The organism is Bacillus sp. 95MFCvi2.1, from assembly GCF_000374965.1.
Lineage (GTDB): Bacteria > Bacillota > Bacilli > Bacillales > Bacillaceae_G > Bacillus_A > Bacillus_A pseudomycoides.
This window is the reverse complement of the sequence record NZ_KB895702.1, coordinates 57,672-115,342: the sequence shown is the minus strand read 5'-3', so window position 1 is coordinate 115,342 and position 57,671 is coordinate 57,672. Positions and strand designations below refer to the sequence as shown.

General features: G+C 35.0%; 64 protein-coding genes (2 of these 64 cut by a window edge). 40 read left to right on the top strand and 24 right to left on the bottom strand.

Going from position 1 to position 57,671, the window contains the following annotated elements:
• From C568_RS0118195 to C568_RS0118165, 7 genes are all read right to left on the bottom strand, one after another.
• A protein-coding gene (locus tag C568_RS0118195) for an LCP family protein (RefSeq protein WP_029427477.1) crosses the window boundary here: on the bottom strand, positions 1-450 show its 5' portion. It extends 432 nt beyond the left edge of the window; 450 of the gene's 882 nt are visible here — the first part of the coding sequence; the start codon lies at positions 448-450; its stop codon lies off the left edge, out of view.
• A gap of 97 nt (positions 451-547) precedes the next feature.
• On the bottom strand, positions 548-796 hold the full coding sequence (locus C568_RS0118190; RefSeq protein ID WP_018766899.1) for a YhdB family protein: 249 nt from the start codon (positions 794-796) through the stop codon (positions 548-550).
• A gap of 121 nt (positions 797-917) precedes the next feature.
• A complete protein-coding gene (locus C568_RS0118185) occupies positions 918-1,415 on the bottom strand; it encodes a PCYCGC motif-containing (lipo)protein (protein WP_018782368.1) in 498 nt (165 codons plus the stop codon).
• Between the two features lie 58 nt (positions 1,416-1,473).
• Positions 1,474-2,574 carry a GerAB/ArcD/ProY family transporter gene (locus tag C568_RS0118180; RefSeq protein WP_018782367.1) on the bottom strand — a complete coding sequence of 367 codons (1,101 nt, stop codon included), beginning with the start codon at positions 2,572-2,574 and terminating at the stop codon, positions 1,474-1,476.
• Positions 2,575-2,586: 12 nt separating this feature from the next.
• A complete protein-coding gene (locus tag C568_RS0118175; RefSeq protein ID WP_018782366.1) occupies positions 2,587-3,669 on the bottom strand; it encodes a Ger(x)C family spore germination protein in 1,083 nt (360 codons plus the stop codon).
• The gene (locus C568_RS0118170; protein ID WP_018782365.1) at positions 3,666-5,183 is read right to left on the bottom strand and encodes a spore germination protein; all 1,518 of its coding nucleotides are present in this window, start codon (positions 5,181-5,183) and stop codon (positions 3,666-3,668) included. Before C568_RS0118170 ends, C568_RS0118175 begins: the two co-directional genes overlap by 4 nt.
• A gap of 115 nt (positions 5,184-5,298) precedes the next feature.
• Positions 5,299-5,895, bottom strand: a complete 597-nt coding sequence (locus C568_RS0118165) for a hypothetical protein (RefSeq protein ID WP_018766895.1) — start codon at positions 5,893-5,895, stop codon at positions 5,299-5,301.
• A 231-nt stretch (positions 5,896-6,126) separates the two neighbouring features.
• Here C568_RS0118165 and C568_RS0118160 point away from each other — a divergent pair, with 231 nt between their 5' ends.
• Complete coding sequence (locus C568_RS0118160; protein WP_018766894.1) at positions 6,127-6,687, top strand: nitroreductase family protein; 561 nt, start codon at positions 6,127-6,129, stop codon at positions 6,685-6,687.
• Positions 6,688-6,729: 42 nt separating this feature from the next.
• Here C568_RS0118160 and C568_RS0118155 read toward each other — a convergent pair whose 3' ends face one another.
• A complete protein-coding gene (locus C568_RS0118155; RefSeq protein WP_006093612.1) occupies positions 6,730-7,188 on the bottom strand; it encodes a PH domain-containing protein in 459 nt (152 codons plus the stop codon).
• A gap of 200 nt (positions 7,189-7,388) precedes the next feature.
• Here C568_RS0118155 and spoVR point away from each other — a divergent pair, with 200 nt between their 5' ends.
• The 10 genes from spoVR (at position 7,389) to C568_RS0118105 (ending at position 16,439) form a co-directional block, all read left to right on the top strand.
• Positions 7,389-8,807 carry a stage V sporulation protein SpoVR gene (spoVR, locus tag C568_RS0118150; protein ID WP_006093613.1) on the top strand — a complete coding sequence of 473 codons (1,419 nt, stop codon included), beginning with the start codon at positions 7,389-7,391 and terminating at the stop codon, positions 8,805-8,807.
• 160 nt (positions 8,808-8,967) lie between these two features.
• On the top strand, positions 8,968-10,230 hold the full coding sequence (locus C568_RS0118145) for a neutral/alkaline non-lysosomal ceramidase N-terminal domain-containing protein (protein WP_018782364.1): 1,263 nt from the start codon (positions 8,968-8,970) through the stop codon (positions 10,228-10,230).
• Between the two features lie 382 nt (positions 10,231-10,612).
• Positions 10,613-12,277, top strand: a complete 1,665-nt coding sequence (gene cdr / locus C568_RS0118140; RefSeq protein ID WP_018782363.1) for a CoA-disulfide reductase — start codon at positions 10,613-10,615, stop codon at positions 12,275-12,277.
• Between the two features lie 197 nt (positions 12,278-12,474).
• Positions 12,475-12,738 carry a metal-sensitive transcriptional regulator gene (locus tag C568_RS0118135; protein WP_003195373.1) on the top strand — a complete coding sequence of 88 codons (264 nt, stop codon included), beginning with the start codon at positions 12,475-12,477 and terminating at the stop codon, positions 12,736-12,738.
• 176 nt (positions 12,739-12,914) lie between these two features.
• On the top strand, positions 12,915-14,045 hold the full coding sequence (locus tag C568_RS0118130; RefSeq protein WP_018782362.1) for an MBL fold metallo-hydrolase: 1,131 nt from the start codon (positions 12,915-12,917) through the stop codon (positions 14,043-14,045).
• A gap of 30 nt (positions 14,046-14,075) precedes the next feature.
• Positions 14,076-14,303 (top strand): sulfurtransferase TusA family protein, encoded by a 228-nt coding sequence (locus tag C568_RS0118125; protein WP_018782361.1) that lies wholly within the window; start codon positions 14,076-14,078, stop codon positions 14,301-14,303.
• Positions 14,304-14,363: 60 nt separating this feature from the next.
• Positions 14,364-14,732: a rhodanese-like domain-containing protein gene (locus tag C568_RS0118120; protein ID WP_018782360.1), complete on the top strand. Its 369-nt coding sequence runs from the start codon at positions 14,364-14,366 to the stop codon at positions 14,730-14,732.
• A gap of 14 nt (positions 14,733-14,746) precedes the next feature.
• Entirely contained in the window at positions 14,747-15,043 is a 297-nt protein-coding gene (locus tag C568_RS0118115) for a rhodanese-like domain-containing protein (protein WP_006093617.1), read from the top strand.
• 91 nt (positions 15,044-15,134) lie between these two features.
• A complete protein-coding gene (locus C568_RS0118110) occupies positions 15,135-15,614 on the top strand; it encodes a DsrE/DsrF/DrsH-like family protein (protein ID WP_018782359.1) in 480 nt (159 codons plus the stop codon).
• A 45-nt stretch (positions 15,615-15,659) separates the two neighbouring features.
• Positions 15,660-16,439: a sulfite exporter TauE/SafE family protein gene (locus C568_RS0118105; RefSeq protein ID WP_018782358.1), complete on the top strand. Its 780-nt coding sequence runs from the start codon at positions 15,660-15,662 to the stop codon at positions 16,437-16,439.
• A gap of 112 nt (positions 16,440-16,551) precedes the next feature.
• On the opposite strand, the gene C568_RS0118100 is transcribed toward C568_RS0118105, so the two are convergent.
• From C568_RS0118100 to C568_RS0118090, 3 genes are all read right to left on the bottom strand, one after another.
• A complete protein-coding gene (locus C568_RS0118100; RefSeq protein WP_018782357.1) occupies positions 16,552-16,992 on the bottom strand; it encodes a hypothetical protein in 441 nt (146 codons plus the stop codon).
• A 160-nt stretch (positions 16,993-17,152) separates the two neighbouring features.
• Complete coding sequence (locus C568_RS0118095; RefSeq protein WP_018782356.1) at positions 17,153-18,565, bottom strand: LCP family protein; 1,413 nt, start codon at positions 18,563-18,565, stop codon at positions 17,153-17,155.
• Between the two features lie 629 nt (positions 18,566-19,194).
• Positions 19,195-20,850: a Na/Pi cotransporter family protein gene (locus C568_RS0118090; protein ID WP_018782355.1), complete on the bottom strand. Its 1,656-nt coding sequence runs from the start codon at positions 20,848-20,850 to the stop codon at positions 19,195-19,197.
• Positions 20,851-21,191: 341 nt separating this feature from the next.
• Here C568_RS0118090 and C568_RS0118085 point away from each other — a divergent pair, with 341 nt between their 5' ends.
• Positions 21,192-21,443, top strand: a complete 252-nt coding sequence (locus tag C568_RS0118085) for a hypothetical protein (protein ID WP_018782354.1) — start codon at positions 21,192-21,194, stop codon at positions 21,441-21,443.
• 21 nt (positions 21,444-21,464) lie between these two features.
• Here C568_RS0118085 and C568_RS0118080 read toward each other — a convergent pair whose 3' ends face one another.
• Entirely contained in the window at positions 21,465-22,667 is a 1,203-nt protein-coding gene (locus C568_RS0118080) for an MFS transporter (protein ID WP_018782353.1), read from the bottom strand.
• Positions 22,668-22,987: 320 nt separating this feature from the next.
• Between C568_RS0118080 and C568_RS0118075 the strand changes: the two genes are divergently transcribed.
• The 3 genes from C568_RS0118075 to C568_RS35590 all read left to right on the top strand — a co-directional run bounded on the left by C568_RS0118075 (position 22,988) and on the right by C568_RS35590 (position 24,739).
• Positions 22,988-24,076 (top strand): DUF871 domain-containing protein, encoded by a 1,089-nt coding sequence (locus C568_RS0118075; protein WP_018782352.1) that lies wholly within the window; start codon positions 22,988-22,990, stop codon positions 24,074-24,076.
• Between the two features lie 125 nt (positions 24,077-24,201).
• On the top strand, positions 24,202-24,447 hold the full coding sequence (locus tag C568_RS35595; RefSeq protein WP_231398885.1) for a hypothetical protein: 246 nt from the start codon (positions 24,202-24,204) through the stop codon (positions 24,445-24,447).
• A 25-nt stretch (positions 24,448-24,472) separates the two neighbouring features.
• On the top strand, positions 24,473-24,739 hold the full coding sequence (locus tag C568_RS35590; RefSeq protein ID WP_231398883.1) for a YcxB family protein: 267 nt from the start codon (positions 24,473-24,475) through the stop codon (positions 24,737-24,739).
• A gap of 32 nt (positions 24,740-24,771) precedes the next feature.
• Here the strand turns inward: C568_RS35590 and C568_RS0118065 are convergent, their stop codons facing one another.
• From C568_RS0118065 to C568_RS0118055, 3 genes are read right to left on the bottom strand one after another with little or no spacing between them, the layout of a single operon-like run.
• A complete protein-coding gene (locus C568_RS0118065) occupies positions 24,772-25,953 on the bottom strand; it encodes an ABC transporter permease (protein WP_018782351.1) in 1,182 nt (393 codons plus the stop codon).
• Positions 25,954-25,955: 2 nt separating this feature from the next.
• Complete coding sequence (locus tag C568_RS0118060) at positions 25,956-26,630, bottom strand: ABC transporter ATP-binding protein (RefSeq protein ID WP_018766880.1); 675 nt, start codon at positions 26,628-26,630, stop codon at positions 25,956-25,958.
• Positions 26,627-27,727 (bottom strand): efflux RND transporter periplasmic adaptor subunit, encoded by a 1,101-nt coding sequence (locus C568_RS0118055; protein WP_018782350.1) that lies wholly within the window; start codon positions 27,725-27,727, stop codon positions 26,627-26,629. Before C568_RS0118055 ends, C568_RS0118060 begins: the two co-directional genes overlap by 4 nt.
• Before the next feature lie 224 nt (positions 27,728-27,951).
• Between C568_RS0118055 and C568_RS0118050 the strand changes: the two genes are divergently transcribed.
• From C568_RS0118050 to C568_RS0118040, 3 genes are all read left to right on the top strand, one after another.
• Positions 27,952-28,686: a YwaF family protein gene (locus C568_RS0118050; protein ID WP_018782349.1), complete on the top strand. Its 735-nt coding sequence runs from the start codon at positions 27,952-27,954 to the stop codon at positions 28,684-28,686.
• Positions 28,687-28,791: 105 nt separating this feature from the next.
• Positions 28,792-29,652 (top strand): ABC transporter permease subunit, encoded by an 861-nt coding sequence (locus C568_RS0118045; RefSeq protein ID WP_018782348.1) that lies wholly within the window; start codon positions 28,792-28,794, stop codon positions 29,650-29,652.
• Between the two features lie 3 nt (positions 29,653-29,655).
• Positions 29,656-30,660 (top strand): ABC transporter permease, encoded by a 1,005-nt coding sequence (locus C568_RS0118040; protein ID WP_006093630.1) that lies wholly within the window; start codon positions 29,656-29,658, stop codon positions 30,658-30,660.
• 111 nt (positions 30,661-30,771) lie between these two features.
• Here C568_RS0118040 and brnQ2 read toward each other — a convergent pair whose 3' ends face one another.
• The 4 genes from brnQ2 to C568_RS0118020 all read right to left on the bottom strand — a co-directional run bounded on the left by brnQ2 (position 30,772) and on the right by C568_RS0118020 (position 33,399).
• Positions 30,772-32,091, bottom strand: a complete 1,320-nt coding sequence (gene brnQ2 / locus C568_RS0118035) for a branched-chain amino acid transport system II carrier protein BrnQ2 (RefSeq protein ID WP_018782347.1) — start codon at positions 32,089-32,091, stop codon at positions 30,772-30,774.
• 238 nt (positions 32,092-32,329) lie between these two features.
• Positions 32,330-32,899: a spore coat protein CotJC gene (cotJC, locus tag C568_RS0118030; protein WP_003195416.1), complete on the bottom strand. Its 570-nt coding sequence runs from the start codon at positions 32,897-32,899 to the stop codon at positions 32,330-32,332.
• 12 nt (positions 32,900-32,911) lie between these two features.
• Entirely contained in the window at positions 32,912-33,175 is a 264-nt protein-coding gene (locus tag C568_RS0118025) for a spore coat protein CotJB (protein ID WP_003195420.1), read from the bottom strand.
• A gap of 8 nt (positions 33,176-33,183) precedes the next feature.
• Positions 33,184-33,399, bottom strand: coding sequence for a spore coat associated protein CotJA (locus C568_RS0118020; protein WP_016113226.1), 216 nt, complete (start codon positions 33,397-33,399; stop codon positions 33,184-33,186).
• Positions 33,400-33,510: 111 nt separating this feature from the next.
• Here C568_RS0118020 and C568_RS0118015 point away from each other — a divergent pair, with 111 nt between their 5' ends.
• From C568_RS0118015 to C568_RS34825, 8 genes are all read left to right on the top strand, one after another.
• Positions 33,511-33,882: a VOC family protein gene (locus C568_RS0118015; RefSeq protein WP_003195422.1), complete on the top strand. Its 372-nt coding sequence runs from the start codon at positions 33,511-33,513 to the stop codon at positions 33,880-33,882.
• A 20-nt stretch (positions 33,883-33,902) separates the two neighbouring features.
• Complete coding sequence (locus C568_RS0118010; RefSeq protein WP_018782346.1) at positions 33,903-34,682, top strand: DUF2935 domain-containing protein; 780 nt, start codon at positions 33,903-33,905, stop codon at positions 34,680-34,682.
• 247 nt (positions 34,683-34,929) lie between these two features.
• The gene (locus C568_RS0118005; RefSeq protein WP_018782345.1) at positions 34,930-35,487 is read left to right on the top strand and encodes a spore coat protein; all 558 of its coding nucleotides are present in this window, start codon (positions 34,930-34,932) and stop codon (positions 35,485-35,487) included.
• Between the two features lie 245 nt (positions 35,488-35,732).
• Entirely contained in the window at positions 35,733-36,014 is a 282-nt protein-coding gene (locus C568_RS0118000; protein WP_018782344.1) for a YkvA family protein, read from the top strand.
• Between the two features lie 10 nt (positions 36,015-36,024).
• Positions 36,025-36,630: a DedA family protein gene (locus C568_RS0117995; RefSeq protein WP_018782343.1), complete on the top strand. Its 606-nt coding sequence runs from the start codon at positions 36,025-36,027 to the stop codon at positions 36,628-36,630.
• A 644-nt stretch (positions 36,631-37,274) separates the two neighbouring features.
• Positions 37,275-39,737, top strand: a complete 2,463-nt coding sequence (locus C568_RS0117990; protein ID WP_033794538.1) for a LamG-like jellyroll fold domain-containing protein — start codon at positions 37,275-37,277, stop codon at positions 39,735-39,737.
• 79 nt (positions 39,738-39,816) lie between these two features.
• Positions 39,817-40,020, top strand: coding sequence for a hypothetical protein (locus tag C568_RS0117985; RefSeq protein WP_003195434.1), 204 nt, complete (start codon positions 39,817-39,819; stop codon positions 40,018-40,020).
• Between the two features lie 107 nt (positions 40,021-40,127).
• The gene (locus C568_RS34825) at positions 40,128-40,292 is read left to right on the top strand and encodes a hypothetical protein (RefSeq protein WP_042511318.1); all 165 of its coding nucleotides are present in this window, start codon (positions 40,128-40,130) and stop codon (positions 40,290-40,292) included.
• A 29-nt stretch (positions 40,293-40,321) separates the two neighbouring features.
• Here the strand turns inward: C568_RS34825 and C568_RS0117980 are convergent, their stop codons facing one another.
• Positions 40,322-41,725, bottom strand: coding sequence for an amino acid permease (locus tag C568_RS0117980; protein WP_003195436.1), 1,404 nt, complete (start codon positions 41,723-41,725; stop codon positions 40,322-40,324).
• Positions 41,726-41,967: 242 nt separating this feature from the next.
• On the opposite strand from C568_RS0117980, the gene C568_RS0117975 reads away from it, so the two are divergent.
• From C568_RS0117975 to C568_RS0117930, 10 genes are all read left to right on the top strand, one after another.
• A complete protein-coding gene (locus C568_RS0117975) occupies positions 41,968-43,095 on the top strand; it encodes a cation:proton antiporter (RefSeq protein ID WP_003205947.1) in 1,128 nt (375 codons plus the stop codon).
• Positions 43,096-43,233: 138 nt separating this feature from the next.
• Positions 43,234-43,563, top strand: coding sequence for a hypothetical protein (locus tag C568_RS0117970; RefSeq protein ID WP_006093639.1), 330 nt, complete (start codon positions 43,234-43,236; stop codon positions 43,561-43,563).
• Between the two features lie 29 nt (positions 43,564-43,592).
• Positions 43,593-44,456 carry a MurR/RpiR family transcriptional regulator gene (locus C568_RS0117965; protein WP_018782340.1) on the top strand — a complete coding sequence of 288 codons (864 nt, stop codon included), beginning with the start codon at positions 43,593-43,595 and terminating at the stop codon, positions 44,454-44,456.
• A gap of 161 nt (positions 44,457-44,617) precedes the next feature.
• Complete coding sequence (gene murQ, locus C568_RS0117960; RefSeq protein ID WP_018782339.1) at positions 44,618-45,502, top strand: N-acetylmuramic acid 6-phosphate etherase; 885 nt, start codon at positions 44,618-44,620, stop codon at positions 45,500-45,502.
• 23 nt (positions 45,503-45,525) lie between these two features.
• The gene (locus C568_RS0117955; protein WP_003195446.1) at positions 45,526-46,890 is read left to right on the top strand and encodes a PTS transporter subunit EIIC; all 1,365 of its coding nucleotides are present in this window, start codon (positions 45,526-45,528) and stop codon (positions 46,888-46,890) included.
• 52 nt (positions 46,891-46,942) lie between these two features.
• Positions 46,943-48,004, top strand: a complete 1,062-nt coding sequence (locus C568_RS0117950; RefSeq protein ID WP_018782338.1) for a DUF871 domain-containing protein — start codon at positions 46,943-46,945, stop codon at positions 48,002-48,004.
• Between the two features lie 201 nt (positions 48,005-48,205).
• Positions 48,206-48,610 carry a DoxX family protein gene (locus tag C568_RS0117945; RefSeq protein WP_003195449.1) on the top strand — a complete coding sequence of 135 codons (405 nt, stop codon included), beginning with the start codon at positions 48,206-48,208 and terminating at the stop codon, positions 48,608-48,610.
• A gap of 295 nt (positions 48,611-48,905) precedes the next feature.
• The gene (locus C568_RS0117940) at positions 48,906-49,706 is read left to right on the top strand and encodes an MBL fold metallo-hydrolase (RefSeq protein WP_018782337.1); all 801 of its coding nucleotides are present in this window, start codon (positions 48,906-48,908) and stop codon (positions 49,704-49,706) included.
• The gene (locus C568_RS0117935; protein ID WP_018782336.1) at positions 49,706-50,110 is read left to right on the top strand and encodes a nuclear transport factor 2 family protein; all 405 of its coding nucleotides are present in this window, start codon (positions 49,706-49,708) and stop codon (positions 50,108-50,110) included. Before C568_RS0117940 ends, C568_RS0117935 begins: the two co-directional genes overlap by 1 nt.
• A gap of 84 nt (positions 50,111-50,194) precedes the next feature.
• On the top strand, positions 50,195-50,680 hold the full coding sequence (locus C568_RS0117930) for a PRK06770 family protein (RefSeq protein WP_018782335.1): 486 nt from the start codon (positions 50,195-50,197) through the stop codon (positions 50,678-50,680).
• Positions 50,681-50,731: 51 nt separating this feature from the next.
• Here the strand turns inward: C568_RS0117930 and C568_RS0117925 are convergent, their stop codons facing one another.
• Positions 50,732-51,643, bottom strand: coding sequence for a DMT family transporter (locus C568_RS0117925; RefSeq protein ID WP_018782334.1), 912 nt, complete (start codon positions 51,641-51,643; stop codon positions 50,732-50,734).
• A 390-nt stretch (positions 51,644-52,033) separates the two neighbouring features.
• On the opposite strand from C568_RS0117925, the gene C568_RS0117920 reads away from it, so the two are divergent.
• Both C568_RS0117920 and C568_RS0117915 read left to right on the top strand, forming a co-directional pair.
• Positions 52,034-52,528 carry an Lrp/AsnC family transcriptional regulator gene (locus C568_RS0117920; RefSeq protein ID WP_018782333.1) on the top strand — a complete coding sequence of 165 codons (495 nt, stop codon included), beginning with the start codon at positions 52,034-52,036 and terminating at the stop codon, positions 52,526-52,528.
• Positions 52,529-52,834: 306 nt separating this feature from the next.
• Complete coding sequence (locus C568_RS0117915) at positions 52,835-53,290, top strand: N-acetyltransferase (protein ID WP_018782332.1); 456 nt, start codon at positions 52,835-52,837, stop codon at positions 53,288-53,290.
• Between the two features lie 62 nt (positions 53,291-53,352).
• Here C568_RS0117915 and C568_RS0117910 read toward each other — a convergent pair whose 3' ends face one another.
• Positions 53,353-54,066 carry an SDR family oxidoreductase gene (locus C568_RS0117910; RefSeq protein WP_006093650.1) on the bottom strand — a complete coding sequence of 238 codons (714 nt, stop codon included), beginning with the start codon at positions 54,064-54,066 and terminating at the stop codon, positions 53,353-53,355.
• Positions 54,067-54,258: 192 nt separating this feature from the next.
• Positions 54,259-54,603 carry a winged helix-turn-helix transcriptional regulator gene (locus C568_RS0117905; protein WP_018782331.1) on the bottom strand — a complete coding sequence of 115 codons (345 nt, stop codon included), beginning with the start codon at positions 54,601-54,603 and terminating at the stop codon, positions 54,259-54,261.
• A 166-nt stretch (positions 54,604-54,769) separates the two neighbouring features.
• Here C568_RS0117905 and C568_RS0117900 point away from each other — a divergent pair, with 166 nt between their 5' ends.
• Together C568_RS0117900 and C568_RS0117895 are read left to right on the top strand one after the other, a co-directional pair.
• On the top strand, positions 54,770-55,351 hold the full coding sequence (locus C568_RS0117900; protein ID WP_029427468.1) for an ester cyclase: 582 nt from the start codon (positions 54,770-54,772) through the stop codon (positions 55,349-55,351).
• A gap of 74 nt (positions 55,352-55,425) precedes the next feature.
• Positions 55,426-55,980, top strand: a complete 555-nt coding sequence (locus C568_RS0117895) for an NAD(P)H-dependent oxidoreductase (protein ID WP_018782329.1) — start codon at positions 55,426-55,428, stop codon at positions 55,978-55,980.
• A 289-nt stretch (positions 55,981-56,269) separates the two neighbouring features.
• Here C568_RS0117895 and C568_RS0117890 read toward each other — a convergent pair whose 3' ends face one another.
• A protein-coding gene (locus tag C568_RS0117890) for an SgrR family transcriptional regulator (RefSeq protein ID WP_018782328.1) crosses the window boundary here: on the bottom strand, positions 56,270-57,671 show its 3' portion. 350 nt of this gene lie beyond the right edge of the window; 1,402 of the gene's 1,752 nt are visible here — the last part of the coding sequence; its start codon lies beyond the right edge, outside the window; its stop codon occupies positions 56,270-56,272.

The following is a 57,671-nucleotide window of genomic DNA, read 5'->3' as shown; positions in this document are numbered from 1 at the left end:
ATCATCGATTATTGTTTGTGTAACATTCACTTCAATTCCTTCAGGTGCAATGGTATCCACAATTTTAACAAATGCTTCAAAATCAATCGTAACGTAATGAGAAACATCGATTCCAAAATTATGTTGAATCGTCTTTCGTAATAATTCAGGGCCGCCATAGTAGTAGGCAGCATTGATTTTATTATATTTTTTATCATAAGAAGGAATTTCTACATAACTATCCCGCATAATTGAAGCGAGCTTTGCTGTATTTTCTTTTTTATTGTACTGGGCAATCATAATTGTATCAGCACGGGCTTGTTGTTCACCTCGTGAATCGCTACCGATAATTAAGATATTCCATATGTTTTTCTCTTGTTTTATCCCTTGAAATAAATGAGGATTATTCGCTTTTTCACAACCAATTAGCAGTATCATCATGCTGAGAAATATGTACAAGGATTTATACAAATAATCACGTCCGTCCACTATTGATATGTGTATTATGAACGGGTATGTGGAAAAATATTCAAAAAGCGCTATTCTCAAAGGAAGAATAGCGCTTCATTTACATTTGTACTTGGTCTATTTCTTCTATATGCGACTTTTGTGAAGCATGGTCGATATATTGGAATAGAAGTTGAAGTTGTTTATCTACTTCTGGTAGTTCTTTTCCATATTTGTAAGCATGTAAAAAATGCTCGATTCGTTTAGAAAATAATTGATCATCAGTTTGCACCATTAAAACAAGCAACTTGTCCCAATTACAACAATACGTGTAATAGAGAGCTTTATCGTAGTCGTTATATGTCTGCATTGTGTACCCTCCTTACTGAGGAGTTACATATAGTGTACGTCAATCGAGAAGAAAAACACTTGAAAGAATTTGCTAAGGGAAATGTTACGTAAAAAATAAAAAACGAGGAAATTCCTCGTTTTTACGCTTTTGGCATTGGGGTAGGCGTTGGTTTTGCGTAGCCTTCTTTATATTTATTATCAATGTATTTTCGAATTTCAAGAGTCGATTTTCCTTTTTGATGCATAGATGCAGATTCTACCGCAATTTCTAAACAGTTTACACAGGTCGTTGCGTGAGAATCCCAAACAACTTCTCCATTTTTCTTAATTTCACGAATAAAACAGTTTTTATTATTTTTATGTCCCACACTTTCTCCGCATCCACAGTAACAAGGTATCCAATTTAATAATTCGGCATTTTTTCCTGCAACTGTATAGATTTCTTTCATTTGTGGGTCTAGTTTGTCCAGAAACGTTGGTAGCGTGTTGATTCCTTTTGTTGTTTCTTGGATATCACCTTGCTGAGAATGAGAAGCGTGTTCTTCTTTCGGTTCAGACGATTGTTTCTTTTCCGCTGCACCACATCCAGAAAGCACGAGACTGCTTATTACAAGTAGAGAGAATAGATATTTTTTCATCTGCATTTCCCCTTTGCCTTTGTATTAGTAAAATTGTACCAAAATCGCTAGTGCTTTCCTATGGTGAAGTTTTATTTTGTTTATTTTTCAATCGCCAGCGAATGGAATGCCATAGAAAAAGGAGAGGGATATAAACATATACGATATACAGACCAGCCCGAGATAAGAGCGTGTTCAATGTATTAATATGTTCTCTGTTTATAATAAATAAAGACGCGATATACACAACGAAAATGAAAAAAGGCAATGTGAACTTAAACGGAATATGGAACGATCGTTTCATGGATTGGCAAGAAGACCAAATCGTTACACAAAGATTAGGTAAAATGATGAGAAACCAAACAAAAATAATGATGTACTCAAATCGTTGAATGAAAGGAATTTTAATAATTTTAAGCATTGTTAAGGTTGCCCAAATTGTACGCTGCAAAAGTCCTTCACTAAAGTACATGAAAGAAATGAGTGCTAAGATAACGTAAATAATGGTTGTTAAAGCAATTCCACCGTGTGCCCATCTTTTTAGAGATTTTCCTTTTTCAATGAGTGGGTATACAAATAGTAATGCTTCAAATCCGAGAAATTCTAATATAGAATCTTTTGCTGATTGAAAAATTTGTAAAGGTGAATGCGTCAAAATAGGTAAAATATTACGGAAATGAGCATATTTTATTGGGAAAATTAAAAAAAAGATTACAAAAAAAGGAATGACGATCCCCCAAAAGCAGATACCGGTTACAGAGCGAAATCCACCTTTTATAACATAAAAAACAATGAATAAAAAGAGTACATTCAACTTCCACGATTTAAGTGTAGGAAATACCCAAACTTGAATGACTTCAATATATGTTTGAAGAATGGTAAGGCAAAATAAAAGAAAATAAGCAGTAAAGCATAGAGAAAAGAAAGATCCGATCCACTTTCCAAAGCATGTTGTATGTATATTGATTAAGTCGTTATCTTTCTCTAGCATCGCTAACATACAAAATAAAACAATGTGAGTTGCAAATCCCATAAGGATAAGAGAAATCCAAGCGTCATATCCAGCGCTTTTAATCAGGATACGTTGAAATCCTAAAATTCCTACTCCGATTTGAAGAGAGTGAACTAAAAAGAAAGCGAAGTAAGGAGATACTGTTAGTTCTTTGCTGCGGGTATTCATATCGTCACCTCATCATTCTCCGATACCAGATTGCACAACATTAACCTTTACATCAATATTTACATCTACAGATGGATACATTTTATGTATTTGTTGTATGTTCCATTTTCTCGTGCGGCTTCTAATTTGATCCTGTATTCCTAACGGATCTATTTGTTTTTGTTGAAATTGCTGAATCAAAGCTTTAGACTGTTTTTCCATCGTTTGCTCGATTTGTTTTTTGATATAAGCTATATTTTGAGGCTTCGTTAAATTAAGCCAATTCGGAGAATTTTTTATCAAACCATTTAGTTTTAAATGAATGTTTACTTTCGGAATCTCACCATTTCCATCAAGGTAATAGGTGCTTTTTCCAGATAAGTTTTGTGTGACTACAAGCCCTTTATGGCCATCTTTTTGAATGGACGTTTCATAACGACCATTTTTAGTAGGATGAGTCAGTAATTTTACTAAAAATGAATCTTTTTGATCGGCAAACATAACTATTTTGTCTTTTTTGAGAAATGCAAGTCCTTTTACTGTAGCCGCTTTATTATTACTCATTTGAATGTAAGGAATGAATGGATCGGATCCATATGAATAGTAATCATATAAAAAAATATTTAAAGTAGCACGAGGAATATTTTCATTCATCATATTTTGATCCAACAAGTCAGAGAGATATAATGAACCATTTGACGCAACATGTTTTAACAGCTTTTCTGCTGAGCCGTCGACAAATGCAAATTGCACATCCCTTCCAATATTGGGATCTCTTTGTAAATTATTCACAATATCACCAATTCCATATGTACCAAAAGACTTGCCAAATAACACGGTACGCATTTGTCCTACAACAACATTGTGAGGGGACTTTCCATTCATACGAGATGCGATTGTTTCAATCGAATTTGCCGATGTTGACTGAATTTTTGGTTTCGTCTGTACACCACGGGTATAGTCGGGATACAAAATTGTTCCTTGAACTTCTTTATTTTTGTTTATATCGAATCCCGCAACATGAATAATTCTTTGTGTATCAATAATTTGAGTTTGAGTGCAAGCAGATTGGAAAAATAATCCCCCAATGATCCATACAGTTAAAAATTTTTTCATGTCTTTTCACCATCACGTTTTGTCTTTGCTTTACTCGGGTTATAGCGCCAATTCGATTTTGGGCGTAGAAAAGAAGGACGCTGCGCTGTGTGGCTAAATGGGAAGCGAATAAAACCTTCAGATGCAGCTAAACCACGAAATGGATATAAAGGTACTAAGTAAGGTGATCCAAGTGATTTTAACTGAATTAAGTGCGTAAGTATCATCACAAATCCAACAATAAGACCAAGTCCGCCAAAGGCACCGGCTAAAACAATGAGTGGAAACCGGAGCAAGCGAATTGTCGAAGACATCTTCACTGTCGGTGTGGTGAAAGAAGCTAATGCAGATAATGCGACTGCAATTAATAAAATTGTACTCGTTAAAGCAGCTTGAACAGAAGCTTGTCCAATAACAATTCCACCGACAATACCAATGGTTTGACCGACCTTTGTAGGTAAGCGTGCTCCAGCTTCACGAAGTAATTCAATTGTAATTTCTAAAAAGAGTGCTTCTAAAACTGGGGGAAAAGGTACATTGGCTCTAGAAAAAATAATAGGTCCTAACAAATCTGATGGGATCATTTGATAATGAAATGTTAAGACAGCTGTATAAATGGCAGAAGAAAATAGAGAAAATAAAGCACCAAAAAAGCGAATAATCCGGAAGAAGGAGCCGATGATCCATGGTAAATAATAATCTTCTGGAGAAACAAAAAAGTCTAATAATGTTGTTGGTCCGGCTAATGCATACGGTGATCCGTCTGTTAAAATTAATACTTGACCAGTGATAAGAGCGAATACAGCCCGATCAACTCGCTCAGTTGGCAGTAAAACGGGAAAGGGTGAGTTACTATTATCACTCAAAAATTGTTCAATCATTGTCGCATCAAAAGGAACATCAAAATCAATATTTTGAAGACGCTGCGTCGCTGTATTAATGTGTTGTTCATTTGTTAGTCCTTTTATATAGGCAATGGTAACATGTGTCTTGGACATAGAACCGACAATAATCTCTTTAAAAATGAGTTGCTCTGTTATGATGCCGCGACGTAATAAGTGAATATTTATATCAATGCTCTCCACAAAACCAACTTTCGGTCCAATTACACTATATTCATTTTCAGTATCATTATATAAACGCTTACCAAGAACGGTACTTTCTGCTTGAATTAAAGCATACTGTGCAGCATGTGATGTATTTTGTAACTCTATGAGTACATATCCACCCAATAACTTTTCACGAATATCATCAATGGAAGGAGAGATAATAATGTCTTCAATAAAGACGATGTTTGTCAAGTCTGCAATGTTTTGGATTTGTTCTAATTGCTTTTTAATAGGTGTCAAAATAAATCGTTTAATTATGAGCTCTTCCACGACAGATTTATAATAAAAAAGACAGAGTTTTCCATTTTCTGTTATGTTGTAGGATACAAAATCCGTAGATTCTTTCATCGTATGAATAAATTCTGGAATGGTACAGCTCATTTTTTTGTTTTTTGCTTTAGAATTTTTTCGTGGTAAGCTAAACAATAATTTTCACTCCTTCCCTTATATGGAATACTCTTGTTAGTTTTTTTGGGAAGAACAAATTTTATACAGGAAACATAAAAAAGGAAGGGCAACAAATGCTTCTTCCTTTTTATGTTTAATTTGTCTTTTTTTCTTTCACAGACTGTATTAATTTCATCATTTCAGCTCTTATATCTTCTTTCTTCACGTTTAATTTCTCTGCGATTTGTTTAATATGCATGCCATCTTTTTTCATTTTTAATACGTCATTGAATGGTGTATTGCTTTTTTGTGCAATGATAGTTAAAACTGTAAGGTGATGCAAACGAATATTATTATCTTTCATTATTTTCTGCATTTGTTCTGGTGTGGAGTTTTGCATTTCGGCTACTTTTTGCAGTAGTGCTTGCTTCATTTCTTTACTCATATGGTGTTTATGCAGTTTCTTTGGATCCACGCCAAAATGCTTTGCTGTTTCTTTCCAAGATTTATTTTGTTTATAGTACGATAAAACATCTTTAATATCTTTTTTGCTAATCTTTGCAATGTGTGCTGCTTTCCAAATTTCATGCTTGTTGTATCCTTGTTTTTCTAACGACTGGATTTGTTCTTCTGAGATTAACTTATGATGATGCACCGCAACTTCTTTTTGCGAGGCAGCTGCAGCTGGGAAGACAGATACTCCACATAGCAGTGCTACCATAGCCATACTTAATACAATTCTTTTGTACATACAAATTCCTCCTAATTGAATGAAATGGAAAACTTTACACATAGCATGTCCGTAAGTTGTGAAAAACTTGTGAACATTTCAAGTTTTTTTCGCAATGTAACAAAAAAATTTTTTATTAGTTTCACAACATAAAACATTGATTAATGGTAGAAAACTGCGTTATAATCGAAATTGAAAATCAATATCAATAACAAACTTATACATATAGATGAGGATAAGGGAGAGAAACATATGACTACATATACTTCCATTGCAAATATCATTAAAGAAAGACGTTCGATTCGTACATTTACAGATAGAGAAGTAGAAAAAGAATTATTAATTGAATTATTAAATGATGCAACGTGGGCACCAAACCATCAGCATCGTGAGCCATGGAAATGTAAATTATATATTGGTGAAGGACGTAAAACATTAGTAGATGCTGTATTAAATTCTTTTACAGAAGAAGAAAGAACAAAACGAGGTAAAATTTTATCCGATCGTTTTCTAAGTACACCAGCTCAAATCATTGTGTATATGGATGAAGATCCACGTCAAATCCAGCGCGATGAAGACTACGCAGCAGTATGTGCATTTATGCAAAACTTTCAGTTACTCGCTTGGGAACGTGGACTAGGCTGTGTTTGGAAATCAGGCGGATTGAATTATAATCCTTTATTTATAGAAGGAATTGGATTAACAAAAGGACAACGCATTGTTGGAATCCTTCATATTGGTTATTTCGATAAGAAGCCAGAAGGAAAAGAGCGCACGCCGATTATGGAGAAGCTTGAAGTTATTGAAGGTTAATAGGAAAGGCATTCTTGTTTGGTACAAGAATGCCTTTTTATTTTAGTTCTCTTTTGTAATTGAATTGTTTTGTAACTGAGGACATTTTTCTTGTAATAGTGCTATAAATGCATCTTCATTTTGAGGTGAAAGTTTTACACTGCTAAAAAACTTCTTTTTAGGATAGTGAATTTCGATACCTTCGAGAGATGCGGATAGGCGAAATCCCATAAGCATATCATTCGTCTTATTGACTCTTATAATATCTTCGTAAGGAATATTACATCGAAAAGGACCGCAACGTGCATAGAGGGTCTTCTCTCTAATTTCATATCGAATATCAAACATGATCCAAAACCAAAAGACATTAAAAACTGCAATAAAGGAAAGAAAAATAATAAAATCAACGGAAGTTAACGTAGGATCTAGCCATAGTGGGAGTGCTAAAAGTAGATTTGGTAATAGGCCTAAGCCAAAAACTATGTATAGAAATCCTCGATCACGGTGAACAGTCCACTTCATATAATCGACTCCTTAGAGCGTAATGCTAAAATTTCATATATCTCAATTATTCTTTCTGCAAATATAAAATCCTGCATAAAATGTAGAGAAGAAAGGTTCTTCTTATTTGTATAGTATTTTTGTTTTGATGTGTTTAGTCTTCATGAAAGCTTGTTTTCCTTCATACACTTTCTTAAGGGAAAGTGTAAGGAGGGAAAATAATGAGAACTAGTGATGATAAAGCACTACAATATGCAATCGCTGAAATTACTGAAATTGCAACTGGATTTGGGCTGGATTTTTATCCGATGCGCTATGAAGTATGCCCGGCGGAAATTATTTATACATTTGGTGCTTATGGCATGCCGACGCGGTTTTCACATTGGAGTTTTGGGAAACAATTCTTCAAAATGAAGCTACATTACGATTTGGGACTTAGTAAAATATATGAGCTTGTCATCAACTCTGACCCATGTTATGCATTTTTACTCGATACAAATGCATTGATTCAAAATAAATTGATTGTAGCACACGTATTAGCACACTGCGATTTCTTTAAAAATAATATCCGCTTCTCAAATACAAAGCGCGATATGGTTGAAAGTATGGCAGCGACAGCAGAACGAATTAAAGCATATGAACATAAATATGGAAAAGAAGAGGTAGAAACGTTTTTAGATGCTGTTTTGGCCATTCAAGAACATATTGATCCATCGCTTATGCGGCCGAAGCTAGCTTGGAGCATAGATGACTTAGAAGAGGAAGAAGTAGAAAAGAAACGAGTTTCACAGTATGATGATTTGTGGAATTTAGATGATAGAAATAAAAAACGAGAACGACCAAATATGCGGAAGAAAAAGAAAATCCCGCCGCAGCCAGAGAAAGATTTGCTGCTCTTTATTGAAGAATATAGTAGGGAACTAGATGAGTGGCAACGCGATATCTTAACAATGATGCGAGAAGAAATGTTGTATTTCTGGCCGCAACTAGAAACGAAAATCATGAACGAAGGCTGGGCTTCGTACTGGCATCAACGTATCCTTCGCGAAATGGACTTAACATCTGATGAGGCAATTGAATTTGCGAAGCTTAACGCTGGGGTAGTTCAACCATCAAAAACAAGCATTAACCCATACTACCTTGGCATTAAAATGTTCGAAGATATTGAAGAACGTTATAATAATCCAACTGAAGAAATGAAACGTCGTGGTGTAAAACCTGGATCAGGCCGTGAAAAAATCTTTGAAGTGCGAGAAATTGAATGGGATGTATCCTTCTTAAGGAATTACTTAAATAAAGAATTGGTTATGAGAGAAGATATGTACTTATTCCAGCGCCAAGGAAAAGAGTATAAGGTAATTGATAAAGAGTGGGAACATGTTCGTGATCAGCTTGTTAATATGAGAACAAATGGCGGATTTCCATATTTAGTGGTGGAAGATGGGGATTATTTGAAAAATGGGGAATTATATATTAAGCATTGTTATGAAGGAATTGAGCTTGATTTAAAATACTTAGAGAAAGTACTGCCGTACATTCATCAGTTATGGGGAAGAACGGTGCATATGGAATCTAATGTTGAGAATAAAGGTGTTGTCTTCTCATATGATGGGAAGATGGTGCATCGGAAATACGTGTAAAGCCGCTGGGATCAGCGGCTTTTTTTGAATTGGTAATTTAATGAAATAATCAAATTTATATGTAATAATATTGTTGTCTGTTTAGATGGGGCTTTTTTATTTAAAGGGGAGTTTAGCGGAGTGAGATATAAAAATTACATAGATGACTGGAGAGGTTCAAATGAGTAAAGTAGGGGTATGTAAGGTGGATATTACACCTCCTTTAGGTATTGATTTTATTGGATATCATAGGGAAACGGGAATTAGTAATATTGAAGAACGCATTTATGCAACAATATATGTGTTTGAAAATAATCAAACAAAGGCAGTATTTATTAGCATTGATAATATAGGAATGCTAATAGAAGATACAATAATCATTCGAGAACAAGTAGCAAATGAGCTGAATGTTTCATTTGAAAACATAACGGTTGTTTATACTCATACCCATTCTGGTCCCGAAACAGTCGGCAATGATAGTTTAGTAAAGTCTTATAAAACGATTTTAATCACTAATGTAATTAAAGGATCCGTTATTGCGAATGATAATATGCAATTATCAGAGGTGGGGTGGAATGTAACTACGGGTGAAATAGGAGTAAATCGAAGAGAAAGAACATCTGACGGAAAAGTAAAGATGGGTATAAACATAAATGGTGTTGTAGATAAACGAATTGGCGTTTTAGCAATTAGAAACGATAAAACAAAGAACTTAACGGGAATCATTGTCTTTTGCACTGCACATCCTAACGTATTAAAGTCAGATAGTGATAGGTTATCAGCAGATTACCCAGGCGTGACAAGGGAGATTCTTGAACGGACGCTTAACTGCCCTGTAGCAATTGTCCAAGGGGCAGCTGGAAACATTAATGCAAAATATCGTGGTTCAGAGGATGCATTAAAGCAAATGGCTTACATATTGAGTGGAAACGTCCTAACCATGTTGCCAACAATTACTTATAACCCCATTTCGAAGTTGAAAATTATTTCAACTACACTACAAATGAAATTAAAGGAAATTCCTGAACCTGAAGAGATAAAAAGAATGGCACTACTAGCTGAAAAGCAGTGGGGGGTTAATACTGATGACTGGCTTAAAGTCGTTGTAGCTAAGCATAAAGAAAATATTAAACAGTTAACAATTGATTTGGAAATTCAATTGTTTCGGATCAATGATGGATCATTTTCTGGAATACCGATGGAACCTTTCTCAGAAACAGCTCTAGCTATTAAAGAAAATCTAAACAATGAACTAGCTTTTTTTGGTGGATATACGAATGGCTATCTTGGTTATTTACCAACAAAAGAGGAATATACATATGGAGGATATGAAGTGGAATTGAATCCTGTAGTGTATGGACCAACTACAAACTTATTAATGCCACCAGAAGAAAATACTGCTGAGTTGATTGTGAACAGAATTATGGAGCTATACAATAAATAAAATAACTTGGGGCTGTAGTGGAATAAAACAGAGTCTAGTAGCAATAGTAGGAGCTTAGAAATAATCTGAGCTCTTGTTCTATATTTTACTTAAAATAAATGATGTTATTTCAAACGAATTTGCAAAGCTAAAAGCAAGCGTAGTATGATTTTATGATAGAAATATGTGTAAAGCCGCTGGGAAACCAGTGGCTTTTTTCATACCAAGCTTGTTTCAATTTTGTGAACAAGTATAAAGTTTGAGCTGTATATATTGTCATTATATTTTTTTGTGTTTATTATATACCTATACGGGTATATGTAATTTGATGTCCTGTATATTTATATGTAGTAAGTAAAAAGAAGAAAAGTTAAATGAAAATAATCGTGGAGGTTATGAAAAGATGAGCAAAAAAATTGTTGTAGTCGGTGGAGTTGCAGGAGGAGCATCAGTAGCAGCACGTCTTCGTCGTTTAAGTGAAGAGGATGAAATTATTATGTTCGAGCGAGGCGAATATATTTCGTTTGCAAACTGTGGGTTACCATATTACATTGGTGGTGTGATTCAAGAGAGACAGAGGTTGTTAGTGCAAACTGTTGAAAAGATGTCAAAGCGATTTCATTTAGATATTCGTGTTTTAAGTGAAGTGATAAAAATTAATAAGGAAGAAAAAACAATTGTTGTGAAAAATGTAATGACAAATGAAACATACGAAGAGTCTTATGATATTTTAATTCTTTCACCAGGATCTAAACCAATTGTACCGCCTATTCCAGGAATTGAAACAGCAAAAACGTTGTTTACATTACGAAATGTACCAGATACAGATCGCATTAAAGGGTATATTGATGAGAAGAAACCATGTCATGCTACTGTTATTGGGGGAGGATTTATTGGTGTTGAAATGGCAGAAAACTTGAGAGAAAAAGGAATTGATGTGACGCTTGTTGAGATGGCAAATCAAGTAATGCCGCCAATTGATTATGAAATGGCAGCATATGTACACGAACATATGAAAAAGCATGGTGTTCAGCTCATTTTAGAAGATGGAGTAGATACTTTTGAAGAAGGCGGAGCAGTCGTACGCTTAAAAAGTGGTTCGAAAATCAATACGGATATGGTAATTCTGTCTATCGGTGTCCAGCCAGAGAGTAGCTTGGCAAAAGAAGCAGGACTAGAACTTGGAGTACGCGGGACAATTAAAGTAAATGAAAAACTACAAACGTCTGATTCATCTATTTATGCCATTGGTGATGCGATTGAAGTAAAAGATTTTGTAACAGAAACAGAGACAATGATTCCATTAGCATGGCCAGCAAATCGGCAAGGTCGTCTATTAGCGGATATCATTCATGGGCATACAGAGTCTGTATACAAAGGGACGATGGGAACATCAATTGCAAAAGTATTTGAATTAACGGTTGCTTCAACAGGAGTAAATGAAAAGGTATTGCAGCGTTTAAATATACCCTATGAGGTAGTGCATGTACAGGCGAATTCTCATGCGGGTTATTATCCAAATGCATATCCAATTTTATTAAAATTGCTTTTTAATAAAGAATCAGGAGAAATCTATGGTGCACAAGCTGTTGGGCGTGACGGTGTAGATAAACGAATTGATGTAATTGCGACGGCAATGAAAGCTAAGCTAAAGGTAATGGATTTACCAGATTTAGAATTAGCATACGCACCGCCGTATTCTTCTGCAAAAGACCCAGTAAACATGGTGGGGTATGTTGCAAGTAATATGATTGAAGGGCTTGTAGATACAGTGCAGTGGCATGAAATTAATCATATTGCCCAAAAAGGTGGATATTTAATTGATGTTCGTGAACCAAATGAATTGAAACAAGGGATGATTAAGGGATCAGTTAGTATTCCATTAGATGAATTACGTGAAAGATTGGATGAAATTCCAGTAAATGAAGAAATATATATTACATGCCAGCTAGGTATGAGAGGCTATGTTGCTGCACGTATGTTAATGGAAAAAGGATATAAGGTGAAGAATGTAGATGGTGGTTTTAAATTGTATGCAACTGCTTTACCAAACTGCATTGTATATTAATATATTAGGGGCTGTGGCTAATAATATAAGGTAATATAGTAGGAATTAATTTTAAATATAAAAATATGGCTTTACAAAATACCCTGAAGGGTATATGATGAGGTTGTAAATTCAAATAAGAATTTTACTACAATCTGGTGCAGTAGACATTTTTTTTAGATAAAGCATGTCTATTAAAGTATTGAGGTGATAGCACGTTGGAATATAATCAAGATATTAAAAATAGGTTGAAGCGAATTGAAGGACAAATTCGCGGTGTACTTCGAATGATTGAAGAAGAAAAAGATTGTAAAGAGGTTATTACACAATTAACAGCATCACGCTCTGCTATGGATCGTACAATTGGATTAATTGTAGGAACGAACTTGGAAAACTGTTTGCGAGAACAATTTGAAAAAGGCGATACATCAAATGAAGATTTAATTAAAGAGGCTGTACAACTGCTTGTGAAAAGCAGATAATCTGTCAAACGAATGTGTTGACAGATTTTAAAAAGCATTTTAACATACCCGTACAGGTATATGTATATTGAGTGATGTAGTGGTAAGCTACTACAGAAAAAGAATAAGAAAAAATTTGAGTAGGGCAGTTAACTTTTAATTTTTTTAACAAAATTTATACCGTAGGGGGTAAGGTAGTGGGTGCTATAGGATTACAAGCGAAAGATATTGCTGAGAAAGTTTTATTTGGAGAATTATTTATTTTAGATGTTCGTAATGAAGTGGATTATATGGATTGGAAAATTGAAGGGAAACAAGTTTCTTCTATTAATAAACCATACTTTGATTTGTTAGAAGGCGTAGAAAGCATCTTGGAAGAGTTGCCAAAGGAAAAAGATATTCTTGTTGTATGTGCGAAAGAAGGATCTTCCAAGTTTGTTGCTGAGCAACTTATAGAGGCTGGTTTGAAAAATGTTTATTATTTAGCTGGTGGTATGAAAGCTTGGAGTGAATATGTGAAGCCGATTAAAGTAGGGGATTTAAAAGATGGTGGCAGCGTGTATCAATTTAACCGTCTTGGAAAAGGATGTTTGTCCTATATGGTTATTTCAAATGGGGAAGCTGTAGTGATTGATTCTATACGAACAATTGAAGCATATGAGGAGTTTGCAAAAGAACAAGGTGCTATGATTACAAACGTTATGGATACACATTTACATGCCGATCATATTTCTGGTGGTCGTAAGTTAGCACAGAAGGTGAAAGGTACGTATTGGTTACCGCCAAAAGATGCTGGAGAAGTTGTTTTTTCTTATGAGCCACTTGTTGAAGGAACTGTCATTCAGGTGGGAGAAACAAAAATTGCTATTGAGACGATCTATTCACCAGGTCATACAATTGGAAGTACATCATTCATTGTAGATGATGTTTATCTTCTATCAGGTGACATTTTATTTGTAGATTCTATTGGTCGTCCGGATCTTGCGGGCAAAGCGGAAGACTGGGTAAGTGATTTGCGTAACACTTTATATAAACGTTATAAAACATTATCTCAAGATTTGATTGTTTTACCAGCGCATTATTCGAAAGTAAGCGAACTGGATGAGCAAGGGCGGGTTCGTGCAAAATTGAAAGATCTATTTAAACGAAATGCAGGATTAAATATTGAAGATGAGTTGGAGTTTCGAAAAACAGTTACAGAAAATTTACCGCCCCAGCCGAATGCATATCAAGATATTCGTCAGACGAATATGGGGAAAATCAATCCAAGTGTAGAAGAAGAGCGCGAAATGGAAATTGGTCCAAACCGCTGTGCGGTGCACGATTAATAATAAAAAAATATGTTGGAGGTATAGAATATGAATGCAAAACAAGTATTAGATGTGAAAGGCTTAGCATGCCCAATGCCAATCGTAAGAACAAAAAAAGCTATGGAAGCTTTACAATCTGGAGAAGTGCTAGAAGTTCATTTAACAGATAAAGGTGCAATAAAGGATATTCCAGCTTGGTCAAAAACAGGTGGACACGAAGTACTACAGCATACGGAAGAAAATAGTGTACTGAAGTTCTGGATTAAAAAGGCGTAAAACAAAAAGACCTGCTCTACGGATACGAATTGTATAGAGAAAGATTGGAGGAGATGGTGTATGAGTGCAAATGTAGTATTCAATATTGTTTTAACTATACTTGTTGCTTGGTTTATCATTTCTCGCTTTTTACCGGTTAAAGGAGTTAAAAATATAAGCGGGAAAGAACTAAAGACGGAGATGAATAAAAAAAATAAACAATTTATTGATGTTCGTACACCTGGTGAATTTAGAGGGAATCATATTCAAGGGTTTCAGAATATCCCATTAAATGAGTTAGCACAAAAAGCGAGCCATTTAGATAAAAACAAAGAAGTAATTGTAATTTGTCAAAGTGGAATGAGAAGTAAACAAGCAACAAAAATGTTAAAAAAATTAGGCTTTCAACATATTACGAATGTCTCAGGTGGTATGAATGCTTGGAATTAAGGAGGAAATGAAAAATGAAAGAAATGACAGCAAAAGAATTAGAAAATAAATTGATGAATCATGAAGTATTACACGTTATTGATGTTCGTGAAGTGGAAGAGGTGATGGAAGGGAAAATTCCGGGAGCTATTCATATTCCACTTGGCCTGTTGGAATTTCGCATGCATGAATTAGATAAAAACAAAGAATATATTATGGTGTGTCGCTCTGGTGGGAGAAGTTCACGAGCTGTTCAGTTTTTAGAAAGCTATGGTTTTGGGGTTATAAATATGACTGGTGGTATGTTAGATTGGGAAGGTAAAATAGAATAATACGGAGTACGACGCAGGGTTCTTTTATAAATAAAGGATTTTGTATATTTCGCAAAATACCCGTATAGGTATATAGAGGTAGGGAGTTAACATGGAGAAAAAGAAAAAAACAACGATTGTTTTGTTTAGTGGAGATTACGATAAGGTGATGGCAGCTTATATTATTGCCAATGGTGCAGCGGCGTATGATCAAGAGGTGACTATTTTCCATACGTTTTGGGGGTTAAATGCACTTCGAAAAGATGAATATGTAAAAGTAAAGAAAAACTTCTTAGAGAAAATGTTTGGAAAGATGATGCCTCGCGGTGCAAATAAGATGGGCTTATCTAAAATGAATTTTTCCGGTATGGGCCCTCAAATGATTAAGCATGTTATGAAAAAGCACAATGCTATGCCGCTTCCAGATTTAATTGATATGGCAAAAGAGCAAGGTGTTAAGCTTGTAGCTTGTCAAATGACAGTTGATTTATTAGGACTAAAAGAAGAAGAGATTATGGAAGATGTTGAATTCGCTGGTGTGGCAGCTTATCTAGCAGATGCTTCTGATGGGAATGTGAATCTATTTATTTAAAGGTAATTAAAGAATGCCTTCTTTTTAGAAGGGGGAAAAATAAAGATGAGCTTCAGTTTTATGATTGTAATCTTTCTTATTGGTTTTGCTGGTTCATTTATATCAGGAATGGTTGGTATTGGCGGTGCTATTATTAATTATCCGATGATTTTATATATTCCTGTGCTATTAGGGTTTACTGGTTATACGGTACATGAAGTAAGTGGTATTACAGCTATTCAAGTGTTTTTCGCAACATTTGCAGGTGTATGGGTTTATCGGAAAAGCGGTTATATAAATAAAACATTGGTATTATATATGGGAACGAGTATTTTAGTGGGAAGTTTTGTCGGGAGTCTAGGTTCAAGAGTATTAGATGCAGGGCAAGTTAATATTGTATATGTTATTTTAGCTACGATAGCAGCTATTATGATGTTTATTCCGAAAAAAAATCGCAGCGAGCTTCCTTTAGAAGCATTGACGTATAATAAAGGATTAGCTAGTGTTTTAGCATTTATCGTAGGTACTTCTTCTGGTATTGTTGGAGCAGGTGGTGCATTTCTACTTGTGCCAATTATGCTTGTCATTCTTAAAATCCCTACACATATGACAATTGCAACTTCATTAGCAATTACTTTTATTTCATCTATCGGGATTACAATTGGAAAAGTAACTACAGGACAAGTGGTAGTACTGCCGTCTATAATGATCGCGATTGCAAGTTTAATTGCTTCACCGCTTGGAGCAAGTGTAGGGAAGAGGTTAAATCAAAAAATATTGCAGTGGATATTAGCGATATTGATTGTTTCAACATCTATTAAAATTTGGATGGATATCGCATTGTAATATGATTTTTGGGAAGTGTATTACCAGATATTACTGGATAGATATTTTAAGAAGAAGGCTAGTATAGAAAGAATGTAAGAACGCCACTGGAGAACCAGTGGCGTTCAAGTTATTAAGCCCAAATAAGTTTCATTAATCTTTCATATTCATCATTTGCAGCTTTATATAATAGTCTAGTATGCTCAAATACAAGGGCAGGGTTAAAGTATGGTTCTGTAAATACAAGGGAAGTTGAAATATCAATGGAGTCGCTGTTACTAATTGTGAATTTTGCGAATCTATATGCTGTATTTAGTTCGTTGATTAAATGCAATATTTTGCTTTTCTTAGCTGAATCAGGAACTTGAGCGAGATTAAAGCAATATATATCGACAGTAGGATGTTCGTTATGAAAGGCAGCGATAAGACGAACTTTTGCACCACTCTCTGTCTCTAAGTTTACTGAAAAAAATACAGAGCCATCATTCTCATCTATGTTTTCTTCCATATGTATTTCATTGGATTGTAGATAATCTTTAAAGTCTGAAACGTTATGCTTTACTGCGGCTTTCATATGTTTGTGCCTCCTGTTAATTAGAATATAACTCTACCTTTTATTATAATTTAAAGATATTGAAATTGATAGTTAAAAAAATTAGAATTGTTGTTGTTTTCAAAATTATATTAGGGTGTATAAAAAACCCAGCTCTATCTCTATAGAGCTGGGTTTTTTATTAATTTTTATTCGATGTTGTCTCTGTGTCTTCATCGTTATTGTTATTTTTTTGGTTAGTAGAATTTTGACGATTATCGTTATCGTGATTTGTATCTTTTGTTTTCTCATTCGATGATGTTTTGGTCTCTACGTTTTCATCGTTATTGTTACTTTTTTGGTTAGTAGAATTTTGACGATTATCGCTATCGTGATTTGTATCTTTTGTTTTCTCATTCGATGATGTTTTGGTCTTTACGTTTTCATCGTCATTGTTACTTTTTTGGTTAGTAGAATTTTGACGATTATCGTTATCTTGTTTCGTATCTTTTGTTTTCTCAGAGCTTGTTTTTTTCTTGTTCTCTTTATCATCAGAATCAACTTTCTTATACTCAGATAGTCCAAGATGAGTACGAAGTTGTTTTGTTAAATCGTCTAAATCTTTTTCTACTGGTACATAATAATACGTACCACCATCACTTGCACGACCGCATTCTTTATCACCAGCTGACATATAACAATCTTTACCATTAATTTGTAATTTTTCAAGTGAAGAATCTGAACCGTATTTATAGAATGATAACATATCATCAAATGTTAAGTTTGTAACGAATTGTCCATTAATGTGATCAATAATATTTCCTACTTTTGTTACAGAATCAATGTTTGTTAGTTTTTTCAGAATGGCTTCGATAACAAGTTGTTGACGTTGACCACGCATTGCATCACTATCAATATGGCGTGTTCTAGCAAGAGCAAGAGCTTCTTCACCGTTTAATTTTTGAACGCCTTTTTTCAAGTGGATTGCACCTGCATTATCGTTACTATCTTGTTCAGTAAATTCAACAGGAACGTCTACTTCAATACCACCTAAATCATCCACAATTTTTATAAATGATTTAAAGTTGAATTTTACAAAGTAATCAACAGGAACGTGGAGTAAATCTTCTACCGCATCAATACTAGCTTGCGGGCCACCAGCTTTTCCATTTTTAGCCGAACCAAATGCATGTGCATGCGTAATTTTATCCATTTTCTTTTCTATTGGGATATAAGTATATGTGTCTCGTGGAATACTTAAAAGTTTTACAGTTTTACTATCTTTATTAAAAGTTGCAAGTAACATTGCATCTGTTCTTATAGCAGCACCATATTCTTTGCCACGGACATCGCTTTCATCAACGCCCATGATTAATACAGATACATTATTAGAAATAGGTTTAACTGCTTTATCACGTAAATCTGATTTATCACCGCGTGCTAAATCGTGGGCGGCATTAAAAACAGCAGAGGATGCTTTATTTACTAAAAACCAAGTATAACTGCCTCCTATTATTAAAAATAATAAAAGGACACTTATAATAATTTTTGTTTTTTTCTTTCCTTTTTTCTTATTATTTCGTATATTTTCTTGCAAAGATGGGTTTTGATCCATTTCATATACTCCTTCATTTGGATTGAAATACGATACTCATATCACCTAATTATAATGAATGTTAGCGAAAAAGAACATTACAAATCATTTACATTTCGCTAAAATCCGATTTATTTCACGAAAAGTCAGATTTTTCCGCCTTTCGTAAAGTGAATTTTAGGAGAATAAGCAATAGAACAATTATAATTTGTCGTATTAGAAATAGAAATACATATTATGAAAAAATAATAAAGAAGTAAGATTTGTTGAAATATGTTCAAGAGGAAGATTATATTACATTCTTCTATAGGCCTTATATAATGAAGTGAAAAAACTGTTTGTTAGGAGTAAAGGAGATAGACATAATAAATCATACATCATTTCGAGCAATTCTTATAAATGAAAAGGAAAAAAATCAATTATAAAGTGATAGAAGACATGGGATTGCCATGTCTTCTACTCGATTAAATCCATTTTGATTTGTTGGCATATAAGTCGCTGCTATGAAAACAAAAGGAGACCTGTACTCGTTTTCTCTCTTTGTTTTCACTCGTCATGGGACTAAAAAAGACCCTGACCGCTTCTATGCAAGGACGGACGCTCTTTCTCACCAAAAAAGAAAGATTTTATATCAGTTTTTTCAGTTTGTATTATAGTGTTTGTTTTAATGCAACTTTCCCTTGTTCCCCTAAAACTCCATCTGCAATATTTACAGCGTGATCACCGATACGCTCTAAATTACTTACCATATCAATAAAGATGATGCTTGCATCACCTGAGCAACTACGTTCATTCAGGCGTAGCACGTGGCGCTTACGTAATACACGTTCCATTTGGTCAATTTTACGTTCTTTCGTAATGACCGTTTGTGCAAGTTCAGTGTCGAAGTTTGTTAAAGCTCCAATTGCATCTTGTAATGTTGAAATTGTTAGTTCAAGCATTTCATTTAGTTCCGTCATTGCTTCATCTGATAGTGTGACACGGTTAGAAATTTGGGAGTCCACAAGTTCTACAACGTTTTCTACATGGTCGCCAACGCGTTCAATATCTCCGACAACAGACGCTAAGACAGAATGTTTTTCGGAATCCATTGGTGAAAGTGGTTTTTCAGAAAGTAGCACTAAATACTCCGTAATTTTTCTATCTAAGTTGTTAATAGCACCCTCTAGTTGAGTTGCCATATCAGCATGTTTCTTTTCTTTTGTATTTAAAAATTGAGTTGCTTCTTTTAGGCCATGTAATGAGAACTCTGCCATACGAATAATCTCTTTTTGTGCCTCTGTTAAGGCGATAGCAGGAGATTGTTCAATAAAGATTGGATTTAAATGCTGCGGTTTAAAGTCAATAGCGGCATCTTCTCCGCGAATAATTTTTGTTACAATCCACGCTAACACTGCAATGAATGGAAACTGAATAATCGCATTCGTTACGTTGAATGTTCCATGCGCAACAGCAATTGTCATTTCTGGATTTAAGTGTAACGATGTTTGGAAATATTGAATTAAGTTTGTAAATGGTACTAATAAAATTGTAAAGATGATGGTACCAACTATGTTAAAGATAACGTGTACTAATGCTGCGCGCCTTGCTGCAATAGAAGTACCAATCGCTGCTAATACAGCGGTAATTGTTGTTCCGATATTATCACCAAACAGTACAGGTAGAGCAGCTTTTAAATCGATTGCACCTTGGCCGAATAATTCTTGTAAGATTCCAATTGTTGCACTTGAGCTTTGTACAATTAATGTAAAAATTGTACCTACGATAACTCCTAGGACTGGGCTGTTACTCATACTAACAGTTAATTCTTGGAATGATTCTAAAGAGCGTAGTGGCTTCATACCTGTGCTCATTAATTCTAAACCGAAGAATAACATACCAAATCCGAATACGACTTGTCCCAGAGATTGTACTTTTTTATTTTTAAAGAAGAATAGTAAGATTGCTCCAACTGCCATAATTGGAAGAGCATATTCTCCGATTTTAATTCCGATAATAAATGCTGTAACGGTTGTACCAATGTTAGCACCCATAATAACGCCAATTGCTTGTCTGAGCGTCATAAATCCAGCACTTACAAGTCCAACTGTTAAAGCGGTTGTTCCTGAGCTAGATTGAATCAGTACGGTAACTAACATACCTGCTAGTACGCCCATAAGTGGGTTAGTTGTAAAACGATCGAGAATGTCACGTAGTCGATCACCAGCTGCTTGTTGCAGACCGTCCCCCATGTACTTAATCCCGAATAAGAAAATACCTAATCCACCAATAAACTGGAAGATCATGTCTTGAACATTAAATTCCACGCACTTCACTCCTTAAATTTCATGTACGGTGTAATTATTAACTAAAATTTGAGGTGGTGTAAATGATATCAATGTAAACTTTACATTAAATTTACAAAGGGATAAAAAGTTTACATTTATTTAAAGAAACCCCTGGATTTAATTGGTTTTAATGCGTTATATAGGGTTGTATTGTAAAGAAATAACATTTGATTTGGAAGTCCTTTGTATACTTTTGTTTAACGTAAAAAAATATGCGAAGTAAATAGTGTCTTAGAACTATATAATATGAGAGGATAATATATATCCAAATAAAGAGGATATAATCAAATTCAGAATTAAGTATAGGCGTGGAGAAAATAATGAAATATGCATCTACTGTGTTAATAATAATATTCATTTTATGCGGAGCTATTGTTACGTTTGATAATAATGGTGTTGGGACTTTTACATTTACAAATATAAGAAGTAATGTATTGCAAAAGGCAACCATTCAATTAGCTGGAAATAAAGTGTTGTTAACAACTAAAATAGTTGCTTCTGGAGAGTATGAATCTGAGACTTATTTTGGAGACAATGTAACAACAAATTTAAAGTATCATCGAGATAGATAAGGGTTAGAAAAAGCTGCTGGGTTATCCAGCAGCTTTTTCATTCTTTTTATCCATCTGTTTTTGTTTTCGTACATTTGTAATGTAAATAAAGAGAAACGCGATAAGTAATACAGAAGAATAACGATATACAGTTGCATAGTCTGTAAAGTGTGCGATGAATCCGAAAATAATTGCACCTGCTCCAATGCCGAGGTCAAATGCCGAGAAGAATGTTGCGGTAGCAACGCCGCGGCGATGCGGAGCTACACGGTCAATCATCCATGCTTGTAAGGCCGGCTGAATAGCGCCGAATCCACTTCCGTAACAGCTTGCTGCAATGATTAAACTTGGTATTGTTGTTGTATACGATAACAGGATAATCCCTGTGAATGTTAAGATAACACCGGGAATAATAACAAATGCATGGCCTTTTACATCGTATAGTCTTCCTGAGAAGGGACGTGTTACAGCGATGGCAAGGGCGTTAAATAAGAAGAAAAGGCTAATATCAGCGATACCGACTTGCGTAGCAAATAACGTGATAAAGCTCCCAATTCCTCCGTACATTAATGTAATACACAATATTAATAATGAAGGAAGTAAAGCTTTTCTTTCGATAAATCCATCTAAAAACGTTTCGTGTGTTTGTTGAATTGGTTTCTCAGTAGTTTGAATTTTGAGTAGCTTTGTTAATATTAATGAAACGACTGTGCAAGATAGTGCACATAAAAAAAGAATCGTAAAGTTATAAGTTTGCATAAGCCAGAGTCCGATAAGAGGACCAAGTGCCATAGCGATCGTTCCAGAGAGACCGAAATATCCCATACCTTCACCACGGCGGGCTGCAGGAATTAAATAGGAGACTACAGTTCCATATGTTGTGGTTGTAATACCAAAACCAACTCCGTGTAAAATGCGAACAGCAAGAAGGAGGAAGATAGTAGAGGCAAATAGGTAGCTGCCCATCGCTAGTAGGCAAATTGCAGTACCAGTCATTAAAATTAGCTTTTTACTAAATTTTTGTAGTGCATTTCCAGTGAGCGGCCGAATAATTAAAGCTGCCACAGTAAACATTCCAACAACAAATCCGATGTTTGAACTCGTGCCACCAATTTCTTTCACGTAAACAGGTAATGTTGGAATTAACATTTGAAAGCCTAAAAACATACATAAGTTTGCTAAAATGAGCGCAATAAATTCTTTTGTCCATAATGGTTCTCGTTTTACGAGTGCTGCTTCTCCCATATATTCATCCCCTAAATATTTTTCTCTGTTCTTTCGAGTATATGTAGAGGTCAATGTAACAGTCAAGAAAGGGGAACTAAAATGATGTAACAATTTTTTGGGAGAAAAAATTTACAAATTCGTGTAAATGATACACAAATGCTCTTAAAAAAGGTAAAGTATAGATGTATAGTCTGCTAGTTGTTAAGATTGATAGAGATGTTTTTTCTGAAAAGAAAGCGGATTCAAACGGATAGTAAAGTAGAAGGGGATTTCTACTACTTTATTATATATGTTTGAAAGGGTTTACAAAATGATGATGAAGAAAGAGGCGTATATGCATGAGACGACTAGGTATTTCTATTTATCCAGAACATTCTACAGTAGAGAAAGATAAGGAATATTTAACATTAGCACATCAATATGGTTTTACACGTGTATTCACATGTTTATTATCAGTGGATGGAGAAAAAGAGAACATTGTTAAAGAATTTAAGGAAACGATTTCGCATGCGAATGAATTAGGTTTCCAAGTACTCGTTGATATTAGTCCAGCTGTTTTTGAACAACTTGGTATTTCTTATAACGACCTTTCATTCTTCCATGAATTAGGTGCATATGGTATTCGTCTAGATGTTGGTTTTTCAGGATTAGAAGAATCCATTATGACATATAACCCATATGGATTAAAAATTGAGATTAATATGAGTAACGGTACGAAATATGTTGATAATATTATGAGTCATCGCCCGAACTGTGAAAATTTAATTGGTTGTCATAATTTTTACCCACATCGTTATTCTGGTATTTCTTATGATCATTTTATGAAATGCTCAAAACAATTTAAAGATTACGGCATGAGAACTGCTGCCTTTATTACATCATTTGATGCGACATATGGTCCATGGCCGGTAACTGAAGGATTATGTACAATCGAACAACATCGTGAATTGCCAATGACAACGCAGGCGAAACATTTATTTGCAACAGAATTGATTGATGATGTAATCATTGCGAATGCATATGCATCAGAAGAAGAATTAAAGGCGCTCGGAGAAGTAAATAAAGAAAAGCAAACGTTTGATGTAGAAATTTATGAAACAACAACTGATTTAGAAAGAAAAATTGTATTAGAAGAACCACATTTCTACCGCGGGGATGTATCTGAATATATGATTCGTTCAACACAAAGCCGTGTGAAATATAAAAAAGAAGAGTTTAAACCTCATAATACAAGACCAATTAGACGCGGAGACCTTCTTATTGATAACGAACAATATGGTCAATATAAAGGAGAATTGCAGATTGCCTTAAAAGATATGGTGAACACAGGAAAAACAAACGTAGTTGGCCGTGTTGTGGACAAAGAAATCTTCTTATTAGATTATTTACAAGCTTGGGATAAGTTTGGGTTTGTATTAAAGAAATAATATGTACATATGTATGAAGCTATCATGTATACATGATGGCTTTTTTGTCGAGAAAAATCTAGAGAAGTAGAAATGTATGAATGATACAATAGAGGGAACTTTTAGTAGGAAATGGAGATGGAGAAATGCAAATAGAATATACGTTAAAGGAACAAGATTTTATTGCATTTAATCTGCATTATGCGAGGCATTCTAAAACAGTAATGCGTTCTTTATTTCTTCAACGTTACATTGTAGCTATTATTTTTTTTGCTGTTCCACTTGGTGCTTTTTTGTTAGGACCACCAGGCCAAGTATATACGGAGGTACCTTTTATTTTTTTTACTATCAGGAATTATATGGATTTTGTTTTATCCTGCATATTTCTATAAACATATTGAAAGAAATATTAATAAGATGCTGAAAGAAGGAAGCTATAGCAATTTACTAGGTACGCATAATGTACAAATAATAGATGAAGGAATTATTGAAACAAATAATGGTGGAGAGACAAAGCTAAATTGGAAAGGAATCGAGAAGGTAGAAGAAAATGAGGCATACATTTTTATTTATGTTAGCTCGATGAGTGCAAATATTGTTCCTAAACATGCCTTTGCTCACGAGAATAGTAAGAGTGAGTTTATGAGAAGATTGAGAGCTGGTATGGAATCTTCAATAATATAAAAAAGGTTGCCTTATGATAGGCAACCTTTCGTTTATTCATATCGTAAACATTCAATCGGATCAAGTTTCGCAGCTTTATTAGCTGGCAGTAATCCGAATAGAATACCGATTAACATAGATAATGCTACTGAAATTAAACCTAATTTTACGGAAACAACAAGTGGCCATCCAGCGAATATTGCAACGATCCAAGCGAAGAAAATACCGAGCACAAATCCAATGAATCCGCCCAATGCTGTTAAGATACAAGATTCAATGAGAAACTGCATCAATACTTTCCCGCGCGTTGCACCAAGTGCTTTACGGATACCAATTTCACGCGTACGTTCTGTTACTGATACAAGCATGATATTCATAACACCAATACCACCAACTAAAAGTGAAATTGCTGCAATACCACCGAATACACTTTTTAATATGCCTGTGAAGCTATCAATCTCTTTTAAAGCGTCTTGTGGATTTGGTACTTTGAACTTCCCAGTATGCTCTGGTTTTTTCGCATCATTTAATGATTTTACAACTGCATCTTGCACAGCTTGCTTATCTTGACCTGGAGCAATTTTTACTGTTAAGCCGTCATAATTATTTTTCCCAAATAGAACAGGCCAGTTTTCAGCAGAGATAGCACCTTCTTTAAACTCCATGCCACCCATCATTGCTTTGATAGAATATACACCCACTACTTTATAAGGAGTACCTTTTATATCAACATATAAACCTTCCTCCCAAGAAGGGAACAATTTATCAAATGCATCTTTGTGTAATACGATTGTATGTTCAGGTTTATCTAAATCAGTGGCAGTGAACAACCTGCCGTGCTCAAGTTTGAAGCGAGATGTATCTTCAAAGTAATCGCCTTTTACACCAGTTATATCAATATCTAATTCTTTTTTTCCGGCATATACTTTCTCTTTTCCTCTAACATCAGGATATATATCTTGAACACCAGAAATTTTTGAGACATTGTCATACATGCTTGCAGATATTTTTCCATCCATATCAGAATAATCTTCTGTTGTATAGTTTACTGAAAATTGATCTTTCTTTTCTTTACCAATTTGTTCACGGAACTTGGCATTTGTTCCATCCCCAATAGAGATGATTGTAATAATGGCGCTAACCCCAATAATAATCCCCAACATCGTTAAAATAGAACGCATTTTATGAGCGAAGATAGAGGAAAGGGCCATGCGTATATTTTCGTTTATGTTCAAAATTAACCTCTCCAATCTTGGACGATATTTCCGTCACGAATTACAATTTGGCGTGCTGCCGCTTCCCCAATTTCACGATCATGGGTAATCATAATGATTGTTGAGCCTTGTTTGTTTAATTCGTAAAAGAGGTCCATAATTTGTTTACTTGTCTTTGTATCAAGCGCACCAGTTGGTTCATCAGCTAAAATGAACTTTGGATTATTTACAATTGCACGAGCAACGGCAACACGCTGTTTTTGTCCACCAGATAATTCATTTGGCAAATGCGTGGCACGATCTGCTAGACCTACTTTTGTTAGTGCAGCTAATGCACGTTCACGTCGTTCTTTTTTATCTACTCCAGCGTAGATAAGAGGTAATTCTACGTTTTGTAGTGCATTGAGACGTGGGAGAAGCATGAAGTTTTGGAATACAAATCCGATTTCTTTATTACGAATATGAGCTAACTCCGTTTCAGACATGTTTGAAATGTTCTGTCCAGCTAACGAATAAGTTCCACTTGTCGGCTTATCTAAGCAGCCGATAATATTCATTAATGTTGATTTACCAGAACCAGACGGCCCCATGATAGAAGTGAATTCGCCTTGATTAAGTGTTACATCAATACCATGTAAGATTTGAACTGTTTCTTCACCGTTTTGAAAGGCTTTCGTGATGCCTCTTAAGTCAATCATTGGGCGTTAACCTCCATACCATCTTTTAAGTCTTTTTCTGGTTTAGAGATGATTTGGTCACCTTTTTTTACGCCAGACACTTTTGCTTCGCTATCTGTTTCAAATTCAACAGTAACAGCTTGTTCCTTTGCCTTACCATCTTTCACGATAAATACAACATTTTTATCGCCTTTTTTCACAATGCTGCTTTTTGGAACAACTGTACCAGTTGCTTCACCAGACTTGCTTGTTACGTATACGTGGAAGCCCGTTTGTAATTCTTCATTATTATCTAATGTAACAATAAATTGATAGTTAGATACTGTCTTGTTTTCATCCATGCTCTTTACTGGTGTTGTACCGATTTCTGTGACTTTACCAGTCCATTTTTTTCCTGGTACCGTTTTGGATGTAACAGTTACTTCTTGCCCAACTTTTACTTGGGCTAATTCATATTCTGATAGCTGACTTTTTACTTTGAGAGGACCGGCAGTGCGAAGGGTAATACCGCTCATACCTGTTTTTTCATTCGCATTTTTTGCAATTTCTTCAATTACGCCATCAGCTGGGCTTGTTACAGAAAGTGTAGTGAGTTTTTCTTTGTTTGTTTGAATCATTTGATCAGCTTTTTCAACTTCAAATTTTTTCATTTCAAGTTGTGATTCAAGTTGTGTGATTTCAGTTTCTGTTGCTTTTAGCATCTCCCCAGGTGAACCGGCATTTTTATCTTTTTGTAATTTTTGTTTTGCTGTATCAATTTGTTTCTGGAGTAATGCTACTTCTTTATCAGCTAATTTCTTTTGCATTTCTGCTTCCGTTACACCTAGCTTCATAGTAGGATCATTGTATTTAAAGAGTAGCTGTCCTTTTTTGACTTCATCACCTTTTTTTACAGCTAGCTCATAGGTTCCTTTTGAAGGATCAAATGAGATTGTTTCAATACCATTTGGAATGACTTCGCCACCAAATTTTTGTGCATTTTCAATTTGCTTTTCTGATACTTTATAGCTGCTGTAAGCTTTCGCTACATCGCCACCGCCAGCAAGAGCAAAATATGAACCTGCTGCAATTCCAATTGTTACTAAACCAGTAATGATTACTTTATTTTTCTTTTTCATTTATTTATCACCTTTTCGCTCGTTTTTGTATCTGTTTTCAGTATAGAAGAGAGAGAAAATATGACAAATCGTTTTAGCTTACAATAACATTACAGTTTTGTAAGGTTGATATATTGAGAGGGGATTTGTACAAGAGTGGCGCTTTTGTTTAGGGGAAAAGCAGATTGTTTGACGCGTCTTTTCTTTCTTACAATAATATTGTATGAAGGAAAGGAGTGAGGAATATGGAGGCGTATTTTGGAGCATTTCCGTCAGAGTCATTTGTTCCGTATTCAAAACAACATGTCATTATACTTTTTCTTATCGGTGTAGGAGTTTATTTTCTTTATCATTATCAAGACATACTTCGTGAGCAACAATGGAACGTAAGAGTTCGATATACAATTGCTTTTTTATTTATTGGAAGTGAAATCGGACTTGATGTGTGGCAAGTGAAGGCTGGAATTTTTCAGTTGAGTACATCATTACCATTTGAGTTATGTACCATTAGTTTAGTATTAGCAACAATAATGGTTATTACAAAAAGTTATAAAGTATATGAAGTTGTCTTTTTTACAGGGATTATTGGGGCATCACAAGCCATTTTAACTCCAAACTTACAATATGCTTTTCCGCATTTTCGCTTCATAGAATATTTCATCGCACATGTATTACTCATTTTGGCACCGCTCTTTATGACATGGGTAGAAGGGTATAGGCCGACTTTTCAATCAATCAAGCGTACGATGATTTTTTTAAACATATTGATTCCAATTGTTTCGTTTGTGAATTATAAAACCGGTGGTAATTATATGTTTTTGGCGTATAAACCAGAAACAGCTTCATTACTTGATATGTTAGGTACGCATCCATACTATATTATTTCATTAGAAATCGCTGCGTTTATAGGGTGCTTATTATTGTATATTCCATTTGTTAGAAATGAAAAACGCGTGCAAAAAGAATCACTAGGATCATAATCTAGTGATTCTTTTTTGTAGAAAATATTTACAATTCTGAAAATTATTTATAAAATAAAGCAGAGTATCAATAGAATGGAAATTTGTATAGAGAGAAGGGGGAAAATGACAAGAAAGATGATTTCAAATGGAATAGAGATTACAGTGCAATTTATTCTTTCTGTTATTGGTATTATTTGTTTAGGTGCTCTTCCAAAACTATTCGAAGGCTTACATATTAATTTTTCACAGTATGTACAGGCTTTAAAGATGTCAGTTATGAAACTGATAGATGTTCCAAACTTAACGTATGGGATGAATCGACCGTTATTTCCACAACTATTTATTCATTATAAAGAAACGATGATTCTTTTTTTAGCTTCATTTTTTATTTCATTATGTATAGCTTTCTGCATTGTGTATATGATGATGAGAAGTCGTTCGCATATACAGCGGCGCATTAAAACATTTCTGCTTTTTCTTGAGTCCATCCCAGACATTCTTCTTATTATCGGATCGCAAATTCTTGTCGTATGGTTTTTTCAAAAGACAGGGTTTTTACCTGTCAAAATTGCTGCGTTAAGTGGAGAATCAATTCGGGGGTTACCAATTATTTGCTTGAGTGTTCCTACTACAATTATGTTTGTGAAGTTGTTACTACTTCGCTTTGAAACAGAATTAGAAAAAGATTATGTATTATTTGCACGGGCGAAAGGATTTGATCGTTTCTATATTTTAAATCGTCATGTATTGCGGAATGTGTTGCTTAGTACATTGTTTTTTGCGAAAACAAATATTTGGTTTATGTTATCAAATTTGTATATTATAGAATGGCTTTTTAACACACATGGTATTTTTGTATTCATTAAAAATTATCAACCGATTGAAGTTTTTACAATGAGCATCTTACTTATTTATATCCCGATCTTTGTTCTATTTAAGTCATTTCATTATTTCGTTCCAGATGCGATGAAAGAGAGGGCGTAAGAGATGTGGAAATATATAAAGCGCGATAAAAAGTTTTGGTTTAGTATTTTATTTCTTGTCGTGTTAGTTGGACTTAGCATTGGGAATACATTGTGGAATGGAGGGCATATTCGCCAAGTTTCGCTGCAATATGACGCGCAAGGAAATGTAGAAGCTCCACCATTTTCGCCTTCATCAAAATTTTTATTAGGAACAGATCGAAAAGGTTATGATCTTTTACATTTAGTCATTGAAGGGGCGAAGTGGACTATTGGTATATCCGCTTTTATTGCGATGATGCGGGTGGTTTTAGGTATCTTTTTTGGTGTTATATTAGGAACCTATGTAAAAAGAGGGTTTTCAAAAATTGAAGCGTTTTTTGATAGTTTTACAGTTATTCCAACTGTTATGATTGCATATTTCTTTCTTCAGTTTGCAACTAGTTTTGTGAATGGAGCAGAGACGACTAGTTTCTTTGAGAGGGCATCATTTCAAGTCATATTGTTTATTGTGCTTGCACTTCCTACAATTTCTCTCTATATTGCGAATGAAGTGCGGAAATTACAAAAGGAAGAGTTTATAGACGCTGCTCGTATACTAGGAGGAAGTAAGCGGCATATTGTTGTGAAACATGTGTTTCCGCACTTATATATGACGTTTGTACTTGTATTGATGCAGCAGTTTATTCAAACGTTGATTCTTTTTCTTCATTTAGGATTACTTGAAGTGTTTTTTGGAGGGACGGTCCAGTTTGGAGGAATGGTCAAAGAGTTAGATTCTTACACACATGAATGGTCTGGTTTAATAGGTGTATACTTTCGCTCTCTATCAGTGCATCCATGGATCCCGCTCGTACCAATTACTTTCTTTGGGCTTACTATTTTTTCAGGGAATATGATTGCACGAAGTATAGAGGATGCGATAGCAAAAGTAAGGTTAGGAGAAATGAACAAAGACGAGGAAGTAGAAGAAGTAAAGTCTATTTCACTTCCTAAAGAAGAGTTATTTACATTTAAACATACGATGTAAAGAGCCTAGGAAACTGTTATTACATATTAACCGTTCGTTCTTGTACAAATACTGTATTAAGTGATAGAAAATGAAAAAGAAGCAAGCATTGATGAATGCTTGCTTCTTTCTTTATTTAGTAGAAACTTCACCTTCAGTTTGTGTCTGCGGGATAAAGTATCCGACAATACCTCCAATAATTGCTGGGACAATCCAACCAATTCCTAATTTGTAAAAAGGAATTGTGCTTACAATAGATGTAATAGCAGCTGGCATCATTCCCACATTATCAAGCGCGTGAATGCAGCTAATGATGAATGCAGCGATCATTGCACCGATGTATACAGATGGTTTACGCTTCGTATATTTATCAATAAATGATACAAAAATTAAAATAATTGTAATTGGATAAAGAATAATTAACACAGGTAATGTAATTTTGATTAATAAGCTTAGTCCTAGATTTGAAATGATAAAGCTGAAAATACAAACATATAATACAAGTTTTTTATACGAGACATTAGTTAATATATTTGTAAAATAGTTGGCAAATGCACTAACTACACCAATAGCTGTCGTTAAGCAAGCAAATATAATTGCGATGCTTAGCAAAACATTACCGCTTGTCCCAAATAATTGGTACATAACAGTTGCTAATAGCTGACCGCCGTTTTCAAATTGACCAAGGTTTCCGTTCGATGCTCCGATATAGCCAAGCAAGAAATAAACAATCGTTAAAAAGAAAGCAGCGATACTTCCGCAAATAATTGTGTATTTTGCGATAGAAGCTTTTTCCGTTACACCGTTTTGACGAATCGCATTTACGACAATTGTTGACAAAACGAGAGCACCAATCGCATCTAATGTTAAAAATCCTTCTAAAAAACCTTTGAAAAATGGAATCTCTTTATAATCGCCGACAGGATTTTCAAATGAACCTGTTGGTGAAAGGATTGCCTTCGTTGCCATAACTGCAATAACTCCAAGTAAAATTGGTGTTAATATTTTTCCAATATGATCAACTAATTTAGATGGGTTTAATGATAAGAAGTAAACAACCGTAAAGAAAATAAAGCTAAATAGTAACATGGAGTACCATTGATCATTAAAAAGTGGTGCGATTCCAATTTCATAAGAAACAGATCCAGTTCGTGGAATAACAAATAGTGGGCCGATGGAAAGATAGATAATGATAGCTAGTACTGCTGCGAATTTTGGATGAACACGGCTCGCTAAATTTTTAAAACTACCACCTGCAAGAGCAACGGCGACGATTGCTAATAATGATAAACCTACATCTGTAATAATAAATCCTGAAATAGAAACCCACATGTTTTCTCCTGAAGAAAGCCCAAGAAGTGGCGGGAAAATCATATTACCAGCGCCGAAAAAAACTGCAAATAGCAATAAGCTAATGGAGAGAATTTGCGATGGCTTTAAAGTTGTACGCATGTATAGAAAATCCTCCTAAATATCTTTTTGTCGAAAATTCAAATAATTTGTCGAGTAACTGTTATAATTTTAATCGTCTGATGACTAGAAAGCAACAGGAAACTTTAAAAAATTTTAAAAATAATGCGTTAAGTTGAATAATTATGCCTTTTTGGAAAAACATTGGTATGGAAGTTAGGGAAAGATAGATGGACAATAAAAAATACACATATCAATAGGATATGTGTAGCTGGAAAAATTAAAAATAAATTTTTCGATCGCGTTCTTCTTTTAAAATTTCAACAGCTTCGCGGAAACGCTGAGAATGAACGATTTCGCGCTCACGTAAAAAGCGGAGGCTATCATTTATATCAGGATCATCTGATAAATCAATGAGCCACTGATAAGTTGCTCTTGCTTTTTCTTCTGCAGCAATGTCTTCATATAAGTCTGCAATTGGATCACCTTTTGCTTGTATGTATGTGGCTGTAAACGGAACGCCGCCTGCATTGTGATAAAATAGTGCACTATCATGATTAGCGTACTGAGCATCTAGTCCAGCTGCTTTCATCTGCTCAGGGGTCGCGTCTTTTGTTAATTTATAAATCATTGTTGCAATCATTTCAAGATGAGCAAATTCTTCCGTACCGATATCTGTTAATAAACCTATTACTTGATCAGGAATCGTGTAGCGCTGGTTTAAATAACGGAGAGCGGCTGCCAATTCGCCATCTGCACCACCGTACTGCTCAACTAATAATTTTGCAAGTGCTGGATTACAAGTACTTACTTTTACAGGGTATTGCAATTTTTTTTCATATATCCACATATTTTCTCTCCTTTATATTTGCCATGGCCAAGGACCTTTACTCCATTCCCACGGAGCATTAGAGTAGCTATTACCAAACTGTTGGAGTGGGCCATACTTTTCTTCAATTTTTTGCTTTTGCAATCTTCTTTTATAGGAAAAATCATTAAATTGATTTATCGCTGTAACATCATCTGGATGAGTATCTAGATAAAGCGTAAGTTCAACTAATACAAAATCGAGTTCTTGCAACTCTTTTATCCATTCATAATATTCATCTGGCAGTGTTTGAGTCACGATTCTTGTCACCTTCCTTTCTTATGGGGGCTTTCATAATAATCATAAAGAGCAGGCCATAAAGTGCCTTTTTGTAAGGCGTCTCTTGGAGGGAATTGTGGTAAATTAGTTGGTTGGAATCCCATATATAAATGAGGAGGGGTTGAATAAAATCTCTTTCCAATCGGCGGACAAGGATCTTTTGGACTATGGTAAGGTGTGTAAGATTTCATAAATTTGTCCATAATGCAAACCTCCTTTATAAGTGAAACATTCATCACTATGTATTGTATTCAGACATAATTGTTATTTATGACTCATATAGAAAAACTAGTAGGGTCAAGGAGGAAATGTACGTGGAGACTATTACAAATTGTATTGTATTAGAAGTAAGAAATTTAAAGGAAACATTATATTTTTATGAAGGTATCCTGGGATTTCAGCCGAGTAGACACCGGCCACAATTACATGTGCCTGGCGTTTGGTATGATATTGGTGCAACGAGAATTTGCTTCGTTTTAAATAGGGAAAAAGGCGGGGATTTCGGTGAGGAAGTGCCTTCTTATATAAATTTTAGTTTGCCATTTTGTGATATGGAAAAAGTACGAAAAAAATTAGAGTTCTATTGTGTGTCATTTCAAGAATTAGAGAGCTGTAAAACGGAGAAAAGAGGTATTATTGTACATGATCCTGACCAGTATAGAATTCTAATTGCGCCGAAAGAGTAGATAAGGGGGGAGTTAACCGGATGAATAGTACGTATGAAGAAATCGCGTTGTTTGAACATAAATTCTGGTTGAAGGTTCTTGGCGATCATGCGCAGTTTCTTTTAGATGCTTTAGCTCAAAATGAAAGTGAAGATATTCAAAAAGCGATGTATTTTGTCCAAACATTTGATAGATTCCTCAGTAATATTCATACGGTAAATTTGATTGCATTTGCGAAAGATGCACATAAAGTAGCAGAGGAAATTAGAAAATTTAAGTTAAATATTATACAAAAGCAACTGGAAGGAAAAATTGTCATTCATTTTACACCAACTTTTATTAACCATATGGTGAACGAAGTGGAAGAGTACATAACGGTATTAGAATATTTAATAAAAGGAGAAGTGCCACCTGTTTTTCATGAATTGCATTATCATCTTGCTTGGCTAACGGATGCAGCGGGTCATGCAGGTGCCATTTCAGGTGGATTAGATCTGGTCGAGAAACGACTGAAAGAGAAGAGTGAAGAATATGAAAAGCATTTTGAACAGTTTTATTTAAAAGCTGTGGAAATGACAGGTTACTTACGGGCGGAACTGCATTCTTTTCCAGCTCTAAAAAAATTTACAAAAGATGTTTCATTAGAATTAACACTATTCTCCCGTTTTCTTCACGAATTAGAAGAATTAGAGTTATCTAATCAAGTATTAAGCTTAATATCTGGAAGAATGGCAGACCATATGGCAAGGGAAGAATGCTATTATTTATTGAAACTAGCACAAGCTTCTGGATTAGAGATGCCAAAGTGTAATCCGCTTTAATTTATACCATATAAAGTGAAACTTTAATTGGTGTGGGGCTTTGCCTCACATCAATTATTAGTTGAACCAATCGGGCTTTTACGGGCAGTTGATTCCCCACCTAATTTCTTTGCTTTCGCTGAATTTTGAGGAGGGGTCTTACTGCCCGTTAATGCGGGATAAAAATTCGCAATGATGTGGATTTTTATATGGTATTTTTGTTTTTTTAGGAGATGCTAGAAAGGAATTATAGAAAGGGGGAATAGAAATGCAATTAGCAACGCATGAATTACGTGACTTAAGTGAACTGATAGCGGGAGACTATAACACAATTAATACGATGTCTACATATATACAGCAAGCACAGGATGATGAGTTGAAACAAATGTTACAGAATCATCTTCCTCTTCATGTGCAAGATTATAATTTGAAGGTGGAATTTATACAAGGTGAGACAACTCCAAATATATCAAAGTTTCAGCCGTCTAAATTAAAACCAGTATTAGCTTCGTATACAGAGGCACCTTCACAAGAGTATTCCCCCGTTACACCAAGCGTCATTGCACAACCACCTAATGATCGAGCAATTGCGACTGGATATTTATTGAACCAAAAGTCTTCTGCGTTTAATTGTGCAGGTTCTTTATTAGAGTGTGCGAATCCAGAGTTAAGAACGCTTTTAGAAAATACCTTTTTAAATAGTAGTCACCATGCTTATGACATTTGGCAGTATATGGTGAAGAAAGGGTATTATCAGCTATCACCAGCACCAAGTTCTGAAATGCAAGCCATAGCGAGTATGTATCAGCCTATTAATGAAGGATAACCAAAAAAGATTGACAAGTTCTATCAAATATTTTAAGGTGATTTTATAAGATTGCGTATATAAAGGGGAGTAACTTGTCACAATAAAGTCGTCATTACAGGGAGAAACCCTCGGCTTTATTGGCAACGATTTGTTGTTAGTGAGACCTTTACCAGCAATGGTAAAGGCCCCTTATTGTTTTTTTTAGGACCTTTACTATATTTGGTAAAGGTCCTTTTTGTATGCAGAAAAAGGAGAGGTGAAAAATGAAAAAGTTTATAAACCGATTTCGATTTATGCTTCATTTTCGTCAATTTGGTCCATTTTTATATGACTTTTTTACATCAAAAGAAGTCGCTATGAAAAAGAAAGTATTATCGATTGTATTTTTAATCGGGTATGTCGTATTTCCATTTGATATTATCCCTGATTTTTTGCTATTCTTTGGGGGATTAGATGATATTGCTGTTGTCTTATTTATTTTACAGCGAATTGTGAAAATGGCACCGAAGCACTTACAAGAAAAATATAATTTAAATAAAGGATAGGAGTTCATAAATGGAGCAGTTTATTTTAGATGTAATTGAGTATTTAAAGCAGTTTTCTTATTTCGGTGTAATTCTAGCATTAACATTTGAGTTTATTCCAGCAGAAATTGTGTTGCCGCTTGTTGGATATTGGGTATACGAAGGAGATATGAATTTTTGGCTCGCAGTATTAGCTGGAACGATCGGAGGAACGACGGGGCCGCTAACACTATATGTGCTCGGTTATTATGGTGGTCGACCGTTATTACTGAAATATGGAAAATACTTTTTTATAAAGGAAGAACAGATTCAAAAAGCAGATCATTTCTTTGAAAAATATGGACCAGCTGTGGCGTTTCTTGGCCGATTTATTCCAGGGGTTCGTACACTTATTTCAGTTCCATGTGGAATCGCCAAAATGAACATTTGGCAATTTAGCATATACACATTTATAGCGATGTTGCCACTCACAACGCTATATGTATATGTAGGATTGAAATTAGGACCTCATTGGAAAAAAGCAGGTACGATTGTTGAACAATATACATTACCGATACTAGGGGTTGTTTGTTTCATTGTGATAGGAATGTTCATTTTCAAGTTTGTGAAAAAGAAAAATAAAGCGGAGTCTATGTGAAAGATGATGAGACTTTTGTTTGATTAAAAGTATTTTAGACGATAGAAAAAGTATTGGACTTAAAAGGTGCTTTCATATACAGAAAGCACCTTTTGTAACATAGATTATCTTTTTATATTGTGATTTATGTGATTAAAATCTACTTTTATCCTCCAAACATCTTTTGGTTATCACATAATACTGTTTCTAGATTGTAAATTTAAATCCTTTTATATATTCCAGTAGGGCTAATCGACATCATATCTACTATTTAGTCTAATAGAGATTTAAATGGAACAACTATATATGAGTGATATATAGTTGTTCCATTTCGATTTGCCAACATATAAGTTGCGGCTATGAAGAACAAAAGGTGACCTGCACTCGTTTTTTTCTTTCTTTTTGTTTTAACTTGGCATGGGGCAGGAAGAGGATCTGACCGCTTCTATGCACGGCCGGATGCTCTCTCCCACCTAAAAATAAAGGTTTTATGTCGTTTTTTATTTGTATTTATATAGCTGTTGTGGAACTTTACAGGAAACTGACTGTATGTTTACAAAGATGTAATATTTTTCATTATTCGTTTAAACGAGGTTAATATGTGTTAGATACAATAATCCTTGTACTGAATCAAACATATGAGGAGGATTTACGTGAGTAGGAACATGTTTCAGAAGGTAAAAGGTCTTATTGGATTATTAGCAGTTTTCATTTTAGCGTTTGTATCGTTTCCATGGAACACTTCCGCACAAACGGAAGAGAAGAAACAAGAGGAAAAACCGCAGGAGAAAAAACTTGTCTTTCCGGTTGTAAGTGACGTACATATTAAAAATAGCGGAACAGATGATACGTTCCGTTGGAAAAGAGCGATTGAACAGTTTAATACACTTGCGCCAAAACAAGACGCATTTGTTATCGTTGGTGATTTTACAGATTCAGGGTCTAATCAGCAATATGATCGTTTTATGCAAGTATATAATCAATATGCCAATAAAGATGCAGTGAGAATGAATTCACTTGGAAACCATGATTATTGGAATGGTTTATCGGCAGAGGATGCACAAAAACGTTTCTTAGAAAAGACAGGAATGGAATCTATTTATTATCATAAAGTCGTGAAGGGATATCACTTCCTTGTTATGTCACCAGAAGATGGAACGACACATGGATATTATTCTGATAAACAAATTAATTGGTTGAAAGAAGAAATTGCGAAAGCAAAAGCTGATGATCCAGAAAAACCAATTTTCGTGTTCTTGCACCAGCATATTAAAGAAACTGTGTATGGTAGTCATGAATGGGGAACGAAGGACAGTGCAAAAATTAATGAAGTATTAAAGGATTATCCGCAAGTAATTACATTCTCTGGTCATTCGCACTATCCATTAGATGATCCAAGATCCATTCATCAAAAAGACTTTACATCTGTTGGAACATCTTCAGTAAGTTATATGGAAGTAGAGGGCGGGAAAGTTCAAGGTAATATTCCGCCAGGTGCAAGCGATTTAAGCCAAGGTTTATTAGTAGAGGTAGACGATAAAGAAGTAACAATTAATCGTCGTGATTTCCATACGAATTCTTGGACAGGTGAACCATGGAAGGTTCAACTACCAGCTAAAAAAGAATCGTTTAAACATGTGGAAAGCCGCGATAAAGAAAAACCATCTTTCGAGAAAAATGCAAAGTTAAAAGTTTCAAATGTAACTGAGAGTTCAGTAACAGCGACTTTCCCGCAAGCAGTGGATAATCTACTTGTTCATTCTTATCGTTTACAAGCAAGAGATAAAGAAACAGGAGAAATTAAAAATAAGTTATTAGCATTCTCAGAGTTTTATCGTGATCCAGTGCCAAAAGAACTTACGTTTACATTAGGTGGGCTAGATAGTGGAAAAACATACACGCTAGAAGCAGTTGCGATCGATTCATTCGAAAATGAAAGTGAACAGCCATTACAAGCAGAAGTAACAACGAAAAAAGAAATTATTGATCCGAATGTGAAAGTGCCAAAGGCGGATGTATTTGATGTTAACTTTTTAGATGGTACATTTAAAGATAACTCATCATTTGGAAGTAAAGGCGATGTAAAAGGGAATGTATCAATTGAATATGATAAAGCATTGAAAAAGCATGTAATGAAATTAAATGGAAAAGCAAACACATTTGGCTATATCCCGTTTTCAGCAGCGCAAAAAGAGAAAGTGGCGAATACATTTACATTAGAAACGGTATTTTCTATGAATGAAATTCGCGGTCAAGCTATTATGGAAAATACAGAGAGCGGCGGAATTGGATTCGAATCTACTGGAACTGGATATGTAGAATTATGGGCTCATATTGGTGGTAGCTATAAACGTATAGGTACACAATTAGAGGGAAATAAAACATATCATTTAACAGGAACGTATAATGGAAATGAATTAGCAATCTATGTAGATGGAAAAAAAGTAAATAGTCAGCCAGTGACAGGTAAAGTATATCATCCGAATGTACCATTCACGATTGGTGCAGATCCAACAAGCGATGGTAACGGTGGAGTTCCATTACATGGACAAGTGGCGCTTGCAAAATTATATAGTAAAGCACTTACTTCATCTGAAATAGTAGCGGCATACAATGAGTTTACAAATCGCACAAAACTAGAAGAATTAAATGCTTTATATGAAGAGATTGGTAAAGCAAAAGAAACATTAGCCGGTTCTTATGAATTCGGTGAAAAGCTGGGCCAATATTCACAAGCTGCCTTTACAGAATTACAAACAAGTTATAATGGAGCAAAAGCAGTATTTGAAAATATGGCGACGACAGGTGAGCAAGCAGTTGGGGCATATCAGAGTTTAAAAACAGCACATCAAACATTTGTTCAATCAAAAGTAGTTGACCAAAAACCAGAAACGCCAAAAGAGAAATTACAAAAAACAATTGATGCAGCAAAAGCTTTATTAGCGAAAGTTCAAGTAGGACAAGAACCAGGACAATATCAAGAAGTTCCAGTTAAAGCATTAGAAGGAAAAATCAAAGTAGCGGAATCTGTAGTAAAAGATACAAAAGTAAAAGATCAGTATGTAGAAACAATGAATCGTACATTAGAATATGCGATGCAGCTTGTTGAAAAGAGTGTAAATAAGTAAACAAAAAAAGAAGCTTGTCATGGCAAGCTTCTTTTTTGTTATACTAAAAGTAGAAAGACAGGATAAGGGAGCGAAAGATTTGGAAGAGCAAAAGCTAAAAAGAATTCTTGAATATGTATGGATTGCAGTTGTGCTCCTTGTTGGATATTATTTTTTGAAAGATAAAAGCAAATGGGTTCTGTTTTTAATGACTTTTCTATTAGCAGGATTAGGAGCATTGTTTATTAACTTTTTCTTTGATAGTGTAACTGCATGGAAAAAGAAAAAGAAGGAAACAAAATAATAAAGTGAAACTTTAATCAGTGGGGGATTTCTTCATCCCCCACTGATTGCTAGCCCACACTAATCGGGCTTTTGTGGGCAGTTCATGCGGGATAAAAGAGAATGGATATGCGAAACTGGAAGCTTGTGTACCAATTGGTTGTAATGATGATTGTAATTACGATTGGTATTGTAAATTACTCGTCATCAATAAGAAATTGTGCCTGGTTTACAGCTTGCATCGACATATTGTTCATTCTACAAACGTTAACAAAAAAACAAACTCGAACGTAAAGCAGCTCGCTAATATAGCGAGCTGTTTTTCATGCTTTTTTTTGTTCACCATTATTTTCTTTGGTCAGTAAATGGCTATTACGTCTAGAGTAGAAGAAATATACACATAGTCCAATGACAAGCCAAACAGCAAATCCTTTCCAAGTTGTTGCAGAAAGGTTAATCATTAAATAGAGACAACAACAAATTGCAACAATTGGTAATATAGGTACGAATGGTGCACGGAAACCTCTTTTTAAATCTGGGTGTGTTTTGCGTAAAATAAGTACAGCAAAGCAAACGAATGTAAAGGCTGTTAGTGTACCGATGTTCACTAAATTTGCAAGTAGATGTAAATCTAGTAATCCTGCTAATAAAGCTGCTGCAATGCCAGTAATCCACGTATTTAATAGAGGTATTTTAACTCTTTGATTCACGCGAGCTAATGCTTTTGGAAGTAGCCCGTCACGGCTCATTGCATAGGAAACGCGAACTTGCCCATACATAACGACTAAAATAACGGTTGTCATTCCTGTCATTGCACCGACAGCTAATAATCCAGCAATGGTGTCTTCACCAACGAAATGAAGCGCAAAAGCAACTGGATCTGAAACATCTAGTTGTGTATAAGGAACCATCCCTGTTAAAACAAAGGATACAATCATATAGAGTACCGTACAAATGAGAAGGGAACCGATAATTCCAATTGGTAAATCTCGCTGTGGTTTTTTCGTTTCTTCAGCAGCTGTTGCAATGGCATCAAATCCTAGAAAAGCAAAAAATACTGTTGCTGCACCTGTAATAATCCCATCATATCCAAATGGTAAAAACGGTGTCCAATTTTCCGGTTTGACGTATTTTGCACCTGCTACGATAAAGGCAATAATCACTGCTAATTTAACTAATACCATAATATTATTAATACGAGCACTTTCGCGTACACCGAAGCTAAGAAGCAGTGTAATAAAAAGTAAAATACATACAGCTGGTAAATCGATTATTCCGCCTTTTCCCATTCCAGGGGCCGAGGCGATAATGGCGGGTAGATGAATATTAAATCCGGAAAGTAACGATTGTAAATATCCTGACCATCCGACAGCAACCGCCGCAACTGCCAGTAAATATTCTAGCATTAAACACCAGCCAACAATGAAGGCAACGACTTCTCCAACTGTCATATACGCATATGTGTAAACGCTTCCTGAAATAGGGATAGAAGAAGCAAATTCTGCATAGCAGAAGGCCACACATGCACAGGTAAATGCAGCAATAAGAAAAGATAGCATAATACCAGGACCAGAATGTTTGGCCGCAACAATTCCTGTTAAGACGAAAATACCTGTCCCAATTACAGCTCCAATTCCTAAAAAGGTTAAATCTAACGCAGTTAACGTTCTTTCTAATTGCCGTGGTGATTCAGTAGTAAGTGGTTTTTTTCGTAATAATGATTTCACTTGGACTCTCCCCTCATTCTTCGATTTTCACAACTGCGAATATAATACGAGCCCACTGCAAAATAGTCCATAAGCGAATAGAGGTACAGTTGTGTGCTTTGATAAAAAATCTAGAATTGCTGTAGTCATTTTATTATAATTCAGAATATTTTGTCAAATAAAAATAAAACAAATAAAATCTTAGATGTAAGGAAAAACTAACACCAAAAATAGATGTATTTTATAAAGTAGGAGAAGATATTATGCTGTTTTATTTTGAAATTGTCGTTATTTTACTTTGTACGAAATTAGCTGGTGATATTAGTGTTAGACTTGGTCAACCATCGGTACTAGGAAAATTAATTGTTGGAATTATTATTGGTCCCGCTGTTTTTGGAATTATTAATAGTTCTGAACTTATTGATGAACTTAGTGAAATTGGTGTTCTGTTACTCATGTTTATGGCAGGATTAGAAACTGATTTGGAGGAATTAAATCGTAATTTGAAATCTTCATTCGCAGTAGCGATGGGAGGTATCATTTTTCCTTTCCTCGGCGGATATTTGGCGGGACTCGCATTTGGGATGTTACAATCACATGCTATTTTCCTAGGATTACTGCTCTGTGCAACATCAGTGAGTATTTCTGTTCAAACATTGCGAGACTTAGGGAAAATGAATACAAGGGAAAGTACAACGATTTTAGGGGCTGCTGTATTTGATGACGTTATCGTTGTTATTTTATTAGCCTTTGTTATGAGTTTTTTAGGCACACAAGATGTGAGTATTACACTTGTTATCGCTAAGAAAATCATTTTTTTCGTAAGTATTGTTTTCATTGGATGGAAAGTGGTTCCGTGGATTATGAAAATGTTGGTGCCGCTCCGTGTGTCAGAGGCGTTAATTAGTGCAGCACTTATTATTTGTTTTTCATTTGCTTACTATAGTGAGCAAATGGGGATTGCTGGTATCATTGGTGCATTTGCTGCGGGGATTGCCATTTCACAAACAACATATAAACACGAAGTAGAACATAAAATAGAACCGATTGCTTATGCGATTTTTGTACCAATCTTTTTTGTTAGCATCGGGATGGAGATTACATTTCAAGGTATCGGAAACCAAATTTGGTTTATTGTCATCATGACGATTGTTGCCATTATCACAAAGCTAGTGGGATCAGGCTTAGGAGCGAGGTTAACAGGTTTTAACTTAAAGTCTTCGATTAGCATTGGGGCTGGGATGGTATCGCGTGGAGAAGTAGCACTTATTATTGCAGCAAATGGACTTGCAGCAAATTTGTTAGCGAAAGAAAATTTCACTGCAATTGTAATTGTTGTTATCCTTACGACGATTATTACACCACCGTTATTGAAGAAGTATTTTGTGTAAAGAAAGGGCTTATCGAATGTCGATAAGTTCCTTTTTTTTGATTGTGAAATGTAATATGAACTCAATTGAAAATAGAGTTTCTATGTAGTAATTGTGTTAAAATTTATGTGTGCTTTAGTACTAGAAGGAGAAAAATGAATGAAAATTACATGGAAAAAAGTTATATGTGTAGTTGTAATTCTTTTAATGTGTTTGCCATTTACATTAGGAAAAGAATCAAAAGTTAAAGATTTTCCTGTTTCTGTTTTCTCTTCTTATATTGCAGGAGATGATTCGAAAGGATATAGATACACTTCCTTTTTGCCTGATGCTGCAATTTGGATAAATGGATGGGAAAAGAAGTGGTCGGAAGGAGAAAGGACGGTCTATCAAAAAGGAGATCGAATTGTAAATGTGTTTCATCCTCCTGGTGAAGATGTCTTTTATCTTTATGATTCGCAAGATATGGAATTGGGATATGAAAAATAAAAGCAACCGTAAGGAATGGGGGATGAATGGTGAAACCATCAACGCTACTATTTAAAATAGAAAATCATATGAATCAATTTTCACCAGCTGAAAAAAAGGTTGCCAAGTATATAATGGAGAATGCAGAATTTGTTCCTAATTTAACAACAAAGGAAGTTTCTAATAATGCAGGATCCAGTGAAGCAAGTGTCGTACGCTTTTGTAAAACGATTGGTATAGGAAGTTTTAAAGCTTTTAAGTTAGCGCTTGTTAGAGAATTAACAATTGCCGATTATAATATTAATGATTTTTCAGTGATGAACACAGAGGATAGTCCGTTTGATTTATTCAATAAAGTTACATATGTCAATAAGGCTGCGATTGAAGCGGGTATTACTGCTATTGATAAAAAAGAGTTAGAAAAAGCAGCAGATGCCATTTTAGGAGCAAAGAAAATATTATTTTATGGAGTGGGTGGATCAGCTACGCCAGCAATGGATGGAGCGTATAAGTTTACTCGTCTAGGGTTTACGGCTATGATGCTATCTGATTTTCATATGATGCTCCCGCTTGTTACTAACTTAAAACAGGGAGATATATTTGTCGCTCTTTCAACATCTGGCCGGACGAAGGATGTACTAGAAATGGCGCAATATGCTAGTAGACAAGGTGCTACTGTTATCGCTATTACAAAGCTAGATCAATCGTCTCCGTTATATAAAGAATCACATATCCGTCTTTGTATGCCAGATGTAGAACAAGATCATCGCATTGCAAGTATTGCTTCAAGAATGACGCAACTTAATATAATTGATGCTTTGTATGTGATTACATTTAATAGGATAGGTAATCAAGTATTGGATAAATTTACAGAAACAAGAGAAGAAGCAGTACGATTACGGAAATTGAAGTAAAGGAAAAGATGAGATGAAACTCATCTTTTTATTTTGGTTAAATAGACACAATTTTGTTATAAAAAGAAATTTAGTTTCATAAAATGTAATATAAATATTGATTTTAAGTTTCGTGAAGTTATAATAAAAGTGTGAAATTAAATTTCAAAGAAGGTGAGAATATGTTAGAGAATTTATCAACAGAACACCGAAATGAAAATACGATGAATTTAGACGAGATGAGCATAAGAGAAATTTTACAAACAATGAATCGAGAAGATTGTAAAGTCGCTGTAGCGGTTGAAAATGAAATCGAACAAATTGAAAAAATTGTTCAAAGTGTTGTTTCATCTTTTCAAAATGGTGGACGATTAATTTATATTGGCGCTGGTACAAGCGGACGACTAGGAATTTTAGATGCTGTCGAGTGTCCACCGACATTTGGGACAGATGAGAAACAGGTACAAGGATTTATAGCAGGTGGATTGAAAGCGTTTACTAAAGCTGTGGAAGGTGCAGAGGATCGAGAAGATCTTGCAGTAGATGATTTAAAGGCGATTCAGTTAAGTAATAAGGACACTGTTATTGGAATCGCTGCAAGTGGTAGAACACCTTATGTAATTGGTGGATTAAAATATGCAAATTCTACGGGAGCAAGTACAGCTAGCATTTCCTGTAATAAGGGAGCAGAGGTAAGTAAATTTGCAAAAATTAGCGTGGAAGTAGAGACAGGTGCAGAAGTGTTAACAGGATCTACACGCTTAAAGGCTGGAACCGCACAAAAGTTAGTACTGAATATGATTTCAACTGCTTCTATGATTGGCGTAGGGAAAGTCTATAAAAATCTAATGGTTGATGTTCAGTCGACAAATGAAAAGTTAGTCGAGCGTTCCAAACGAATTATTATGGAAGCGACGGGAGTAGATTACAAAGAAGCGGAAGCATATTACGAAAAAGCAAAGCGTAATGTGAAAGCAGCAATCGCCATGATATTACTACAGTGCGAATATGGGGAAGCACTTGAAAAATTAACAGATGCGAAAGGATTTGTGAAAAAGGCATTATAAAAAGTGGGGAGGGGGATTTTACAATGAAGAAAGAACAGCGGATGGCAAAAGAGATTACAGAGCAACTTGGGGGAACGAAAAATATTCGTGGTATTGCACATTGTATGACGAGGTTACGTTTAACACTTCATGATGAAAGTAAAGTAAATATGGAACTTTTGAAAAAAGTAGACGGTGTCATGGGTGTGATTGAAGATGAAACATTGCAGGTCGTAGTTGGGCCTGGAACTGTAAATAAAGTAGCAGCCGAAATGGAGACTTTGACAGGGTTACGAATTGGTGATGTTGCTGATTACCACCTTGAAGATCTTGGCCAAGAGATGAAATCAGCAATCAAGAAGAAAAATAATACGCCTGTTAAAAATTTATTAGGAAAAATCGGTAATATTTTCATTCCATTAATTCCAGGTCTTGTTGCATCAGGAATTATAAATGGGGTTGCCAACTTTGCTAAAAATGCGGGGGCAGATCCAAATGCAACATGGCTGCAAATGTTACTTTTAATTGGCGGTGGTATTTTTACATTCTTAGGTATTCTAGTTGGCTGGAATACGGCAAAAGAATTTGGCGGAACTCCGGTTCTCGGAGCGATTGCAGGTATTTTAATTTTCAACCCAGCTATGGCAAATGTGAAACTATTTGGTGAAGCAATGGTGCCGGGGCGCGGTGGATTATTCGCTGTAATCTTTGCAGCATGGCTTATGGTTGTAGTGGAAAGACAAGTACGAAAGGCAGTACCGAATGCAGTGGATATTATAGTGACTCCGCTTATTACGGTATTAGCAGTGAGCTTAGTAACGATGTTAGCAATTCAACCAGTGGCTGGTTTCCTATCTGATGGAATTACAAGTGGTATTAACGCAATTTTAAATGTCGGGGGAGCGGTCGCAGGAGCTGTACTCGCAGGAACATTTTTACCGCTCGTTATGGTGGGACTACATCATGGTCTAACACCTATCCACATGGAATTTATTAATCAAACTCATGTAACACCGTTACTACCGGTTTTAGCGATGGCAGGAGCGGGGCAAGTTGGGGCAGCGATTGCTATTTATGTAAAAACGAAAAATAAGCGTCTTCGTAATGTAATTAAAGGAGCACTACCGGTTGGTTTCTTAGGAATTGGCGAACCTTTATTATATGGGGTCACATTACCACTTGGTAAACCGTTTATTACGGCTTGTTTAGGTGCAGCTGTTGGCGGTGCATTCCAGGCAGTTATGAAAACGGCTTCACTCGGAATTGGTGTATCAGGATTATCGTTAATTCCGTTAATCGCTGATAATAAATATTTATTATATTTTCTTGGTCTTGTCATTGCTTATGTATTTGGTTTTATCTTTACGTATTTCTTCGGGTTTAAAGAGGAAATGGCAGAGAACATATAGAGAAAGGGATTCCTTTCTCTTTTTTTCATGATAAGTAGAAGGAGAGATTACTATGATAGGAGTTTCAATATATCTTTCAAAGGACCGGATAGAAGAGCAAGAAAAATGGTTGAAAACGGTAAGCGAATACGGCTTTACGTCTATTTTTACTTCTCTTCATATTCCAGAAGACGATCCTACAACTTATAAAGAGTTAATACAAATACTTGGGAAGCAAGCGGAAAAATATGAGATGGAACTAATGGTGGATGTTTCACCAAATTCTTTACACCATTTAGGTCTTATGTATGAAAATGTGGAACAGCTATTAGATTGGGGGATTACTGGGTTACGTATTGATTATGGTATAAATCCGAAACAAATTGCACGTATATCACACAAAATGAAGATTGCATTAAATGCTAGTACAATTACTGAATCATTTTGGAATACGCTTCTTGAGGAAAGTGTGAGAGTAGATTGTGTAGAAGCATGGCATAATTTTTATCCACGTCCTGAAACAGGGCTTGCTAAATCATTTTTACAAAAGCAAAATCAATTTTTGCGTGAATGCGGTATAAAAACAATGGCATTTATTCCAGGTGATGGTGAAAAAAGAGGACCTTTATATGAAGGGCTTCCTACATTAGAAAAACACCGATATATGCGCCCGCTTGAGGCATATTTGGAACTTGTGGAAGATTGCTTCGTTGATAAAGTATTAATTGGAGATATAAGTGGGAGTTTACAAAGTGTACAAGAAATTACAAGTGCAAATAAAGGGATTATTCCAATACGTTATAAACCGCTGATTAGTGAAAGAGAAGTATTAGAAACAGTAGAGCGAGTACATACGAATAGGCTTGATCCAGCGCGTGATGTCATTCGTTCTGTAGAATCAAGAGAAGGACATACTGTTATTTTACCAGCGATGAATACAGTTCAAAGAAAGATAGGGAGTATTACAATTGATAATGAACTGTACGGTAGATATGCAGGTGAAATACAAATCGTTATAAATGATCTATCAGAAAATGAAAAGGTGAACGTAATTGGAACGGTTTTCGAGGAAGATCTATCATTATTGTCTTACGTAAATGCAGGAAAGAAATTTGAACTTATCTCAAAAGAATAGAAAATTATTGATGTTTTTTCGAATGTATTTCCACATGTCGAGCCTTGTAGGAGTGCTATTTTTTGTTAAACATTATCCGTAAAATGGATAATGTTTTTTTATTTCTATTAAAAAAAGTATTTGACGAATAAAAAGAAACAATGTATTGTTTTGTCTTGTGAATAAAATGTTTATATAACAAAACAAAAAGGAGAGTTTAGAATGAATCAATATATTGGTAATTTAATTATTCGTATTGTGTTAGGAGTTACGTTCTTTGCACATGGCTTAGCAAAGTTTCAATCAGGTATTGATAATGTAGCAGGTTGGTTTACAAGCATTGGCTTACCAGGTGGTCTCGCATATGGGGTTGCAACATTTGAATTAGTTGGTGGTCTATTATTAATCATTGGCTTAGGTGTTAGATATGTGGGATTATTATTTGCTCTTATCTTGGTTGGTGCAATTGTAAAGGTAAACGGAGCAGCTGGTTTATTAGGAGACGGAAAGAATCCTGGATATGAATTAGATCTTGCATTATTAGCAATGGGTGCGTATTTATTTGTTGTAAAAGCAGAAGGGTATGTAGATCGTTTCTTAAAAGAAAAAGTACTCAAAGCAAAATAAATTATTATATAAAGCACTGTTCTTTTCTGAAGAAGATTTATGAAAAGAACAGTGTTTTTGTATATATCTATTTTGCTGGGGAATTTTTTGGATATTAAAGTATTGACTTGGCACTTAGTTGTAACTATAATTATTACAACGGAGTAATTAGCAATGAAGTGTGAGTTGTAAATAGATAGCATATTTTTTTGGTCTAGTTGTAACTATTTCAGTTACAACTTAGGGTTATTATAACAAGTAAGGAAATATAAAATAATAAAAGTGTAAATGTATATAGAAAAATGGAGGAAACAACATGTCAAAATTACATTTAGAAGTCTTTACAGGATCTGAACAAGCCTTTCAAGTTACATCAACGATCATTTATGGAGAGAAAGATGCAATTCTTGTGGATGCACAATTCTTATTAAGTGATGCACACCGTTTAACAGCTCAAATTATTGAAACAGGAAAGAACTTAACTCATATTTATATTACGCATTTTCATCCAGACCATTATTTTGGCTTAAATGTATTACATGAAGCATTTCCAAATGCAAAAATTGTAGCGTTGCCAAATACCGTAGAAGATATTCGAAATACATTTGAAAAGAAAGTTGAGCAATGGAAACCGTCTATTGGACATAATGTCCCTCATCAACCTATTATTCCCGAGGAGTTAAAAGAAGATAAGCTTATTTTAGAAGGGAACGAACTGCTTGTTAAAGGTGGTTTACAAGGTGATACACCTAATAACAGTTATGTATGGATTCCGTCATTAAAGGCTGTGATTACAGGGGATATTGTTTATAACAACACATTCGCATGGACGTTAGAAACGGATGTAAAAGCTCGTACTAAGTGGTTAGAAACATTACAAGAAATTGAAAACCTACATCCAGAAATTGTTGTAGCTGGTCATCGTGATTATGATACACCAAATACAGCAGATGCGATTGAACATACTCGTAAATATTTAATCGCATTTGATGAGGTTCTTGCGGAAAAACTTTCAAGTGAAGAAATTCAAACTGCAATGAAGAAACACTTTCCAAATGTAAAAGCACTAGAAATCGGACTTGTTTTAGCAGCAAATGCATTTGGAGGGAAGAAATAATGGAACAAAAAACAAATTTAGAGATTATCCGAAGCACATATGAAGGGCCATCTTCTTCAAATGCAAAACATTTACTAGAAGCTCTTTCTGAAAAAGTAGAATGGACAGAGGCGGCTGGTTTTCCTTACGGTGGGACATATATTGGTGTGGAAGCGGTAATGGAGAATGTATTTAGTCGTTTAGGATCGGAATGGAATGATTATAAAGCAAGCGTAAATACGTATCATGAGGTAAAAGGAAAAGACGTTATTATTGCTGAAGGTGTGTATTCAGGAGTCTATAAAGAAACTGGCAAAGCATTTGAAGCAGATTTCGTTCATGTATGGCAGCTTGAGAATGGAAAAATCGTAAAGTTCAAGCAATATGTAGATAGTCATGTTGTTAGAGAAGCGATGAAAGCTTAAAAATGATAAACAAATGGAATCGGCTATTTGCAGGCTATTCCATTTGTTTTTGTAACAATTAGAGGAGATATCAAAATACATAATATGAAAAAATGGATAATAGGGACGATTACGACTATCGCAATTGTAATGGGTGTTATATTTGGCGCTTATAAATTTCTTGAGTATGCCGAAGTAGAGGATAAACGTTTAAAGGAGCAGAAAGTAATTGCTCAAAAGGAAAAGAAGGTAGTGGAAGAAACGCCGCGAGTTAGTGAAGATGAAATCATATCTACTATGCATAAGATGGTACATCAAAAAGTAAAATCCTCTGAGAAATGGGGATTTATTGAAATGACACAAAAGGAAATTCGTAATGCTAAGAAAGCTGTAGAGAGTAGCAAAAATTTTAATTATAAATCAAAATTACTTTCCATTTTAGAACGCTGGGAAAGAGGGGATTTTTCGCAAACAGTTGAGGAACATAACTTTTTTTGGGAAATTCAAGGCGGTGATACTGGAAAAGCAACAGAACGTTTATCGCCAGCAGAGGAACAGCAGTATTTAAAAGAAATGAGAAGTAAAAAGTGAAGAATGTAAAAACATCGCCATTATGTTAAAGATAATGGCGATGTTGATCTATTAAGAGTGCTGCCGTACTAAAGTTTGGCTAGGCTGATGAGCAACTGTTTTAAAATGAGAAAATAAATAACAGCCAGTAACAACGATAATCGTCCCAAAGATTTGGATCCAAGTTAGTTCTTCTCCTAAGAAAAGAAACGCTAAAATGGCAGTGAAAATTGGATTGAAATTTAGGAAGATACCTGATGTAGTTGCTCCTAATTTTTGAACGCCAATATTCCAAAACACCATACAGACCACAGTTGAAATTAAGCCTGTGTATAGTAGTGAAGTGATAAATGAAGCATTAATATGAGAGACCGTAAAGTTTGGTATATTAAATGGAAGCAATATGATAACGCCAAAAACTCCTGAATACAAAGTTGCCATCATCGGCGTAGTTGTTTTTGTTGCCCATTTACTACAAACAGAATAAATGCCCCAAATACAAACCGCAGCCATCATCCACAAATCTCCACTATTAAAATGTAATGAAAATAACAGTGCGATATTTCCTTTTGAAAGGACGAGAATTACACCAAAAAAAGAAAGAATCATAGAAAGAATTTGAAGTATATTTATTTTTTCCTTTAAGAATAAAGATGAAAAGAGTGCAATTGAAATCGCGTTTAACGTAGAAATAAGTCCAACGTTTGTTGCGGATGTTTCTTCTAACGCTAAGAATTGAAAAATGTTAAAGAGAACAACGCCAGTGACTCCCATAAGTAGTAAGGGAAGAATTGCAGCGCGCGGTGGAACAAGTTTCTTTTCTTTAAACCAAACAATTGGTAATAGACAAACAATCGCAATGATCCATCTTAAACTTGTGAGAGTCATCGGAGAAGCATGATCGACAAGAGATTTTCCAACGACAAAGTTCCCCCCCCATAGTAAGCTTGTTAGCAATAATAAAAATACATAAAAATAAGGCATAGTTTGGAACTCCTTTTATTAGTGTATAAATTGAAAAACTGATAAAAAACCTTTCTTTTTTGGGGGAAGAGAGGATCCGTCCATGGATAGAAGCGGTCAGGTCCTTTTTTAGCCCCATGCCGAGAAAAAACAAAAAGAGAAAATGAGTGTATGTCCTTTTCTGTTTTCATAGCAGTGACTTATGTGTTGAAAACACAAAATGGATTTATATCGTATGAATTGTAAATAATTTTAGCATTTTTCTTTGTTATCTAATATATTCTTTTGTATAATGGTGAAAATTCAATAAAATGTTTTGTTAAGGATTATAATTAAGAAATTTTATTCAATTTCATTCAGTGTATTATATGTTTTTCCGAAGAATCGTCGGTAAAGAAAAGGAGGGTTTTTATGGAGTCATCAGTTATTAAAGTGTTAGATGATTTAGACGTACAAATTTTAGATATTTTACAAAAGGAGTCACAAGTAAGTAATGCCGAACTTGCGCGTCGTGTTAATTTATCACCAGCTGCTATGCATGCACGAATAAAAAGGCTAGAAGGGGAAGGTTTCATTGATAAACAAGTCGCAATCCTAAATCAAGAGAAACTTGGATTTGATTTGTTGTGTTTTATTTTTATGAGTACGAATATTCATCAATCTGAAAAACTAGAGGTATTGGAAAGAGAACTGAAATCTATGCCTGAAGTGCTGGAGTGTCATTGTTTAACAGGTGAATATGATTATTTACTAAAAGTCGCGAACCGAGATCGAAAGGAACTGGAGCATTTTATTAGGAAGTTAAATAAGCTCGGAATTACAAGGATACAAACGAGCTTAGCGCTGCGTGAAATTAAGTATTCTACAGTATTACCGATAAGAGATTCGAAAACAAGTACTGAATGAGATATAAAACCATTTTTTAGATGGGAGAGAGGGTCCGATCATGCGTAGAAGCGGTCAGGTCCTTTTTTAGCCCCATGCCATGTGAAAACAAAGGGAGAAAATGAGAGAGGTCTTTTTTTATTTTCATAGCATCGACTTGTATGTTGAAAAAGCAAAATAATTTAATATAGGACTTATTTTTTGGAATGAGTATATCTAAAATTCAGAATAATAATTGACGTGTTTAAGGAGTGGGTGTATTATTATATAAATTTATGAATTAATATACATTTTAAGTTATAAATATTTAATTTGAGGAGATAAATCATGCGAATTTCAAATGCAATTACAAGTGATGTGAAAGAAATATATAACTTAATAGAAATATATTCGAAAGAGGGAGTTGTTCTACCGCGCTCACTTTTGTCCCTTTATCAGTATTTACAGTGTTTGTATGTTGTGAAAGAGGAAGGAGAAATTTTGGGAGTTGCTGGTTTACATGTTTTAGGAGAAGATCTTGCCGAAATACGATCATTAGTCGTATCGGATATATATGCAGGTAAAGGGTTAGGACGTATGTTAGTCAATCATGTAATAAGTGAGGCTTCTAAAATAAAGGTAAGAAGGGTCATTTCTTTAACGTATCAAACTACATTTTTTAAGAAGTGTGGATTTGATTTTGTTGATAAGGAATCGCTACCTGAAAAAGTGTGGATTGATTGCAGACATTGTCTGAAATTTGATTGTTGTGATGAAGTTGCGATGATTCGGTATGTGATTTGAGGTTTAGTATGAAATAGATAATTAAGATAAACAGAAGGAGGAGGGGATAGCCTCCTCGTTAATTAAATTAATGTATGTCCACCTTCAACATGAAGAGTAGTTCCAGTGACAAATTGATTTTGCATTAGATATAGTACACCATCAGCTACATCTTTTGCCTGTCCAACTCGTTTGACAGGGAGTTTATTTGCTATCTCCTTATAGAATTTGTCCCGCGCTTTCAGCGGCATTTTGCTACGTGACGGTGTATCAATAATGCCAGGAGAGACGATATTTACGCGAATAGGAGCGAGTTCTAATGCTAATGTTTCTCCAAGATTAGAGACTGCTGCATTTACTGCACCAAGCGTAGCTGAACCAGCCATTGTTTTATAGGCAACTACGCCTGAAAATAATGTGATTGATCCGTCTTTCGTAATCTTAGGTGCACCATATTTTGCAGCATAGAATTGTCCCCAAAATTTATTTTCGAACAACTGGCGCGTTTTGCTTACTTCTGTATCAAGGAAAGCTCCTCCGAATGTTTCAGCTGCTGTAATAACTAAATGATGGATTGTATTTATTTCTTCAAAGAATGACTGTACTTGTTGCTCGTTTGTTATATCAAGTGTATAAGTTGTTACATTTCCCGCTAATACCTTTTGTGCCTCTTTTAATTTGTCTTCGGATCGGCTGGCGATAATAACATCTGCACCTTGCGCTAATACCAATCTTGCTGTTTCTAAACCAATACCTGAACTCCCGCCAATAATAGCTACTTTTTTTCCTTTTAGCATCTTTATGCCTCCTAATTATTTCGTTTTTACTTTGTTGCCATCATTGTAGTTTGAAGAATTCCATATTTGAAGTAGTGATATTTATTTCATATAGTTACATTTCGGAAAGTTTTTTATTATATAAGGGGAATCGGAGCGGAAAAAATTTAAAGTACTTTAACTAACAAAAAAGGACCCACGGGTCCTTTTTTGTTAGTTTTCTAGAGTTAGCCCAAAGCGCTTTAATTCGATAAAAATACCTTCTAATTGTTTCCCTTTATCCGTGAGGGTATATTCCACTCGGGGAGGAACTTCAGGATAAACCTTTCTTGTTACAATACCTTGGCCTTCTAATTCCTTAAGGCGAAGTGAGAGTGTTTTTGGGCTGATACCATCCATTGATTTTAGCAAATCACTAAAGCGCAATGTTCCTTCAATAAGAAGGTCCCGAATAATTAAAAATGTCCATTTTGTTCCAATTACGTCGAGTGTTTTTGCAATAGGACAAGGTATACCAGGTGAACCTTTCGTTAATACAATCGGATCTATAGTGCTCATGGAAATAACCTCCATAAAAATTTTTTGAATTGATTTGCTTTATAGTATCACAAAACTATCCTTTTAGTAACTATATGAAAAAAATATCACTACTTCCAAAAGGGAAATTACTACATATAAAATAGTGTTAGGAACCACAAATGATTTCTAAACTAAGGAGGTGACTATGATGAAAATAAAAAATCAAACAAAAAAGTTATGGTGGTCATTTAGTTTTCTCGTGCTTTGCATTGTCGTAATCGGTACCGTGCTTACTGCGTGCAGCAATACAAAAATGTCTGCTTCTAAAAGTGAAATTCAATTGTTGAAAGGCAAGCCAGAGCCTAAAACAATGACAATCGATCCTTCATTAAATCAAAAAGAAGTTACAGCAATGATTCATGCAGCCCAACGTTTTTATGCATTTTGGGATACTGGCAATGAGGAGCTTATTCCACAAACCGTTACAGAGAAATTCTTTGATAATACGTTGCCAAAAGGGCGCCCACAAGGTCCCGAAGGCTTAGCATTTGCTGCAAAAAACTTTCGTAAAGTCGTTCCGGATATACATTGCGAGATTGAGGATTTATTAGTGGTTGGTGATAAGGTCACAGCTCGTCTATCCTTTACAGGAACACATGATGGAAAACCGATTAACTTTTTTGCCATTGATATTTTACGTATTAAGGATGGAAAAATTACTGAAGATTGGCATCTAGAAGATAACCTTACTCTTATGCAACAACTTGGAGTAGTAGCTGAGAACTAAATGATAGCGGTACGAAAAAATGTGGATTTAGATAGATGCAATTCAATCAATAAAAAATAAAGGGGAAGAAAATGATGAAAAATATATTAATCATAAATGGTCATCAAAAATATAGTGCCGACGGAGGGAAATTAAATCAAACATTGGTTGATCGCATGGTCAGTCTACTAAGTGAAAAGAGTCATGTGAAAACAACGATTATTCAAGATGGATACAATATTAAAGAAGAACAACAAAAGTTTTTATGGGCGGATGTTATTATCTATCAAACACCGATTTATTGGTTTAGTGTACCAGGATTATTTAAAACGTATATGGATGAAGTATATGAGTACGGCCTCTTTTTTAAAGGAGGAGATCAATATGGAGCAGGAGGGTTATTAACAGAGAAAAAATATATGTTTTCCACTACATGGAATGCACCTAAAACAGCGTTTCAAGATTCCTCACAATTCTTTGAAGGTCAGAGTTTAGAAGAAGCAATTGGTCATTTGCACCGAGTACAGAAATTTATTGGTATGAGTCCTTTAAAGAGTTTTGCGTGCTATGATGTAGTCAAAAATCCTAATATTGATATGTTTTTAGCAGAACTTGAAATGCATGTAAAAGAAGTGGTGAACCTTTCCTAAATTTTAAAAATAAGTAGCTAGTAAAACCTCAATCTGAAGATTGAGGTTTTACGGTTATGCAAGTTATCCATATTATATAAATGCGGATTGAAAGACCGACATAAAATCATTTCTTTTAGGCGGGAGAGAGGATCCGATCATGCGTAGGGGCAGTCAGTGCCTTTTTTAGCCCTACGCCATGTGAAAACAGAAGGAGAAAATGAGTGAAGAACTTCTTTTGTTTTCATAACCGCGACTTATATACCGGAATTTTAAAATGAGTATATATAAATAGTTAAGTGAATTGATTTCAATACTCTTTAGCTGATTCCATATGGTGAATCCATAACTTTGAAAAATCCGTCCAGCCAAAAGAATCAATGGTTACGTTCTTTAAAGAAGAGGGATATGTTTGCTTTTTTAAAACATGATAATTAAATAGGATAATGTATTCCGTTCGAAGGAATTCTTCAATTTCGAATATAAGTTTATGACGATGTTCCTTATTTTCTTCGGCTAAGAATGTATTTAGTAAACAATCAATCTGTTTTTGATAGTGAGGATGCATAAAACGGTTGATAAAACAGCTTTTACTTTTAAATACATTGAGAAAAGCTATTTCTATATCTGAATTAAAAACCTCCCCCATTAAAATAATATCGGCGTTTTGATCAATAGAACGATTCGAGTAGTCTGAGACTGGAAAAGGGTGTAATTCCATTTGTATGCCTAAGTTTTGGCAATGCTCTTTTAGCCAAATTGCATCATGAGCACTATCTTTAAAAGAGAAAAAGTAAATATGTATAGTTTCACCTTGATATGTACTTTTTTTCAGGTATTCCTTTGCTTTGCATAAAGAATAAGATTGTTTCGTTGCTGCTCGGCTTCGACTTGGAAAGAAGCTTGATGCGGGGATAGTCCGCATACCTTTTAAATCACGAATAATCGATTCAACGTCATATATTTCTCTCCAAGCTTTTCGAAAATAAATATCATGATGTGGACCAGGTTTTGTAAAGTTAAATGCGGCATATATACACCCGGTTTCTTCTATTTGTACTTCGTGTTCTTTTGTATATTCAGTATTTGGTAGTTCATAGTGTGTATGTATTTGTGCATGTTCCGGAATCCGCCAAAACTCAATACGATCAAGCAACGCCCGTTCTTTAAAATAATCCGTAAACGCTTCTAATATAACTTGATCTTCATCATAACAATGTAATTTAAAAGCTCCCGTCCCGATATAATGGTGATTTTGTATTGTTACATCATGAGGTAAAATGGCTAATTGCATCGAACTTACATAACGTAGGAAAAACAAATTCGGCTTTCGAAGGTGAAAGCTTATTTGTAGTGGTGATGGTGTTTCAATCTGCACAATCTCTTCAGTTAACCAGGCATAAGGAGAGTGTACACGTTGTAATCTTTCAAATGAAAATTGAACATCTTTAGAAGATAAGATTCTTCCATGATGAAAATGGATGCCTTTTCGTAAATAAAAAGTCCAGGTAAGTTGATCGTCACTAACCTCCCATGTATGGGCGAGGTGTGTTTCAATTTCTTTTGTGACGTAGTTGTAAGTAACTAATGTATCAAAAATTTGACTAATGAGATGACTCTCTGTTGTGACAGCTGCAAATGCTGGATCAAGCGGCAATATTTTTCTCGAGCAAGGTATCTTTAACACGTCATACATATCGTTTAAAGGTTGG

What these genes read in the sequence shown, in the direction of transcription:
- C568_RS0118125 (WP_018782361.1), top strand. Translation starts at nt 14,076, where the DNA reads ATGAATGCAAAACAAGTATTAGATGTGAAAGGCTTAGCATGCCCAATG.
- C568_RS0117905 (WP_018782331.1), bottom strand. Translation starts at nt 54,603, where the DNA reads ATGAGCACTATAGATCCGATTGTATTAACGAAAGGTTCACCTGGTATA.
- C568_RS0118110 (WP_018782359.1), top strand. Translation starts at nt 15,135, where the DNA reads ATGGAGAAAAAGAAAAAAACAACGATTGTTTTGTTTAGTGGAGATTAC.
- C568_RS0118060 (WP_018766880.1), bottom strand. Translation starts at nt 26,630, where the DNA reads ATGATTGACTTAAGAGGCATCACGAAAGCCTTTCAAAACGGTGAAGAA.
- C568_RS0118020 (WP_016113226.1), bottom strand. Translation starts at nt 33,399, where the DNA reads ATGGACAAATTTATGAAATCTTACACACCTTACCATAGTCCAAAAGAT.
- C568_RS0118175 (WP_018782366.1), bottom strand. Translation starts at nt 3,669, where the DNA reads ATGAAAAAATTTTTAACTGTATGGATCATTGGGGGATTATTTTTCCAA.
- C568_RS0118045 (WP_018782348.1), top strand. Translation starts at nt 28,792, where the DNA reads ATGACAAGAAAGATGATTTCAAATGGAATAGAGATTACAGTGCAATTT.
- C568_RS0117955 (WP_003195446.1), top strand. Translation starts at nt 45,526, where the DNA reads ATGAAGAAAGAACAGCGGATGGCAAAAGAGATTACAGAGCAACTTGGG.
- C568_RS0118080 (WP_018782353.1), bottom strand. Translation starts at nt 22,667, where the DNA reads ATGGGAGAAGCAGCACTCGTAAAACGAGAACCATTATGGACAAAAGAA.
- cdr (WP_018782363.1), top strand. Translation starts at nt 10,613, where the DNA reads ATGAGCAAAAAAATTGTTGTAGTCGGTGGAGTTGCAGGAGGAGCATCA.
- C568_RS0117920 (WP_018782333.1), top strand. Translation starts at nt 52,034, where the DNA reads ATGGAGTCATCAGTTATTAAAGTGTTAGATGATTTAGACGTACAAATT.
- C568_RS0118190 (WP_018766899.1), bottom strand. Translation starts at nt 796, where the DNA reads ATGCAGACATATAACGACTACGATAAAGCTCTCTATTACACGTATTGT.
- C568_RS0118100 (WP_018782357.1), bottom strand. Translation starts at nt 16,992, where the DNA reads ATGAAAGCCGCAGTAAAGCATAACGTTTCAGACTTTAAAGATTATCTA.
- C568_RS0117935 (WP_018782336.1), top strand. Translation starts at nt 49,706, where the DNA reads ATGGAACAAAAAACAAATTTAGAGATTATCCGAAGCACATATGAAGGG.
- C568_RS0117975 (WP_003205947.1), top strand. Translation starts at nt 41,968, where the DNA reads ATGCTGTTTTATTTTGAAATTGTCGTTATTTTACTTTGTACGAAATTA.
- C568_RS0117990 (WP_033794538.1), top strand. Translation starts at nt 37,275, where the DNA reads ATGTTTCAGAAGGTAAAAGGTCTTATTGGATTATTAGCAGTTTTCATT.
- C568_RS0118000 (WP_018782344.1), top strand. Translation starts at nt 35,733, where the DNA reads ATGAAAAAGTTTATAAACCGATTTCGATTTATGCTTCATTTTCGTCAA.
- C568_RS0117930 (WP_018782335.1), top strand. Translation starts at nt 50,195, where the DNA reads ATGAAAAAATGGATAATAGGGACGATTACGACTATCGCAATTGTAATG.
- C568_RS0117900 (WP_029427468.1), top strand. Translation starts at nt 54,770, where the DNA reads ATGATGAAAATAAAAAATCAAACAAAAAAGTTATGGTGGTCATTTAGT.
- C568_RS0118010 (WP_018782346.1), top strand. Translation starts at nt 33,903, where the DNA reads ATGAATAGTACGTATGAAGAAATCGCGTTGTTTGAACATAAATTCTGG.
- spoVR (WP_006093613.1), top strand. Translation starts at nt 7,389, where the DNA reads ATGAGAACTAGTGATGATAAAGCACTACAATATGCAATCGCTGAAATT.
- C568_RS0118005 (WP_018782345.1), top strand. Translation starts at nt 34,930, where the DNA reads ATGCAATTAGCAACGCATGAATTACGTGACTTAAGTGAACTGATAGCG.
- C568_RS0118160 (WP_018766894.1), top strand. Translation starts at nt 6,127, where the DNA reads ATGACTACATATACTTCCATTGCAAATATCATTAAAGAAAGACGTTCG.
- C568_RS0118115 (WP_006093617.1), top strand. Translation starts at nt 14,747, where the DNA reads ATGAAAGAAATGACAGCAAAAGAATTAGAAAATAAATTGATGAATCAT.
- C568_RS0117970 (WP_006093639.1), top strand. Translation starts at nt 43,234, where the DNA reads ATGAAAATTACATGGAAAAAAGTTATATGTGTAGTTGTAATTCTTTTA.
- C568_RS0118165 (WP_018766895.1), bottom strand. Translation starts at nt 5,895, where the DNA reads ATGTACAAAAGAATTGTATTAAGTATGGCTATGGTAGCACTGCTATGT.
- C568_RS0118145 (WP_018782364.1), top strand. Translation starts at nt 8,968, where the DNA reads ATGAGTAAAGTAGGGGTATGTAAGGTGGATATTACACCTCCTTTAGGT.
- C568_RS35595 (WP_231398885.1), top strand. Translation starts at nt 24,202, where the DNA reads ATGCAAATAGAATATACGTTAAAGGAACAAGATTTTATTGCATTTAAT.
- C568_RS0117915 (WP_018782332.1), top strand. Translation starts at nt 52,835, where the DNA reads ATGCGAATTTCAAATGCAATTACAAGTGATGTGAAAGAAATATATAAC.
- C568_RS0117910 (WP_006093650.1), bottom strand. Translation starts at nt 54,066, where the DNA reads ATGCTAAAAGGAAAAAAAGTAGCTATTATTGGCGGGAGTTCAGGTATT.
- C568_RS0118085 (WP_018782354.1), top strand. Translation starts at nt 21,192, where the DNA reads ATGAAATATGCATCTACTGTGTTAATAATAATATTCATTTTATGCGGA.
- C568_RS0117950 (WP_018782338.1), top strand. Translation starts at nt 46,943, where the DNA reads ATGATAGGAGTTTCAATATATCTTTCAAAGGACCGGATAGAAGAGCAA.
- C568_RS0118055 (WP_018782350.1), bottom strand. Translation starts at nt 27,727, where the DNA reads ATGAAAAAGAAAAATAAAGTAATCATTACTGGTTTAGTAACAATTGGA.
- C568_RS35590 (WP_231398883.1), top strand. Translation starts at nt 24,473, where the DNA reads ATGCTGAAAGAAGGAAGCTATAGCAATTTACTAGGTACGCATAATGTA.
- C568_RS0117925 (WP_018782334.1), bottom strand. Translation starts at nt 51,643, where the DNA reads ATGCCTTATTTTTATGTATTTTTATTATTGCTAACAAGCTTACTATGG.
- C568_RS0118180 (WP_018782367.1), bottom strand. Translation starts at nt 2,574, where the DNA reads ATGAATACCCGCAGCAAAGAACTAACAGTATCTCCTTACTTCGCTTTC.
- C568_RS0117895 (WP_018782329.1), top strand. Translation starts at nt 55,426, where the DNA reads ATGAAAAATATATTAATCATAAATGGTCATCAAAAATATAGTGCCGAC.
- C568_RS0118075 (WP_018782352.1), top strand. Translation starts at nt 22,988, where the DNA reads ATGAGACGACTAGGTATTTCTATTTATCCAGAACATTCTACAGTAGAG.
- C568_RS0117940 (WP_018782337.1), top strand. Translation starts at nt 48,906, where the DNA reads ATGTCAAAATTACATTTAGAAGTCTTTACAGGATCTGAACAAGCCTTT.
- C568_RS0118120 (WP_018782360.1), top strand. Translation starts at nt 14,364, where the DNA reads ATGAGTGCAAATGTAGTATTCAATATTGTTTTAACTATACTTGTTGCT.
- C568_RS0118155 (WP_006093612.1), bottom strand. Translation starts at nt 7,188, where the DNA reads ATGAAGTGGACTGTTCACCGTGATCGAGGATTTCTATACATAGTTTTT.
- cotJC (WP_003195416.1), bottom strand. Translation starts at nt 32,899, where the DNA reads ATGTGGATATATGAAAAAAAATTGCAATACCCTGTAAAAGTAAGTACT.
- C568_RS0118050 (WP_018782349.1), top strand. Translation starts at nt 27,952, where the DNA reads ATGGAGGCGTATTTTGGAGCATTTCCGTCAGAGTCATTTGTTCCGTAT.
- C568_RS0118040 (WP_006093630.1), top strand. Translation starts at nt 29,656, where the DNA reads ATGTGGAAATATATAAAGCGCGATAAAAAGTTTTGGTTTAGTATTTTA.
- C568_RS0118105 (WP_018782358.1), top strand. Translation starts at nt 15,660, where the DNA reads ATGAGCTTCAGTTTTATGATTGTAATCTTTCTTATTGGTTTTGCTGGT.
- C568_RS0118095 (WP_018782356.1), bottom strand. Translation starts at nt 18,565, where the DNA reads ATGGATCAAAACCCATCTTTGCAAGAAAATATACGAAATAATAAGAAA.
- C568_RS0117995 (WP_018782343.1), top strand. Translation starts at nt 36,025, where the DNA reads ATGGAGCAGTTTATTTTAGATGTAATTGAGTATTTAAAGCAGTTTTCT.
- C568_RS34825 (WP_042511318.1), top strand. Translation starts at nt 40,128, where the DNA reads ATGCGAAACTGGAAGCTTGTGTACCAATTGGTTGTAATGATGATTGTA.
- C568_RS0118185 (WP_018782368.1), bottom strand. Translation starts at nt 1,415, where the DNA reads ATGAAAAAATATCTATTCTCTCTACTTGTAATAAGCAGTCTCGTGCTT.
- C568_RS0117945 (WP_003195449.1), top strand. Translation starts at nt 48,206, where the DNA reads ATGAATCAATATATTGGTAATTTAATTATTCGTATTGTGTTAGGAGTT.
- murQ (WP_018782339.1), top strand. Translation starts at nt 44,618, where the DNA reads ATGTTAGAGAATTTATCAACAGAACACCGAAATGAAAATACGATGAAT.
- brnQ2 (WP_018782347.1), bottom strand. Translation starts at nt 32,091, where the DNA reads ATGCGTACAACTTTAAAGCCATCGCAAATTCTCTCCATTAGCTTATTG.